This is a genomic window from Streptomyces sp. NPDC093544, assembly GCF_040683495.1.
GTDB lineage: Bacteria > Actinomycetota > Actinomycetes > Streptomycetales > Streptomycetaceae > Streptomyces.
The window spans coordinates 54875-112545 of record NZ_JBFBEA010000024.1; the positions used below are offsets into that span (position 1 = coordinate 54875).

Annotated in this window: 46 protein-coding genes (2 of these 46 running past the window's edge); 23 read left to right on the forward strand and 23 right to left on the reverse strand. The window is 69.7% G+C overall.

Annotation, left to right across the window (positions count from 1 at the left end):
* Window positions 1-679: the 5' portion of a type 1 glutamine amidotransferase domain-containing protein gene (locus tag AB0N66_RS31790; protein WP_365441505.1), read on the reverse strand. The gene continues 17 nt to the left of window position 1, outside the view; 679 of the gene's 696 nt are visible here — the first part of the coding sequence; the start codon lies at window positions 677-679; its stop codon lies beyond the left edge, outside the window.
* Between the two features lie 162 nt (window positions 680-841).
* Window positions 842-1429: a PadR family transcriptional regulator gene (locus AB0N66_RS31795; protein WP_365441507.1), complete on the reverse strand. Its 588-nt coding sequence runs from the start codon at window positions 1427-1429 to the stop codon at window positions 842-844.
* A 116-nt stretch (window positions 1430-1545) separates the two neighbouring features.
* On the opposite strand from AB0N66_RS31795, the gene AB0N66_RS31800 reads away from it, so the two are divergent.
* From AB0N66_RS31800 to AB0N66_RS31810, 3 genes are all read left to right on the forward strand, one after another.
* Complete coding sequence (locus tag AB0N66_RS31800; protein ID WP_365441509.1) at window positions 1546-1938, forward strand: nuclear transport factor 2 family protein; 393 nt, start codon at window positions 1546-1548, stop codon at window positions 1936-1938.
* 57 nt (window positions 1939-1995) lie between these two features.
* Window positions 1996-2370 (forward strand): ferredoxin, encoded by a 375-nt coding sequence (locus AB0N66_RS31805; RefSeq protein ID WP_365441511.1) that lies wholly within the window; start codon window positions 1996-1998, stop codon window positions 2368-2370.
* 130 nt (window positions 2371-2500) lie between these two features.
* Window positions 2501-3679, forward strand: a complete 1179-nt coding sequence (locus AB0N66_RS31810) for an acyl-CoA dehydrogenase family protein (RefSeq protein ID WP_365441513.1) — start codon at window positions 2501-2503, stop codon at window positions 3677-3679.
* Window positions 3680-4263: 584 nt separating this feature from the next.
* Here the strand turns inward: AB0N66_RS31810 and AB0N66_RS31815 are convergent.
* The 3 genes from AB0N66_RS31815 to AB0N66_RS31825 all read right to left on the reverse strand — a co-directional run bounded on the left by AB0N66_RS31815 (window position 4264) and on the right by AB0N66_RS31825 (window position 6838).
* A complete protein-coding gene (locus tag AB0N66_RS31815; RefSeq protein WP_365441515.1) occupies window positions 4264-5376 on the reverse strand; it encodes a HAMP domain-containing sensor histidine kinase in 1113 nt (370 codons plus the stop codon).
* A gap of 9 nt (window positions 5377-5385) precedes the next feature.
* Entirely contained in the window at window positions 5386-6165 is a 780-nt protein-coding gene (locus AB0N66_RS31820) for a response regulator transcription factor (RefSeq protein ID WP_365441517.1), read from the reverse strand.
* Window positions 6166-6421: 256 nt separating this feature from the next.
* Window positions 6422-6838 carry a nuclear transport factor 2 family protein gene (locus AB0N66_RS31825; protein WP_365441519.1) on the reverse strand — a complete coding sequence of 139 codons (417 nt, stop codon included), beginning with the start codon at window positions 6836-6838 and terminating at the stop codon, window positions 6422-6424.
* 380 nt (window positions 6839-7218) lie between these two features.
* Here AB0N66_RS31825 and AB0N66_RS31830 point away from each other — a divergent pair, with 380 nt between their 5' ends.
* Entirely contained in the window at window positions 7219-7695 is a 477-nt protein-coding gene (locus AB0N66_RS31830) for a MarR family winged helix-turn-helix transcriptional regulator (protein WP_365441520.1), read from the forward strand.
* A gap of 93 nt (window positions 7696-7788) precedes the next feature.
* Here the strand turns inward: AB0N66_RS31830 and AB0N66_RS31835 are convergent, their stop codons facing one another.
* The 3 genes from AB0N66_RS31835 to AB0N66_RS31845 all read right to left on the reverse strand — a co-directional run bounded on the left by AB0N66_RS31835 (window position 7789) and on the right by AB0N66_RS31845 (window position 10871).
* Window positions 7789-8745 carry an SDR family NAD(P)-dependent oxidoreductase gene (locus AB0N66_RS31835; protein WP_365441522.1) on the reverse strand — a complete coding sequence of 319 codons (957 nt, stop codon included), beginning with the start codon at window positions 8743-8745 and terminating at the stop codon, window positions 7789-7791.
* A gap of 148 nt (window positions 8746-8893) precedes the next feature.
* Window positions 8894-9781, reverse strand: coding sequence for an MBL fold metallo-hydrolase (locus AB0N66_RS31840; protein WP_365441524.1), 888 nt, complete (start codon window positions 9779-9781; stop codon window positions 8894-8896).
* A gap of 106 nt (window positions 9782-9887) precedes the next feature.
* The gene (locus AB0N66_RS31845) at window positions 9888-10871 is read right to left on the reverse strand and encodes an aldo/keto reductase (RefSeq protein WP_365441526.1); all 984 of its coding nucleotides are present in this window, start codon (window positions 10869-10871) and stop codon (window positions 9888-9890) included.
* Between the two features lie 101 nt (window positions 10872-10972).
* On the opposite strand from AB0N66_RS31845, the gene AB0N66_RS31850 reads away from it, so the two are divergent.
* The 4 genes from AB0N66_RS31850 to AB0N66_RS31865 all read left to right on the forward strand — a co-directional run bounded on the left by AB0N66_RS31850 (window position 10973) and on the right by AB0N66_RS31865 (window position 16667).
* Complete coding sequence (locus AB0N66_RS31850; protein ID WP_365441528.1) at window positions 10973-11560, forward strand: TetR family transcriptional regulator; 588 nt, start codon at window positions 10973-10975, stop codon at window positions 11558-11560.
* 180 nt (window positions 11561-11740) lie between these two features.
* Window positions 11741-12538, forward strand: a complete 798-nt coding sequence (locus tag AB0N66_RS31855) for an oxygenase MpaB family protein (protein WP_365441638.1) — start codon at window positions 11741-11743, stop codon at window positions 12536-12538.
* Between the two features lie 63 nt (window positions 12539-12601).
* Window positions 12602-14881 carry a serine/threonine-protein kinase gene (locus AB0N66_RS31860; RefSeq protein ID WP_365441530.1) on the forward strand — a complete coding sequence of 760 codons (2280 nt, stop codon included), beginning with the start codon at window positions 12602-12604 and terminating at the stop codon, window positions 14879-14881.
* Between the two features lie 214 nt (window positions 14882-15095).
* Window positions 15096-16667 carry an NAD(P)/FAD-dependent oxidoreductase gene (locus AB0N66_RS31865; RefSeq protein WP_365441532.1) on the forward strand — a complete coding sequence of 524 codons (1572 nt, stop codon included), beginning with the start codon at window positions 15096-15098 and terminating at the stop codon, window positions 16665-16667.
* A 34-nt stretch (window positions 16668-16701) separates the two neighbouring features.
* Here AB0N66_RS31865 and AB0N66_RS31870 read toward each other — a convergent pair whose 3' ends face one another.
* A complete protein-coding gene (locus AB0N66_RS31870; protein ID WP_365441534.1) occupies window positions 16702-18495 on the reverse strand; it encodes a serine hydrolase in 1794 nt (597 codons plus the stop codon).
* Window positions 18496-18666: 171 nt separating this feature from the next.
* Here AB0N66_RS31870 and AB0N66_RS31875 point away from each other — a divergent pair, with 171 nt between their 5' ends.
* Entirely contained in the window at window positions 18667-19794 is a 1128-nt protein-coding gene (locus tag AB0N66_RS31875; RefSeq protein ID WP_365441536.1) for a nitronate monooxygenase family protein, read from the forward strand.
* On the forward strand, window positions 19791-21353 hold the full coding sequence (locus AB0N66_RS31880) for an acyl-CoA synthetase (protein WP_365441538.1): 1563 nt from the start codon (window positions 19791-19793) through the stop codon (window positions 21351-21353). The genes AB0N66_RS31875 and AB0N66_RS31880 overlap by 4 nt, the downstream gene beginning before the upstream one ends.
* 202 nt (window positions 21354-21555) lie before the next feature.
* On the opposite strand, the gene AB0N66_RS31885 is transcribed toward AB0N66_RS31880, so the two are convergent.
* The gene (locus AB0N66_RS31885) at window positions 21556-23964 is read right to left on the reverse strand and encodes an acylase (RefSeq protein ID WP_365441540.1); all 2409 of its coding nucleotides are present in this window, start codon (window positions 23962-23964) and stop codon (window positions 21556-21558) included.
* A 144-nt stretch (window positions 23965-24108) separates the two neighbouring features.
* On the opposite strand from AB0N66_RS31885, the gene AB0N66_RS31890 reads away from it, so the two are divergent.
* Window positions 24109-25602, forward strand: a complete 1494-nt coding sequence (locus AB0N66_RS31890) for an acyl-CoA synthetase (protein WP_365441542.1) — start codon at window positions 24109-24111, stop codon at window positions 25600-25602.
* 274 nt (window positions 25603-25876) lie between these two features.
* Here the strand turns inward: AB0N66_RS31890 and AB0N66_RS31895 are convergent, their stop codons facing one another.
* Complete coding sequence (locus AB0N66_RS31895) at window positions 25877-26761, reverse strand: helix-turn-helix transcriptional regulator (protein ID WP_365441543.1); 885 nt, start codon at window positions 26759-26761, stop codon at window positions 25877-25879.
* 146 nt (window positions 26762-26907) lie between these two features.
* Between AB0N66_RS31895 and AB0N66_RS31900 the strand changes: the two genes are divergently transcribed.
* Window positions 26908-27924 (forward strand): aldo/keto reductase, encoded by a 1017-nt coding sequence (locus tag AB0N66_RS31900; RefSeq protein WP_365441545.1) that lies wholly within the window; start codon window positions 26908-26910, stop codon window positions 27922-27924.
* A gap of 234 nt (window positions 27925-28158) precedes the next feature.
* Here AB0N66_RS31900 and AB0N66_RS31905 read toward each other — a convergent pair whose 3' ends face one another.
* The 4 genes from AB0N66_RS31905 to AB0N66_RS31920 all read right to left on the reverse strand — a co-directional run bounded on the left by AB0N66_RS31905 (window position 28159) and on the right by AB0N66_RS31920 (window position 32715).
* Window positions 28159-28602 carry a VOC family protein gene (locus AB0N66_RS31905; RefSeq protein WP_365441547.1) on the reverse strand — a complete coding sequence of 148 codons (444 nt, stop codon included), beginning with the start codon at window positions 28600-28602 and terminating at the stop codon, window positions 28159-28161.
* A gap of 289 nt (window positions 28603-28891) precedes the next feature.
* A complete protein-coding gene (gene paaK, locus AB0N66_RS31910; protein WP_365441549.1) occupies window positions 28892-30214 on the reverse strand; it encodes a phenylacetate--CoA ligase PaaK in 1323 nt (440 codons plus the stop codon).
* Window positions 30215-30471: 257 nt separating this feature from the next.
* Complete coding sequence (locus AB0N66_RS31915) at window positions 30472-31032, reverse strand: DUF1707 domain-containing protein (RefSeq protein WP_365441640.1); 561 nt, start codon at window positions 31030-31032, stop codon at window positions 30472-30474.
* A 63-nt stretch (window positions 31033-31095) separates the two neighbouring features.
* Window positions 31096-32715: an acyl-CoA synthetase gene (locus AB0N66_RS31920; RefSeq protein ID WP_365441551.1), complete on the reverse strand. Its 1620-nt coding sequence runs from the start codon at window positions 32713-32715 to the stop codon at window positions 31096-31098.
* 302 nt (window positions 32716-33017) lie between these two features.
* Between AB0N66_RS31920 and AB0N66_RS31925 the strand changes: the two genes are divergently transcribed.
* The 8 genes from AB0N66_RS31925 to AB0N66_RS31960 all read left to right on the forward strand — a co-directional run bounded on the left by AB0N66_RS31925 (window position 33018) and on the right by AB0N66_RS31960 (window position 43505).
* Window positions 33018-33818 carry a crotonase/enoyl-CoA hydratase family protein gene (locus AB0N66_RS31925; protein ID WP_365441553.1) on the forward strand — a complete coding sequence of 267 codons (801 nt, stop codon included), beginning with the start codon at window positions 33018-33020 and terminating at the stop codon, window positions 33816-33818.
* A 43-nt stretch (window positions 33819-33861) separates the two neighbouring features.
* Window positions 33862-34815, forward strand: coding sequence for an OB-fold domain-containing protein (locus tag AB0N66_RS31930; protein WP_365441555.1), 954 nt, complete (start codon window positions 33862-33864; stop codon window positions 34813-34815).
* Complete coding sequence (locus AB0N66_RS31935; protein WP_365441557.1) at window positions 34812-35861, forward strand: thiolase domain-containing protein; 1050 nt, start codon at window positions 34812-34814, stop codon at window positions 35859-35861. The genes AB0N66_RS31930 and AB0N66_RS31935 overlap by 4 nt, the downstream gene beginning before the upstream one ends.
* On the forward strand, window positions 35858-37024 hold the full coding sequence (locus tag AB0N66_RS31940; RefSeq protein WP_365441559.1) for a thiolase domain-containing protein: 1167 nt from the start codon (window positions 35858-35860) through the stop codon (window positions 37022-37024). Before AB0N66_RS31935 ends, AB0N66_RS31940 begins: the two co-directional genes overlap by 4 nt.
* Before the next feature lie 83 nt (window positions 37025-37107).
* Entirely contained in the window at window positions 37108-37350 is a 243-nt protein-coding gene (locus tag AB0N66_RS31945; RefSeq protein ID WP_365441561.1) for a DUF397 domain-containing protein, read from the forward strand.
* Window positions 37351-37570: 220 nt separating this feature from the next.
* Complete coding sequence (locus AB0N66_RS31950) at window positions 37571-40462, forward strand: AAA family ATPase (RefSeq protein WP_365441563.1); 2892 nt, start codon at window positions 37571-37573, stop codon at window positions 40460-40462.
* An 82-nt stretch (window positions 40463-40544) separates the two neighbouring features.
* Entirely contained in the window at window positions 40545-41042 is a 498-nt protein-coding gene (locus AB0N66_RS31955) for a hypothetical protein (protein WP_365441565.1), read from the forward strand.
* Between the two features lie 102 nt (window positions 41043-41144).
* Window positions 41145-43505 (forward strand): glycoside hydrolase family 95 protein, encoded by a 2361-nt coding sequence (locus AB0N66_RS31960; RefSeq protein ID WP_365441567.1) that lies wholly within the window; start codon window positions 41145-41147, stop codon window positions 43503-43505.
* Between the two features lie 73 nt (window positions 43506-43578).
* Here AB0N66_RS31960 and AB0N66_RS31965 read toward each other — a convergent pair whose 3' ends face one another.
* Complete coding sequence (locus tag AB0N66_RS31965) at window positions 43579-45558, reverse strand: peptidoglycan recognition family protein (protein WP_365441569.1); 1980 nt, start codon at window positions 45556-45558, stop codon at window positions 43579-43581.
* A 294-nt stretch (window positions 45559-45852) separates the two neighbouring features.
* Window positions 45853-46995, reverse strand: coding sequence for an aminoglycoside phosphotransferase family protein (locus AB0N66_RS31970; RefSeq protein ID WP_365441571.1), 1143 nt, complete (start codon window positions 46993-46995; stop codon window positions 45853-45855).
* 234 nt (window positions 46996-47229) lie between these two features.
* Between AB0N66_RS31970 and AB0N66_RS31975 the strand changes: the two genes are divergently transcribed.
* Window positions 47230-48729: a hypothetical protein gene (locus tag AB0N66_RS31975; protein ID WP_365441573.1), complete on the forward strand. Its 1500-nt coding sequence runs from the start codon at window positions 47230-47232 to the stop codon at window positions 48727-48729.
* Between the two features lie 62 nt (window positions 48730-48791).
* Here AB0N66_RS31975 and AB0N66_RS31980 read toward each other — a convergent pair whose 3' ends face one another.
* Together AB0N66_RS31980 and AB0N66_RS31985 are read right to left on the reverse strand one after the other, a co-directional pair.
* Window positions 48792-50258, reverse strand: a complete 1467-nt coding sequence (locus tag AB0N66_RS31980) for a SpoIIE family protein phosphatase (RefSeq protein ID WP_365441575.1) — start codon at window positions 50256-50258, stop codon at window positions 48792-48794.
* 281 nt (window positions 50259-50539) lie between these two features.
* Window positions 50540-51223 carry a TetR/AcrR family transcriptional regulator gene (locus AB0N66_RS31985; RefSeq protein WP_365441577.1) on the reverse strand — a complete coding sequence of 228 codons (684 nt, stop codon included), beginning with the start codon at window positions 51221-51223 and terminating at the stop codon, window positions 50540-50542.
* Between the two features lie 120 nt (window positions 51224-51343).
* On the opposite strand from AB0N66_RS31985, the gene AB0N66_RS31990 reads away from it, so the two are divergent.
* On the forward strand, window positions 51344-52396 hold the full coding sequence (locus AB0N66_RS31990; protein ID WP_365441579.1) for a medium chain dehydrogenase/reductase family protein: 1053 nt from the start codon (window positions 51344-51346) through the stop codon (window positions 52394-52396).
* A 77-nt stretch (window positions 52397-52473) separates the two neighbouring features.
* Here the strand turns inward: AB0N66_RS31990 and AB0N66_RS31995 are convergent, their stop codons facing one another.
* The 4 genes from AB0N66_RS31995 to AB0N66_RS32010 form a co-directional block, all read right to left on the reverse strand.
* Entirely contained in the window at window positions 52474-53499 is a 1026-nt protein-coding gene (locus tag AB0N66_RS31995; protein WP_365441580.1) for a Gfo/Idh/MocA family oxidoreductase, read from the reverse strand.
* A gap of 52 nt (window positions 53500-53551) precedes the next feature.
* On the reverse strand, window positions 53552-54649 hold the full coding sequence (locus AB0N66_RS32000; RefSeq protein ID WP_365441582.1) for a chemotaxis protein: 1098 nt from the start codon (window positions 54647-54649) through the stop codon (window positions 53552-53554).
* Window positions 54650-54782: 133 nt separating this feature from the next.
* Window positions 54783-55307, reverse strand: a complete 525-nt coding sequence (locus AB0N66_RS32005; protein ID WP_365441584.1) for a DUF4232 domain-containing protein — start codon at window positions 55305-55307, stop codon at window positions 54783-54785.
* A 237-nt stretch (window positions 55308-55544) separates the two neighbouring features.
* Window positions 55545-57236, reverse strand: a complete 1692-nt coding sequence (locus tag AB0N66_RS32010; protein ID WP_365441586.1) for an alpha/beta hydrolase — start codon at window positions 57234-57236, stop codon at window positions 55545-55547.
* Between the two features lie 290 nt (window positions 57237-57526).
* On the opposite strand from AB0N66_RS32010, the gene AB0N66_RS32015 reads away from it, so the two are divergent.
* A protein-coding gene (locus tag AB0N66_RS32015; protein ID WP_365441588.1) for a chaplin crosses the window boundary here: on the forward strand, window positions 57527-57671 show its start. It continues 551 nt past the right edge of the window; 145 of the gene's 696 nt are visible here — the first part of the coding sequence; it begins with the start codon at window positions 57527-57529; its stop codon lies beyond the right edge, outside the window.

Here is a 57671-nt window from a genome sequence, read left to right on the forward strand (position 1 = left end):
GCAGTTCGGCGGCGAGCGGGGCGGCGGACGCCGGGTTCTGGCCGGTGACCAGATTGCGGTCGACGACCACGTGCGGGGCCCACGGTTCGCCCTCCTGGAAGTCGACGCCCGCCTCGACGAGACGGTCCTGGAGCAGCCACTTGGCCTTGTCGGCGAAACCGGCCTGCGTCTCTTCGACGTTGGTGAAGCCGGTGATCCGGTAGCCCGCGAACGGGTTGGCGCCGTCCGGGCCGGTGGCGGCGAGCAGCGCCGCCGGTGCGTGGCACACCACACCGAGCGGTTTGCCCGACTCCAGCGCGCGGGTGAGCAGCCGCCCGGACTCTTCGTCGACCGCGAGGTCCTCCATCGGACCGTGACCGCCCGGGTAGACGACCGCGGCGTAGCCGTCCAGGTCCACTTCCTCCAGCTTGACGGGCTTCTGCAGCTCGTCGAACGACGCGAGGGCCGCCACGACCTTGTCGGAGCCCTCCTGCCCGCCGTTGAACTCGGGCGCGAGGCTTCCCTGGTCCACTGTCGGCACGACACCGCGCGGCGTGGCGACGACGACCTCATGACCCGCGGCCTTGAACGCCTCGTACGGGGCGACGAACTCCTCGGCCCAGAAGCCGGTCGGGTGCTGGGTGCCGTCGGCGAGCGTCCAGTGGTCGACGCCGGTCAGTACGAACAGGATCTTCGACATGGTGCGTATCTCCGGGGGGTGCGGGCCCTGACGGGCATGGGCAGTGAATGGGGTCTGCTTCACCCCGCATGCCCTGACACTCGGTGTTCACCTCGTCAGGGCGGCGACGTTCTCGACGCTATGCCGCTCGGAGACAAGGGGCCATTGGGAAACCGTGGTCTGTCACCGGACATCCAATGGCCCGGCCTGGTGCCGCACCGCGGCGCGCTGCTCCAGAATGCGCAGGGCACGTTCGGCCCACCTGATGTTCTCCTCCTCGAAGGAGCGTCCCCGCATCAGCGTGAGATACGGGCCGACGCGCTCGCTCCGCACCAGGAACTCCTCCTCGTCACGCCCGTCGAGGAGCCGGTCGCGCAGGCGCTCGTAGCGGGCCAGTTTGGCGCGCGCCCACTCCAGCCGTTCGGCGATGGCCGCCCGTACGGCCGCCTCGTCCCCAGTGTCGACGGCCTGGACCTTGACCAGCAGCTCGTCGCGGATGGCCGTGGGTTTCGGGAGCTCGGCGGTGAAGTCGCGCAGGGCGCCGAGGCCCGCCTCGGTGAGGGAGAAGACCCGCTTGTTCGGGCGCCGCTCCTGCCGTACGAGCCGGGCCTCGATGAGCCCCTCCGACTCCATACGGTCGAGCTCGCGGTACAGCTGCTGCGGGGTCGCCATCCAGAAGTTGGCCACCGATCCGTCGAATCCCTTGGCCAGGTCGTACCCCGACGCCTCGCCCTCCAGAAGTGCGGCCAGAACCGCGTTGCGCAGTGCCATACCCCAAGGCTAGACGCCACTCACTCCCGCGACTAATCTGTTCCGCACCTAATCAATTAGTTGAGTATGACTCTCAATGATTCTTCGTGGCTCTTCGAGTATGAGAGGCGGGCGTGATGAACCCCTTCCGTAAGGCCGTAGAGGCGGGCGACCTCACCGCGATCGAGGATCTGCTCGCTGACGACATCGTGTTCACCAGCCCCGTCGTCTTCAAGCCCTACCCGGGCAAGGCGATCACCGCGGCCATCCTGCGTGCCGTCACCCGCGTGTTCACCGACTTCCGCTACGTCCGCGAGATCGCCGATGCCGGCGGCCGTGACCACGCGCTGGTCTTCAAGGCGACGGTGGGCGGCAAGGAGATCGAGGGCTGCGACTTCCTGCACTTCGACGACGACGGCAGGATCGACGAGTTGACGGTCATGGTCCGTCCGCTGTCGGCGGCCCACGCGCTCGCCGAGGCGATGGGGGCACAGTTCGAGCGGATCGCGCAGGAGGCGGCGGACGCGTGACCGGGGCCCCTCGCCCCTCCTGGGTTTGACACGGTTCCCTTCGGCTACCCGCGTGTTGTGACAACGACGACATCCCAACAGGAGCTCTTCCGATTCCTGGAGGACCGCTTCGCCTGCGCCCAGGCCTGCACCGAATGCGCCCGTACGTGCGCGCTGCGCGCGAGCTCCGTGGATCCGGGCGGGCCGAAGGAACAACAAGTCATGCGACGCGAAGGCATCCTGTGCGCGGAGGTGTGCGACGCGACCTGCCGCGTACTGTCCGAGCAACTCCATCAGGACGAGGCCGGCATCCGGGTCCAGGTGGAGTGGTGCCGCGCGGTCTGCCTGGAGAGCGCACAGGTCTTCGACGAGTACGCCGGGGCCGAGGATGCGGCGAAAGCCAGCCGTGAATGCGCCCAGGTGTGCGTGGAGTTCATCGCCACGCTGAGCTGAGCGCCGCGCAGATCCGAGGCCCGACCCGTGTGAAGCCGTCACCGGCATTCCCAATTTCTGCAACGCGTTCTACCGTGTGCGCCGTCAAGCCCGGGAGAACCAGCTCGGTCAGTGGGAGCCAGGAGGCGCCGTGCATCTCGAATACACGCCAGAGCAGCAGCGGTTGCGCACCGAACTGCGCGGCTACTTCGCCGAGTTGGTGCCCGACCACGCCTACGCCCGATATGCCGACCCGGCCGCGCAGAAGCGCTTCTACCGCGAGACCATCCGCCGCCTCGGCACGGACGGCTGGCTGGGTGTGGGCTGGCCCAAGGAGTACGGCGGGCGCGGGCTGAGCCCGATGGAGCAGTTCATCTTCTTCGACGAGGCTGCCCAGGCGGTCGTCCCCCTGCCGCTGATGGCCCTGAACACGGTAGGCCCGACGATCATGCAGTTCGGCACGGAGGAGCAGAAGAGGTACTTCCTGCCCAGGATCCTGTCCGGCGAGATCGACTTCGCGATCGGCTACAGCGAGCCGGACGCCGGCACGGACCTGGCTGCCCTGAAGACGAAGGCCGTCAGGGACGGCGACGACTACATCGTCAACGGGCAGAAGATCTGGACGACGAACGGCGACACCGCGGACTGGGTCTGGCTCGCCGTCCGCACCGACCCAACCGCCCCGCCGCACAAGGGCATCACGATGCTCCTGGTCCCGACCTCGGACCCCGGCTACTCCTGCACCCTCATCAACACCCTGGCCTCGCACGACACCACCGCGAGCTACTACGAGAACATCCGCGTCCCCGTCTCGCGCCGGGTCGGCGAGGAGAACAAGGGCTGGCGACTGATCACCAATCAGCTCAACCACGAGCGCGTCACCCTCGCCGCGCACGGCACCATGGCGATCCGCGCCCTGCACGACGTCCAGCACTGGGCGATGGAGACCAAGCTCGCCGACGGCCGCCGCGTCATCGACCTGCCTTGGGTGCGCCGCCGCCTCGCACAGACCCACACCAGGCTGGACGCCATGAAACTCCTCAACTGGCAGATGGTGAACGCCGTCCAGCACGGCACCCTCACCCCGCAGGACGCCTCCGCCGTCAAGGTGTACGGCTCCGAGGCCCGCCGGGACGCCTACGCCTGGCTGATGGAAATCGTCGCCGCCCCCGCCGTCCTCAAGGAGGGCTCCGCGGGCGCGGTCCTCCACGGCGAACTCGAACGCGGCTACCGGTCAGCGGTGATCTTCACCTTCGGCGGCGGCAACAACGAGATCCAGCGGGAGATCATCTCGTGGATCGGTCTGGGGATGCCACGGGTGCGGCGTTAGCCGGCTGTGCTGTATCGACTCATCCGACCCGGCCGCCTCCAGGCGCGCGCTGACGCGGTACAGCCCCTGAGGCGGATACGAGGTCTGGATCAGCGCCATCACATATGACGAAAGTCTGACGGATCGTCGGAGCCCCTGGTGCCGATCCGGCTGCGGGTGATCGACTCGGCATATGCGAGACGACGACCCCGACACTCACGGAAGTCTGTTGGCCGCCGTCTGGTCAGGCGTTCTCACGGCCGGGCTCGCACCGTGGATTTCCAGGACGATATACGTGCAGTATTTTGTCTGTCGTTAAATGTAGGAGCAGTTATGTTGATTATTGTGGTTGGAATCGTCTTCGTGGCGGTCGGAGTCCTGTGGTTCCTTCAGGGCATCAATGTCGCGACCGGATCGGGAATGTCCGGAGAGAGTCAGTACGCGGTACTGGGTGCCATATTGGCGCTGGGGGGTGCCTGCATGGTGTATTTCGCCTGGCGCCGCCGCAGTCGACGGAGCCGTCTTTCTGACTGAGCCCTGATCCGGATAAATCCTCGTGGATCGCTTTGGAGCTCCGGGCACAGGAGAGAGACCCGTCGCGGCCGTCAGGCCCGAACTGCCGGCAGCGTGACCTCGAAGCGGCAGCCGCCCGCCACATTGCGTACGGCTGCATGTCCTTGGTGTGCCTCGACGATGCCGCGGACGATGGCGAGGCCAAGGCCCGCCCCGGCGGGGGGTGTGCGGGCGTGGGTTCCGCGCCAGCCCGTCTCGAAGACGCGCGACAGATCCTCCTCGGGGATGCCCCCGCAGCCGTCGGTCACGGACACGACGACGCCCTGCGGGGAGCGTTCGACGGCTACGGCGATGGTGCCGTCGACAGGGGTGCGATGGATCGCGTTGGTCAGCAGGTTGCCCAGGACGCGGCTCATCTCCTTGCTGTCGACCTCGATCGGGATCGGCTCGATCCCCTCGCCGATGAGGCGGACGCCGTGTTCGCGAGCGATCGGGTCGGCCCCTGCGAGGGCGTCGCCGACCAAGTCGTACACGGAGATCCGGGACAAGGTCAGGGCGAGGGCGCCGGCGTGGATGCGGGAGAGCTCGAAGAGGTCGCCGACCATGGAGTTCATACGCTCGACCTCGGCACGGATCTGGCGCAGATAGCGGTCCGGGTCGGCGGCCACGCCGTCCTCGAGGGCCTCGGACATGGCGCGCAGTCCGGCGAGCGGGGTGCGCAGGTCGTGCGAGATCCAGGCGACGAGTTCGCGCCGGGATTTCTCCAGGGCGCGTTCGCGCTCGCGGGACAGGGCCAGTTTGGCGCTGGTGGACTCCAGCTCACGGCTCAGTGCCGCGAGTTCGGCGGTCGCGGCATGGGGCGGTGCGGCGAAGGTGCCGCCGTCGCCGAATGATCGGGTCGCCTCGGTCAGGGCGTTGCTGCGGGCGACGATCCAGCGTCCGAGCAGCAGTGCGGTGGCGAGCGAGATGCCGGCGGCCATGGTGAAAACGATGGCGACCACGCTCAGGTCGTGCGGCGACAGGAACATCCTCCGGGCCACGGTGAGGGTGCCCGCGAACATGGTGAGGATGGCGACCGCTGCGACGGTGGTCAGGGCCACTGTGAGCGAGCGATGCCGGAGCAGTCGCAGGACCAGGGCGCCGAGCAGACCGGCGGTCCCAGCGCCCAGGAAGGCGAAGAAGGCGATGGGGAGGATGTGCTGCATGTTCGTCGGTCAGCCTTCGGATCCGTTGGGGTGGGCGGGGAGACGCTGCGCCGAAGGCCCCGCGGCCTGGTTGCCGTCGGGTACGTCGAAGCGGTAGCCCACGCCCCACACCGTCTGGATCAGCCGGGGGCCCGCCGGGTCGTCCTCGACCTTGCCGCGCAGGCGCCGGATGTGCACCGTGACCGTCGACAGGTCGCCGAACTCCCAGCCCCACACCTCGTGCATCAGCTCCTCGCGGGTGAACACCTGCCCGGAGTGGCGCAGGAAAAAGGCCAGCAGATCGAACTCCCGGTTGGTCAGGGTGAGTTCAACGCCATCCTTGCTGGCGCGGCGGGCAGCCGCGTCGAGTGCGAGTCCGGCCACCCGAAGCGGAACTGCGGGCCTGCCGGGTGCCGAGGCGGCGGTGCGGCGCAGCACGGACTCGACGCGCAGGACGAGTTCGCGGGGGCTGAACGGCTTGGTGACGTAGTCGTCGGCCCCTATCTCAAGCCCCAGGATGCGGTCGTCCTCATCACCGCGGGCGGTGAGCATGACCACCGGCACCGGCCCCGTGGCGCGCAGCCTGCGGCAGACCTCCAGGCCATCCATGCCGGGCAGCATCAGGTCGAGGACCACCAGGTCGGGCCAGTGACGCGCGGCACACTCCAGGGCCGAGGGGCCGTCCTCGGCGCGGTCCACGGTGTAACCGGCGCGGTCGAGATAACCCGTGACGACCTCGGCGACGGTGAGGTCGTCGTCCACGACGAGGACACGGAGGGCGTCGGTCGGCGCGGCATCAGGTTTCTGCATGCCACCAGCCTCGCACCACGCGCGTGCGACCGTTCCGCTCGATCCCGGCCGCTCGGTCGATGTCCGCGTTTCGTAAGAACCGAGAGACCTTTATCTGCCTTTTTGGGGCGAGTGGGGTGATTCATGCCTCTTCAGTGCGGGTGGCCCCCGCCCAGGGCGATGTCGTACTGCCCTGCCCTGCCCTACCTCGACGAGGCAAGGCAAGGCAAGGCAAGGCAGGGCGGGGCGGGGCGGGGCGGGGCAGCGTCTACTCGGCCTAGAAAGCCGCGCCGCTCAGTGCGGTGGTGAACGCCATCGGGTCCCAGTACTCGCGGTACTTGACGATGAGGCCGTCCTTGAATGTCACGAAGGTGGCGTAACTCATCTCGTAGGCGTTCCCGTTGGTCAGGACGCGACCGGTGACACTCCAGTCCGCGACGGCCACGTTCGGGTCGTCGGTCGAGTAGATGCGCAGTGATGTGATCCGGTGCACGTCGATGAGGTCGGGGTAGCCGCGCAGGTACTCGTAGGTGGCGGTCCTACCCTCAAGTCGGGCGGGGCTGCCCGCGGGGGCGAAGGGGAACTCGAGGACGACATTCTCGTCGCACAGGTCCGCCCAGCCCTTCATGTCCTTGGCGAGGAAGGTGTCCAGGCTGCGCTGGAGCAGATCCGCGGCGGTGAGTGTTTCGCTCATTGTTCGTTCCAACCAATCGTGAATCGGAGCACTGGTGGGGTGGGTGGTGCAAGGCCGGGACCCTTGGGGATCAAGAGGTCTCTGCCATGTGAGGTCATGGGAGCCACCTCCACCTGGGCTGATTCGCCGGAGGGGGAGCCTCCGCCCGAATCTGTGGCTAGACACATAATTACGTGTCTAGCCACAGAAAGTCAATGGGGATCGAGCTGGGGGTTCGTAGGGGATGATCTCTCCGTGGCAGCCGGAGACCCGCGGGGGCCGATGGGCAACGCTCCGCGGCGATTACAGTATTCCCAGTCCAGGTCGCACCCGGGGCGCTGAGTTCCGTCCGTATCAGTGGTCAGACGCGTACACCTGGCCCGCAAATCCCGAGGAGCGCCATGCCAGCCGCGAAGCCTGACCCGGTGATGCCTCGACCGAGTCTCGTCGACTGCGCCCCGGTCAGCTTCGGGCTCTTCGCCCTCTCCCGTGAACTGCACGGTTACGGCGCTGAGCTCCTGCTGAAGCTTGGCCTGCACCCCGGCCAGGAACTCATCCTCATGCAGCTCTTCGACAGGGACGGCCAGACGCAGGCTGAGATCCAGCAAGCGGTGGGGCTCGACCACTCCACGGTCTCGCGATCGATCCGCCGTATGGAAGACGCCGGGCTCCTCACCCGAGCACCCGCACAGCATGACCGCCGAGCCGTCATCGTCTCCCTCGCCGACAACGGTGAGGCGTTCCGCCGGCCGCTCGCCGAGCTGTGGGCCAGCCTCGACCGGCTCGCTACCGACACCCTGAGCAGGACCGAGGGTGCCGGCTTCCTCGCCACGGTCGCGGAACTCGAACGCACCTACGCCGCCGCGCGTCGCGGCTGACCACGGTGCGGGAACGTTCCTCGGCAGCGCCAAAGCTGACGCCGCTGCCGGTCCACTGATGGTGTCGCCAACTCATGTCGGCGGCGTGCAGCTCTAGCGGACGAGACCCTCGGACACGTCCCACAGCCGGGCCGCGTTCTCCGGATCCACGGCGTACGGCGCGACACCGGCGACGGCACCGGCTCGTTCGGTGACCGGTTCGGCCTGTGCACAGTCCTCGAAGTAGCGGCCGGTGATGCCCTCAACCGTTGGTGAGGCGGCCAACAGCACCGAGGTCGAGGCGCCCTGCTCCACGGTCTTCTGCGGCGGCAGCGCGAGTTCGCCCGAGGCGATGAAGTCGGCGACCTGCTGAAGGTCCATGTGCCGGGCCAGGGACGTGTCCGCGATGTTTCCCGGCATCAGAGCGTTGGCGGTGATGCCGTCGTCGGCCCAGCGCTCGGCGGCACCGACGGCGAACAGGGCGTTGGCGGTCTTCGACTGCCCGTAGGAGGTCCAGGGGTCGTAGGGGCGGAAGCGGTAGTCCAGGTCGTCGAAGACGACCGGCGAGAAGAGGTGGCCGATGGAACTCACCGAGACGATCCGTGCGCCGTCCGCCGCCGCGAGTGCTGGGTGGAGGCCCGTGGCGAGGGCGAAGTGGCCCAGGTGGTTGACGCCGAACTGCCATTCCCGGCCTTCAGGCGTGCGAGTGAGTTCCGGCGTGGCCATCACTCCCGCATTGTTGACGAGGATGTGCAACGGTCCCTGCCAGGCGGCCACGAACGCCGCGACCGTCGACCGGTCGGCCAGGTCGAGCCGACCCACCGTCAACTGTCTGGATTTGGGCGGCAGTTCTGCCTCCAGGCGCGCCACCACGCGGGCGCCCGCGTCGGTGTCCCGCACGGCCAGGGTGACATCGGCGCCCGCCGCTGCGAGCGTCCGGGCCGTCTCCACCCCGATGCCGGAACTGGCTCCGGTCACCACGGCTCGGCGGCCGTGCAGGTCGGCGCCGTCGATTGCCTCGGCGGCAGTTGTGCTTGCCCCGAACTTGTTGGGCGTCTGAGGTACGGACATGAGGTGAACCTCCTGAATGTGAGCAACTTGGGAAATGCGAGGGCCGTAAGGTGTTCGGCTCAGTTGCCGATCGCGTCGCGGTGCCTCGGTGATGGGAGTTGGTCGCAAGGGCGGCCGGGTCGTACCCGGGACGGCACGTCCGGTGGAGCTACCGGGAAGACGGGGGGCCGCCGACGGGAGCCCAGGCGTGAGCGTCGCCCACCGGCGTGACACGGCCGAACACGTCGTCGGTGAAGTGCCCGGCGGCGATCACGGTGTCCGGCCGCCGGAGCACGTGGTCGCGCACCGCTCGGGCCTGGTCCGGAGCGACGTCGGAGGAGAACACCAGATCAGGGTCACCGACCTGAGCCGGGGAGTGCAGGATGTCTCCCACGATGCAGACCGATTCGGTGCTGCCGCACGACGGGTCCCGTACGACGATCGCCAGGTGTCCGGGGGTATGACCCGGGGTGGCCTCGACAGTCACTCCGGGAGCGATGCTGTCGCCGCTCCTGACGAACTCGACGACGCCGTCGAGCGGCTTCAGCACCGCCTCGGCGTCCGGTCCGCCCATGACCGCCGACCTCGTCGACCAGTACCGCCACTCGTCCTCCGACATGAGGTGGCGCGCCCGGGCGAAGGTGAGGCCCGTGGGGGAGTCCGTCGCGGGCGCGTTCGGGAGCGGTGCGACATCGCTCGTCCAGCCGACGTGATCGAGGTGCAGGTGGGTGTACACCACCGTGTCGATGTCGTCGGCGGACAGCCCTTCCTCGGCGAGGTTCCGCAGAAGTGAACCGCCCTTGAGCTGAGCGATGCCGGGCACGTCCACGTCGATCTTCCCCACGGCCAGGTCCACGAGGATCCGTCGGCCCCCGGCGCGTATCAAGAAGGATCCGAACGAGAGGATGAGCTGCCCGTCCTCGAGGAAACCGGGTCGCGTAGTCCAGTCCACGCCGGGGAACAGGACGTCTGGATTGTGTGCGCCGAAACCGTCGGGGAGATAGGTGATCGTCGTCTCGCCGATGGTGATCTGGGACCGTGCGGCCGGCTGGGGCATGGGGGAGCCTTTCGAGACGTGAGGGGCTTGGGTCTGTGCGGGGTACGGGGGTTTGGTCCCGTGATGGGATCCCCGTGATGGGATCTTGTGAGGCGCCGGTCGGCTGTCAGCCGTTGAGCGTGCCCATGAACTCGGGTGCGTAGCGGTCGCCGGTGACCACGCCGTGCGGGGCCGCTGCCTCGATCGCGGCGATGTCGTCGATGGTGAGGGTCACCTCGGTCGCGGTGACGTTCTCCTCCAGGTAGCGACGGCGCTTGGTGCCGGGGATGGCGACCGCGCCCTGGTGCAGGACCCAGGCGAGGGCCAGCCGGGAGGGGGTGACGTCCTTGGCGGAGGCGATGCGGCGGACCTCGCGGACGACGTCCAGGTTGCGGTCGAAGTTCTTGCCCTGGAAGCGGGGGTCGGTCCGGCGCCAGTCGTCGTCGGCGAAGTCGTCGGGGCTGGTGATCGCGCCGGACAGGAAGCCGCGTCCCAGCGGGGAGTAGGCGACCAGGCCGATCCCCAGCTCCTGGAGCGTGTCGCGTACCCCGTCCAGTTCGATGCCGCGCTCGAAGAGCGAGTACTCGGTCTGCACGGCGGTGAGCGGGTGGACGGCGTGGGCGCGCCGGATGGTCGGTGCGGAGGCCTCGCACAGGCCGATGTGGCGGACCTTGCCTTCGGCGACCAGTTCGGCCAGGGCGCCGACGGTTTCCTCGATGGGCGTCTTGGGGTCGATGCGGTGCAGGTAGTACAGGTCGACGTGGTCGGTGTCCAGGTGCCGCAGCGAGCGTTCCAGGGCCCGGCGGACGTACTCGGGCCGGCCGTTGAGGTCGAGCATCCGGCCTTCGTCGGTGATCTCGATGCCGGTCTTGGTCGCGACCACCGCGGCCTCCCGGCGCCCCGCCAGCGCCTTGCCCACAAGCCGCTCGTTGAGGAAGGGGCCGTAGCTCTCGGCGGTGTCCAGCACGGTGACGCCGAGCTCCAGCGCGCGGTCGATGGTGGCCAGCGACGCGGCCTCGTCGGCGGCGCCGTAGAACACGCTCATACCCATACAACCAAGACCTTGGGCGCCGACGGTCAGCCCCTGGCTGCCCAGTGCGCGGCGTTCCATATACATCCCTCTCATCTGTAACTAACTGGATAGATACTTAACCGTAGGCCCGTGATCCACCTGTGTCAATAACTAGATAGTTACTTGCTACGGTGGCACGCATGCCACGGGATTCCAGCGCCACCAAGGCCCGGCTGCTCGACGCCGCCTTCAGCGAATTCGCCGCTTACGGCATCGCCGGTGCCCGAGTGGACCGGATCGCGGAGTCCGCGGGGGCGAACAAGCGGCTGATCTACGCCTACTTCGGCAACAAGGAGCAGTTGTTCGATGAGGTTCTGCTACGGGCCATGACGGCTGGTGCCGAGTCGGTGCCGTTCGACGTCCACGACCTGCCTGGATACGCAGGCGCGATCTTCGATCACCTCGTCGCCCGGCCGGATCTGATGCGCCTGCGGCTATGGAAACTGCTGGAACGCCCCTCCGTCACCGGAATCGAACCGGATGCCTTCCGGCACAAAGCGGCAGAAGTGGCCGAGGCGCAGCGACGCGGCGAGGTCGCCCAGGAGATGGAGCCCGCCGATCTCCTGACCTTGGTTCTCGCCGCGGCCCAGGCGTGGTTCTGGGCCGCCGAGGGCGTCGACCCTCAGGAGGTCAGCCAGTCCTGGTCGTCGCAGCGGCTGGCCCTGCACCGCTCGGCGGTCGTCGAGGCCGCCCGCCGGATGATCGAGCCGAAGACCGCCGCCGAGTAGCCGCCTCAGGGGGCACCCACGCACGGCGTGCGCGAGGGAAGGCGCCGCGCTCTTGATGGCATGACCGCAGGTCGGACGCGGTTGCTGGTACCGACTGGGAAGAGCGGTCACACTGCTGGTGTGGAGGCCTTTCAGGCGGGTGATCCGGGACTCTTCACGCCGGATTCGGTGACCTGGCAGATGCACGGCGACCCGATGATGTGGGTCGCCGGAATCCGCGCGCTCTATCTGCAGGCGCTCCACCCGCGCGCGGTGCGGGGAGTCATGCAGAACTCGGACTTCCGGCGCGACGCGTGGGGCCGGCTGATGCGCACCGCGCACTTCGTGGGGACGACGACGTACGGGACGAGTGAAGCCGCTGAGAAGGCAGGGGTGCGCGTACGGAAGATTCACACGATGCTCACAGCGGCGGACCCGGAGACGGGAGAGCGGTATCGGATCGACGAGCCCGAGCTGCTGCTGTGGGTGCACTGCGCGGAGATCGACTCCTATCTGCACGTCGTGCGGCGCTCGGGGTTCCGCCTCACCGACGCGCAGGCCGACCGCTACATCGGTGAACACCGGGTCAGCGCACGGCTGGTGGGGCTCGCCCCCGGCGACGTACCCGCGGACCAGGCCCAACTGGCCGAATACTTCGAGAGGGTGCGGCCCGAGCTGGTGGCTGGGTCGGAGGCGCGGGACGTGGACGACTTCCTGTTGCGCCCGCCGACCCACCCGTTGCTCGTACCGGCGCGCGCCCTGCTGTGGAGGCGCGTGGCGCGGCTGGCGTACGCCTCTTTGCCGCCGTACGCCCACGAGTTGTACGGCAGGACGGCCCCGTCCCCCGCCGTGGTGACGCGGCGCCTGCGTGTCACGGGCACCATGCTGCGCTGCGTTCCCGCACGTCTGCGCTGGCAACTTCCGCCCAAACACATTCTGACCGCCATGTCACGACTCGGCCCCGGCTCCCGCCCGGCGCCGTACAAAGTCGACAGATAACTCGCCATACTGGACGGGCGGGGGAGGGTGCGGGGTGAGCATCGACGGGGGCGGTCGCAGGAGATGGCGGAGACCAGACTGATCCAGGGCCGGTACCGGTTGCTCGATCTCATAGGGCGCGGCGGTATGGGTGAGGTGTGGCGGGCGCGGGACGAATCGCTGGGCCGGCAGGTCGCGGTCAAGTGCCTCAAGCCCCTTGGCCCGCACCACGATCAGTCCTTCACCCGCGTGCTGCGGGAGCGGTTCCGGCGTGAGGCCAGGGTGGCCGCCGCCCTCCAGCACCGCGGGGTGACGGTCGTCCATGACTTCGGTGAGTCCGACGGCGTGCTGTATCTGGTGATGGAGCTACTGGAAGGGCGGAACCTCAGCCAGCTTCTGGAGGACAACAAGCAGCACCCGCTTCCGGTCGCCGACGTCGTCGATGTCGCCGACCAGGTGGCCGCGGCCCTCGCCTACACCCATCAACAGGGCATCGTGCACCGCGACCTGAAGCCCGCGAACATCATGCGGCTCTCCGACGGCACGGTGAAGATCTGCGACTTCGGCATCGCGCGCCTCGGCCACGACATCGGGTTCACCTCGCGGCTGACCGGCACCGGTATCGCGATGGGCACCCCGCACTACATGTCGCCGGAACAGATCAGCGGAACCGAGGTCGACCAGCGCAGCGACCTGTACTCCTTCGGGTGCGTGCTCTACGAAATCGCCACCGGTGCGCCGCCGTTCGACCTCGACGACGCGTGGGCGGTTCTCGTCGGCCACCGGGACACGCCGCCGGAACCACCGCGTCGGCACCGGGCCGAACTCCCCGAGTACTTCGAGAAGATCATTCTGGATCTGCTCGCCAAGGAGCCCGAGGAGCGCCCGCAGGACGCCCGCGAACTCGGCCGCCGCATCAGCGCGGGCCGCACGACCGGGATGTACGTGCCGACCGTGGTGAGTCCCGTCGTACGACAAGTAGCCTCGGAACAGCGTCCGTTGGCGCCCTCGGTTCAGTCACGCCCCGGGCAGCCGCCGTCGCGCGAGTCCCGGCTGCCCTCCTGGACCAGCGGCATGACCACGGGCCACAAGGCGACCGGCTCCGGGCTGCGCGTCACACCGCCGGACGCCTCCGCGGGTCTCACCGGCGAGTGGATCGCGCGTCCGTCCACGGCTATGGCGCGGGAGCTCGAGCGCACCGAACGCCCCACTCCCTCGCCGGAGGTGGTCACCGCCCTGGCCGGGCGGCACAACGCGGGACTGAGCCTCGGGCGGCTCGGCCGGTGGACCGAGGCGGGCGAGGTGCACCGCGCGGTCGCCGCCGAGCGGGAACACGTCCTCGGGCCCGATCACCCCGACGCGCTGGCCAGTCGTTACGAGGTCGGGTTCACCCTCAGCCGCACCGGACGCCCCGCCGAGGCGCTGCGCGAGTACGCGCATGTCGCCCAGACCAGGGAGCGGGTGCTCGGCCCCGACCACGCCGACACGCTCGCCGCACGGCAGGAAATGGCTTACGTGCTCGGACAGTTGGGCCGCCATTTCGAGGCGCACCAGGCCTATACGTCCGTGCTCGCCGCCCGGGAGCGTGCCATGGGCGCCGATCACCCGGACACTCTGCGCTGCCGCCACAACCTCGCCTTCAACCTGAGCAGACTCGGCCGGCTGGAGGACTCGTACCGGATGGCGAGCGAGGTGGCGTCCGCCCGTGCCCGGGTGTTGGGCGCGGCGCACCCCGACACGCTCGTCACCCGGTACGAAGTCGCCTACGCGCTCGGCCAGTTGGGACGCTGGCCCGAAGCGCTGCACACCTACCGGGAGGTGGCCGAGGCCCGCGCGCAGGCACTGGGCCCCGATCACCCGGACACGCTCGCCGCACGCTACGAGGTCGGCATCAGCCTCGGCCGTCTCGGCCGCAGCGCGCAGGCCCTTGAGCTGTATCGCGACCTGATCGACGACCGCACCCGGGTGCATGGCACCGCGCACCCCGAGACCCTGCGCGCCCGGCACGGCCTCGGCGTCAACCTCGGCCGGATGGGGCGCTGGGAGGAGGCCCTCGCGGAGTCCCGCGACGTGCACGCCATCCGCGAGCGTGTCCTCGGCGCCGATCACCCCGACACCCTCGTCAGCCGGCGCGAGGTCGCCGTCGGCCTCGGCTGGCTCGGGCGCTGGGCCGACGCGCTCGCCGAGTACCGCGGGGTGGCGTCCGCACGCGAGCGTGTCCTCGGTGCCGACCATCCCGATGCGCTCGCCAGTCGTAACGACGAGGCGCACTGTCTTGAGCAGTTGGGGCGTCGTCAGGAGGCTGTGGAGCTGTACCGGAGGGTGGCGGCGTTGCGGCAGCAGAGGGCGTCCGGGGGGCAGTGAGGGGTTGGGGTAGTGGGTTTTCGCCCCCGCCGCCCCTACCCGTCCCATCTCTCTGGGGCTGCGCCCCAGACCCCCCTGGGTCGTTTGTCTGCTGCGGGCTGTGGGGGCTTGTCACGCAGTTCCCCGCGCCCCTGCGGGGCGTCGCCCCATACGGGTGCCCGCCGGCTGCCGCGTAGCTCTGGCCGTCGTAGATCATCGCGTGCTACCAAGAACCATGCCTGCACTCGAGGGATACGACGCCGTGATCGTCGGCGGGGGCCACAACGGGCTCGTCGCCGCTGCCTACCTGGCCCGGGCCGGGCGGTCGGTGCTGGTGCTGGAGCGCCTGGGGACTACCGGCGGCGCCGCCGTGTCCACGCGGCCGTTCGCCGGGGTCGACGCACGCCTGTCGCGCTACTCGTACCTGGTCAGCCTGCTGCCGCGGAAGATCGTGCGGGATCTCGGGCTGGACTTCCGGGTACGTGGGCGCACCGTTTCCTCGTACACGCCCGTCGAGCGGGACGGAAAGCCGACCGGGCTGCTCGTCGGCGGTGGCGAGCGGCGTACCCGCGAGGCGTTCGCGCGGTTGACCGGATCGGACAGCGAGTACGCGGCGTGGCAGCGGTTCTACGGCATGACGGGCCGCGTGGCCCAGCGGGTGTTCCCGACGCTCACGGAGCCCTTGCCGACGCGGGACGAGCTGCGTCGGCGTGTCGACGACGAGGAGGCGTGGCGGGTTCTCTTCGAGGAGCCGGTCGGGGCCGCGGTGGAGGAGTACTTCGCGGACGACCTCGTACGCGGTGTCGTCCTCACCGACGCCCTCATCGGGACCTTCGCGGACGCCCACGACCCCTCACTGCGGCAGAACCGCTGCTTCCTCTACCACGTGATCGGAGGCGGCACCGGCGCCTGGGACGTGCCGGTCGGCGGTATGGGCGCCCTGACGGACGCGATCGCCACGACGGCGCGCAACGCGGGCGTCGTGATCGCGACCGGGCATGAGGCGGTGCGGATCGAGACGGACGGGCGGGCCGCTGAGGTCACCTACCGGAGCGCGGACGGCGAAGGCGTCATCGCGACCCGGCACGTCCTGGTGAACGCCTCGCCACAGGAGCTCGCACGCCTCACCGGCGACGAACCGCCCGCCCCCGCCGAGGGTGCCCAGCTCAAGGTGAACATGCTCCTCAAGCGGCTGCCGAGGCTGCGCGACACCTCCGTCGACCCCCGCGAGGCGTTCTCCGGGACCTTCCACATCGCCGAGGGTTACGAGCAGTTGGCCACCGCCCACGCGCAGGCCGCGTCCGGTGAGCTGCCCACCGCGCCGCCCTCCGAGATCTACTGCCACTCACTCACCGACCCGAGCATCCTCGGCCGGGACCTGGTCGAGCAGGGCTACCAGACCCTCACGCTCTTCGGACTCCACACGCCGGCCCGGCTCTTCGCGCGCGACAACGACGGCGTACGCGATGAACTGCTGAAGTCGACCGTGGCGCAGCTGGACGCCCACCTCGCCGAGCCGCTCGTCTCCTGCCTGGCCACCGACGTCGACGGCCGCCCCTGCATCGAGGCGAAGACCCCGCTCGACCTGGAACGCGACCTGCGGCTGCCCGGCGGCAACATCTTCCACCGCGACCTCGCCTTCCCCTACGCGCAGGAGGGCACGGGCCGCTGGGGCGTGGAGACCCGGCACGCGAACGTCCTGCTGTGCGGGGCGGGCGCGGTGCGCGGCGGCGGAGTGAGCGGGGTGCCTGGGCACAACGCGGCGATGGCCGTGCTGGAGGAGCGGGAGCCCGGGGGCCTCCGCTAGGGGCTTCAGCGGCTGGGGAAGCCCTGTGGCGGCCTCAGTCGCCGGACTCCACCCAGCCCACCGCCTCGATCCGTGCGGCGTCCGCCGGTCGCGCCTCGTCGAACACGACCCGGTCGCCGGACTCGACCCGGAGTCCGTCGACGTACGCGCCGCGACCGACGTACAGCTGGTCGGTCCTGTACCGCCAGCGGGTGCTGAGCTGCCGCGACTGCGGGAGGTCCGCGGTGAGCCGGTGCCATACCCGTCCCGACCAGCCGGTGACCGAGCCGGTCGGGTGCTCCTGCGGTTCGTCGACGTGTGGGGCAGCCGTCGTGAAGGGAACCGGCTGCCAGGTCGCGCCGCTGTCGGTGGAGGCCTCCAGGAAGAGGAGGTCCGACTGGGGTTCGGTGTCCCACCACAGGGCGCAGCGCAGGCGTGCCGGACCGGCGCCGGTGTCGAGTACGGGCAGGGCCAGCGTGGCCGTCGTCGCGCTCGCCGTCCCGGAGAACCAGGACGTACGGCCCCGCGCGGGCCGTACCGGAACGGCGCGCGCCAGGTTGTTCGCCGTGGCGACCCGGGGAGCGGAGCCGGATCGCCAACTGCGCACGGGATGAACGGAGTTGCCGAGGACGATCAGGAAGGAGTCGGTCGTCGGGTCGAGGACGAGTGAGGTGCCGGTGAAGCCGGTGTGGCCGGCGGTGCGCGGGGTGGCCATGGCGCCCATGTACCAGTGCTGGTAGAGCTCGAAGCCGAGGCCGTGCTCGTCGCCGGGGAAGGCGGTGTTGAAGTCGGTGAACATCAGGTCCACCGTCTCCGGCTCCAGGATGCGCGCCCTGCCGTACGCACCGCCGTTGAGCAGCGCCCGGCCGAGGATCGCCAGGTCCCAGGCGCAGGAGAACACGCCCGCGTGGCCGGCCACCCCGCCCAGGGAGTACGCGTTCTCGTCGTGCACCTCGCCCCACACCAGCCCGCGATTCAGCCCCGACCAGGGCAGCCGCGCGTCCTCGGTGGCGGCGATCTTCGGCTTCCAGGAGGCGGGCGGGTTGTAGCGGGTGCGGTGCATGCCGAGCGGGGCGGTGATCTCCTCGCGGAGGAGGGTGTCGAGGGTGCGGCCCGTGATCTTCTCCAGGACGAGCTGGAGCGAGATCAGATTCAGGTCCGAGTAGAGGTACTTGGTGCCCGGTGCGTTGAGCGGCGCCTCGTTCCAGATGAGTTGGAGCTTTCCCTCGTAGGTCGGCGCGCTGTAGAGGGGGATCCAGGCGCGGAAACCCGAGGTGTGGGTGAGGAGCTGACGGATCGTGATGTCCTGCTTGCCCGCGGCCGTGAACTCCGGGAGGTACGAGGCGACCGTCGCCGTCAGCTCCAGCGCGCCCCGCTCGATCTGCTGGACGGCGAGGATCGAGGTGAACAGCTTCGATACGGAGGCGAGGTCGTAGACGGTGTCCTCGGCCGCCGGGATCTGCTGCTGGGCGGGGAACTCGACGCCGGTATCGGTCTTCTCGTCGTACGCCGCATAGCGCACCGCCATGCCGATCGGCTGATGCAGGGCCACGATGCCGCCGCGCCCGGCGAGAAGTACGGCACCCGCGTACCAGGGGTGCTTGGGGGAGGGGCCGAGGAACGCCTCCGCGTCGAGGACCAGTTGGCGCAGATGGCCCGCCAGTAGTCCGGCACGCTCCGGCGATCCGTGCCGCAGTGTCGGCCGTCCGCCACCGTTTCCCTCGGAGGCCCCCGCGGGCCCTGCGGGGAAGGGGGCGATGGCCAGCGCGCCGCCCAAGGCCAGCACCCGTCTGCCCAGTTGACGACGGGTCGGGCCGCCGGCCGAGCTGCCCACTGCTTCTTCGGTCATCGAGGAGTCTCCCGCCGCGCCGCCTGAAAGTATCTTTCCGGGTTCGCTGTGCGGGGTGAAACTTTCCTGTCAGGGGAGTGGTGTGTCAACCGTGGCAGGCGGTTCCGGTAAATCTGACGGAGCATCAGAAAAGGTCTTCCCTCGGCCGGAGGACTGCGGCATCCTGCGGCCATGCAGACGGAGCTGAGCAACAGACTGGGAGTCGAGCACGCCATCTTCGGCTTCACACCGTTTCCCGCCGTCGTCGCGGCCATCAGCAGGGCGGGCGGATTCGGTGTGCTCGGAGCGGTCCGCTACACCGCCCCCGACGACCTCAAACGCGACCTCGACTGGATCGAGGCGAACGTCGACGGCATGCCCTACGGCCTGGATGTCGTCATGCCGGCCAAGAAGGTCGAGGCCCCGGACAATCAGACACTGACTGAAGCCGACGTCGAGGCGATGATCCCCGAAGGGCATCGGCAGTACGTCAGGGACACCCTGGCCAAGTACGGCGTGCCCGAACTCGCCGAGGGCGAGGTGTCCGGGTGGCGTATCACCGGGTGGATGGAGCAGGTCGCCCGCAATCAGCTGGACGTCGCCTTCGACTACCCGATCAAGCTGCTGGCCAACGCGCTCGGTTCGCCGCCCGTCGATGTCGTCGAGCGCGCCCATGAGCGCGGGGTGCTCGTCGCCGCGCTCGCGGGCAGCGCCCGGCACGCCCGCAAGCACGCCGAGGCCGGCATCGACATCGTCGTCGCGCAGGGCTACGAGGCGGGCGGCCATACAGGGGAGATCGCCTCGATGGTGCTCACACCGGAGGTCGTGGACGCCGTCGACCCGTTGCCCGTCCTCGCGGCCGGTGGCATCGGCAGCGGACAGCAGGTGGCCGCCGCGCTCAGTCTCGGCGCCCAGGGTGTGTGGCTCGGCTCCATGTGGCTGACCGTGACAGAGGCCGAGATGCACTCGCGCGGCGTCACACGGAAGCTGCTCGCCGCCGGATCCGGCGACACGGTCCGCTCACGCGCGCTGACCGGGAAACCGGCACGGCAACTGCGCACCGAGTGGACCGACGCCTGGGACGACCCGAGCGGGCCCGGCACGCTTCCCATGCCCTTGCAGGGGCTGCTCGTGGCCGATGCGCTCTCCCGGATCCAGAAGTACGAGGTGGAGCCGCTGCTCGGCACACCCGTCGGGCAGATCGTCGGCCGGATGAACAGCGAACGCAGTGTCCAGGAGGTCTTCGACGACCTGACCCGGGGGTTCGAGCACGCCGTCGACCGGATCAACCGCATCGCCGGAAGGGGAGATCAGTCGTGAGCAAGGCTGAGAGTGCGCCGCCGAACGGCTTCTGGGCCCAGGCCGCCGCCGACCCGGAGCGAACGGTCCTCGTCACCCCGGCAGGAGAGGAATGGAGCGCCGGCCGGCTGCACGCCTCGGCCAACCAACTGGTCCATGGACTGCGCGGCGCCGGCCTCGCACGCGGGGACGCCTTCGCGGTCGTCCTGCCCAACAGCGTCGAGTTCTTCGTCGCCTACCTCGCCGCCTCACAGGCGGGCTTCTACCTCGTTCCCGTCAACCACCACCTCGTCGGCCCCGAGATCGCCTGGATCGTCGCCGACTCGGGCGCCAAGGTGCTCATCGCGCACGAGCGGTTCGTGGACGCCGCACGTCACGCCGCCGACGAGGCCAAGCTTCCAAACACGCACCGCTACGCCGTCGGCGAGGTCGAAGGCTTCCGGCCGTACACCGAACTCCTTGACGGACAAGCCGAGTCGGCGCCGGAGGACCGCTCGCTCGGCTGGGTCATGAACTACACCTCGGGCACCACGGGCCGCCCGCGCGGAATCCGGCGCCCGCTGCCCGGCAAGCTCCCCGAGGAGACGTATCTCGGCGGCTTCCTCGGCATCTTCGGCATCAAGCCGTACGACGACAATGTGCACCTCGTCTGCTCGCCGCTCTACCACACCGCCGTCCTCCAGTTCGCGGGCGCGTCCCTGCACATCGGCCACCGTCTGGTGCTGATGGACAAGTGGACGCCCGAGGAGATGCTCCGTGTTATCGACGCACACCAGTGCACGCACACCCATATGGTCCCGACCCAGTTCCATCGGCTGCTGGCACTCCCCGACGAGGTGAGGGCCCGCTACGACGTCTCCTCCATGCGGCACGCGATCCATGGCGCGGCCCCGTGCCCGGACCATGTGAAGCGGGCCATGATCGAGTGGTGGGGCGACAGCGTCGAGGAGTACTACGCGGCCAGCGAGGGCGGCGGGGCCTTCGCGACCGCCGAGGACTGGCTCAAGAAGCCCGGCACGGTCGGCAAGGCCTGGCCGATCAGCGAACTCGCCGTCTTCGACGACGACGGCAACAGGCTGCCGCCCGGTGAACTCGGCACCGTCTACATGAAGATGAGCACCGGCGGGTTCTCGTACCACAAGGACGAGACCAAGACGAGGAAGAACCGCATCGGTGACTTCTTCACCGTCGGCGACCTAGGTCTCCTCGACGAGGACGGCTATCTCTTCCTCCGCGACCGCAAGATCGACATGATCATCTCGGGTGGGGTCAACATCTACCCGGCTGAGATCGAGGCCGTGCTGCTCGCCCACCCCGCCGTCGCCGACGCGGCCGCCTTCGGTATCCCGCACGACGACTGGGGTGAGCAGGTCAAGGCCGTGGTCGAGCCCGCTCCCGGACACGAGCCGGGCGCCGCCCTCGCCGCGGACATTCTCGACCACTGCGAACGGCAGCTCGCGAGCTACAAGCGCCCCAAGAGCGTCGACTTCATCGAGACGATGCCCCGCGATCCGAACGGGAAGCTGTACAAGCGGCGGCTGCGCGATCCGTACTGGGAGGGGCGCAATCGGGTGGTGTGACACCGGCGCCCTATGTGGGGCCGATGGTGTGGTCCCGCCCTGTGTGCGGCGGAACCACACCATCGGTCACTGGCGGTGCGGCGGCGGAACCGCACCATCAGTTACTGGCGGTGTGGCGGCGGAACCGCACCATCGGTCGTTGGCGGTGTGGCGGCGGGACTACACCGAGGTCGCCGGCGGTGTTCGTTCGCCGGCAGGTCCTCTAGCGGTGTTCGTTCACCCGGACCACCCTCAGCCCGGGCGAGGACAGGATGTCCTTCTCGCAGAACCGGGACGTCACCCACCGCTCGCCCGAGAACAGCCGCGTCTGGTCGCTGTAGTGCGCCGAGTTCGGGTTCGAGGACTGGGAGTACGTCAGCAACGTACGGGCGACGGGGCATTGACTGCCGTCCCAGCCGACGGCCTGGATGTAGCTCGACCCGGTGGTGACCTCCGTGTAGGCGCCGGCCGTCGGGTTCCACACCCCTTCGACCTTGTTCCACACACCGAGCGACTCCGTGCCGCCCGGGACCGGGATGCGCTTGTCGCCCCGTACGACGTACTGGTTGGCGCCGAGCCGGGCGTCGAGCACGGTGCCCGCCGTACGCAACTCGGTGACCGTGTCGGCGAGAGCCGTGGCGAGGCCGGGTGCGTCGGTGTTGAGCGTGTTCGGGGTGCGGACCGGGTCCGCTGCCGAGAACGGGACCTTCCAGAGCTGCGCGGCCGGGACAGTGGCCGTCAGCTTCCGCCAGAACCGGTCGAAGAGGAGCGCGCCCCGGCTGTCGGTGTTCATGGTGCGGTCCCATGACTTGAGCACACCACAGGCCTCGCTCACATCAACTGCCGTCCCGTTACTGCCCGTTGCAGTGCCACCCGGTAGCCCGGCACACGCCCGTGCCGCGTCCTGGGCGATGAGATCACCGGCCGGTACCCGGTTGGCGAACTGCTGTGCCTGGAGATCCCGTACGGTCAGCCGGCCCTTCTCGGCCAGCGTCGCCACGTCCTCGACCGCCCCGCGCGTACGCATCGAGCGCTGCGTGCCGAGCGACCCGAAGACCCGCTCGTATCCGGTCAACGGCTGGTCGGCATTGGCGAGCCAGGCGCTGTCGTTGGAGTTCTCCGCGTACGGAGCGTCCTTGAGTACCGGCATCTTCGCGGGCCCGAAGATCCCGGGCTGTACGGCGTCGGGGTCGCTGCCGAGTGCGCAGTCGCCGCGCGAGCCGTCGAGGACAGCCAGGCCGCTCGACGGATAGGTGACCTTGCCGAGCGCCGTCGAGCAGCGCTGCGCCAACTCGTCGGTGATGCGCGGGAGTACCTGGGACTGCGTGAACAGTGAGTGGCCGGCCGAGTCGGCGGCGACCGTGTTCACCCAGGGCAGCCCCTGAGTGCGCTTGAGGGAAGTGAGAACGTCGGCCGTGTTGCGGGACTTGCTGAATGCGAGCCCGGTGTCGGAGGCGCGGAGGTTCGCCGCGTTCGGGTCGTTCACCGCGTAGGCGGTGGTGGACGTCCAGGGGAGCGGCAGTTGAGCGCCGAGTGAGGTGATGACCGGTCCGTACCGGGTCCACCACTGGGTCCGCGTCACCGGCGCGCCGTCCTTCACGTCGACGGTGACGGTCCGCTTCGTCATCCGCTCCGCCTTGCCGTCCACCAGATACGAGGTCGGGTCGGCCGGATCCAGCGTCAGCTGATGGAGGTTGAGCGTGGTACCCGTCGCGACCGTGTGGCTCCATGCCACCTTCGCGTTGTGCCCGATGGACACCGTCGCCGAACCGAGCAGCGCACCGCCCATGACATTCAGCTCGCCGGGGATCGTCTGCTGCATCTGCCAGAAGCGGCGGCCACCCTGCCAGGGATAGTGCGGGTTGCCGAGCAGCAGACCGCGGCCGTTCGCCGTGGTGGCACCGCTGAAGGCGACCGCGTTGGACCCCATGTCGGCGGTGTCGAAGAGTTCCTGCGCGGCGAGGGCTGTGCTCTTCGCGTCGGGTGCGGCGGCGACGGAGGACGTAGTCGTCGGCGGCTGAGCGGCCGTGATGCCGTTCACCCCGCGGCCCTCGCCGCCGAGCACGGCCAGCGCGAAGCTGCGTGAGGCCACGTCCAGGGTGGTCACCGGCCGGACCCAGGCGGCGCCGCCGCACGCCGGGTCGGTGATCCGGTTCTGGGCGAGCCAGGCGTTGTAGCCGGCCGCCCAGCCGCGCATCAGATCCTTGACCTCGCGGCCGGGCCCCTGCGGCGCGGGCTCGGAGAGCAGCTTCTCCACCGTGCCCGCATCGCGCACGCCATGGAAGTACAGGTCGCTGGAGAGGTTGCTGGTCGCGGAGGACAGCGAGCCGTCCGGCGCTCCGTCGGGGCCGAAGAAGCGGGAACGCTCACCACGTAAGGTCAGGAAGCCGTCGGCGAGCGTGCACACCTGGTCGGCGGCCTGCGCCCAGCCGGTGCCGAAACCGAGGTTCGCGTAGTCCTTCGCGACGATGTGCGGAATGCCGTACTCGGTGTAGCGGATCACGGCCGACAGGCCGCCGTGCGAGGGGTGCTGCTGATTCCCTTGTTGCTGTGCCGCGGCCGAGGGCAGTGAAGCCGCGGCCGTGAGCAGGGTGACGGCGGTGATCGCGAACCGTCTCAGGCGGGTGCGCATAATGCCTCCCAACATCGTTGAGGGAAGGGGCGGTTGAGCCTACCTACGGGTATGTGCCGGCCGGAGTGACCAGGGGGGTCCGTTCCCGTCCCGCCGTGCGCCCGGCTTGACCTCCTTGACACGATGGAACGAGGATCATGTGTCATGACGCCTGAACACGGCAGCACGGTTGACGGAGTGCTGAAGGGCAGCGCCCGGCGTGTCCCGGCTCGCGTCGCGGTCGAGTACCGCGAGCGCTCCTGGACGTACGCGGAACTCGACGACGCCGTGTCCCGCGCGGCGAGTGTGCTGCTGGAGCAGGGGCTCGCCCCCGGCGACCGCGTCGGCGCCTACGGCCACAACTCGGACGCATATCTGATCGGCTTCCTCGCCTGCGCCCGCGCGGGACTCGTCCACGTGCCGGTCAACCAGAACCTGACCGGCGACGACCTCGCGTACATCGTCGGGCAGTCCGGCAGCTCCCTGGTCCTGGCCGATCCGGACCTCGCCGGCCGACTCCCGGACGCGGTACGTACGTTGCCGCTGCGGGACGCGGACGGCTCGCTGCTCGCGCGACTGGACGAGGCGCCAGCGTACGAGGGCGCCGCGCCGCGGACCGAGACGCTCGTGCAGTTGCTCTACACGTCGGGCACGACCGCCCTGCCCAAGGGTGCGATGATGACGCACCGCGCCCTGGTCCACGAGTACCTCAGCGCCATCGCGGCCCTGGATCTGAGTCCCGGGGACCGGCCCGTGCACGCGCTGCCGCTCTACCACTCGGCGCAGATGCACGTGTTCCTGCTGCCGTACCTCGCGGTCGGCGCGACGAACGTCATCATCGACGCGCCGGACGCGGACCAGATCTTCGAGCTGATCGAGGCCGGCCGCGCGGACAGCCTGTTCGCCCCGCCCACCGTGTGGATCGGCCTGTCGAACCGTCCCGACTTCGCGGCCCGCGACCTGAGCGGACTGCGCAAGGCGTACTACGGCGCCTCGATCATGCCGGTGCCCGTCCTGGAGCGGCTGCGCGAGAGGCTGCCGAAGCTGGCCTTCTACAACTGTTTCGGCCAGAGCGAGATCGGACCCCTGGCCACGGTCCTCGCGCCGGACGAGCACAAGGGGCGGATGGACTCCTGCGGACGCCCGGTGCTGTTCGTCGACGCGAAGGTGGTCGACGAGAACGGCAAGGAGGTCCCCGACGGGACAGCGGGTGAAGTCGTCTACCGCTCACCGCAGTTGTGTTTGGGGTACTGGGACAAGCCGGATGAGACTGCCGAGGCCTTTCGCGACGGCTGGTTCCGCTCCGGGGACCTCGCGGTGCGGGACGACCACGGGTACTTCACCGTCGTCGACCGGGTCAAGGACGTCATCAACTCCGGTGGCGTGGTGATCGCTTCACGCCAGGTCGAGGACGCGCTGTACACGCATGAGGGGGTCGCCGAGGTGGCCGTGATCGGCCTCCCGGACGAGCGCTGGATCGAGGCGGTTACGGCGGTCGTGGTCGCGCGCGGTGACGTCACCGAGGCCGAACTCGTCGCGCACGCACGGGAGAAGCTCGCCCACTTCAAGGCGCCCAAGCGGGTGCTGTTCGTGGACGAACTGCCGCGCAACGCGAGCGGGAAGATCCTCAAGCGGGAGTTGCGGGAGCGGTTCGCCTGAGATCCGGGCTTCGGCTGAGAACTCGGGTCGGGCAGGCGAGGTGAGCGCGGATGTTCCTGAACCCTCGGCGGACTCCAGACCTTCAGCTGTCGCGCCAGGTCGTCCGGCAGCTCGTGCGGGGACCCGGGCCGGGGTGAGCCGGTCGGAGGCGGTGGGGTTCTCCCACGGCCGGCGGCGGAGTGGGTGGGGCGGCTGCGGAGGTCATAAGCCTGGTCGAGACCGGTACCCGGGCCCTGCTCGGCGCGATCCTGGGCCCGGTACCCGGCGGGCCGCTTCAGGGCCGTGGGACGTCCGGTTGTGCGGCTGGTGCCGGGTGCTGCGGGGGCCGGGACCAGCCGGCCAGCAGCTTCAGGCGTTCCGCGGAGGGGGACCCTGGTTCGGCGGTGGAGACGCCCAGGGTCTGCTCGGGGTCGTCGGCGGGGGCGAAGGCCTCGTAGCCCAGGACGAGGTCGCCGACGACGGGATGGTGGAAGCGCTTGGTGCCGTGGGTGCGCCGGAACACGTCGTGGCCGGCCCACCAGTGGCGGAAATCCGCGTCCTGGACGGAGAGTTCACCGACGAGCTCGGCCAGGGCGGGGTCATGCGGGTGGCGTCCTGAGTACAGGCGGAGTGAGGCGACGATGCCGCGGGCGGCGTCTTCCCAATCGGTGTACAGGGTCCGGAAGTGGTCGTCGAGGAAGACCAGGCGCGCCATGTTGCGGCTGCGGGCGGGCAGGACCTCGAAGTCCGTGTACAGGGCGCGGGCGAGGTGGTTGGCGGCCAGGACGTCCATGCGGCGGCCGTAGACGAGGGCGGGGACTTCGGTGAGGCTGTCGAGGAGCAGTCGCAGACCGGGGCGGACGCGCTGCGGGGGCAGCGGGCGAGGACGGGTGCGGACCGGTTTGGCGATCCGGAACAGGTGGCCGCGCTCCAGATCATTGAGGCGCAGGGCGCGGGCGATCGCGTCCAGGACGGACGCGGAGACGTTGAGGTGGCGTCCGCGCTCCAGGCGGACGTAGTAGTCGACGCTGACTCCGGCGAGCTGCGCGACCTCCTCGCGCCGTAGGCCCGGAACGCGGCGGGTGCCGGGCTGGGGTGCCAGGCCCGCCTCCTCGGGGGTGATGTTTGCGCGGCGCGAGCGGAGAAAGTCCCGCAGCTCGCTGTTCGGTTCCTGGGCCATGCCACCACCGTAGACCGGGTGACCTGGGGAGCAGCTGCGCCAAAGGGGGTTTGTCGGACCCCCGGTCAGGGCGGGTCTCCCGCCCCGGCCGCGAGCGGTGCTCGTCTGGTGGAAGGCAACCAAACACGCACCTGGAGGTACCCCTGATGAAGCGCAGGATTCTCGGCGGGACCGGCATGTCGGTGACCGAATACGCACTCGGCACGATGATGTTCGGCGCGATGGGCAACACCGACCACGACGAGTCGGTCCGCATGATCCACACGGCACTGGACGCCGGGATCAACCTCGTCGACACCGCCGACGTGTACTCCGGCGGGGAGTCGGAGGTGATCGTCGGCAAGGCGCTGAAGGGCCGCCGCGACGACATCGTCCTGGCCACCAAATTCGGGCTGGCGATGGGCGAGGACCCCAACCGGGGCGGCGGCTCGGCCCGCTGGATCCGCCGCGCGGTGGAGGACAGCCTGCGCCGCCTGGACACCGACCACGTCGACCTGTACCAGATGCATCGCCCTGACCCGCACACCGACATCGACGAGACCCTCGGCGTCCTGTCGGACCTGGTCCGGGCGGGGAAGGTCCGTGCCATCGGCGGCTCGTTCTTCTCCCCCGAGGAGATCGTGCAGGCCCAGTGGACGGCCGAGCGCCGCGGCCACCACCGTTTCCGCACCGAGCAGCCGCCGTACTCGATCCTCACGCGCGGTGTGGAGAGCCGGGTGCTGCCCACTGCCCAGCGCTACGGCATGGGCGTGCTGACCTTCGGCCCGCTCAACTCCGGCTGGCTCTCGGGCCGCGCGGATCCCACCGCCGGGCACCGCAGCGCCGGCGCGGGGGCGAAGATGTTCGATCTCACCCAGCCGGGTGTGCGGGCCAAGGCCGACGCCGTGCGCGAACTGACCGTTCTGGCCGCCGAGGCCGGCCTGCCGCTGCCTCATCTGGCCACCGCTTTCGTCCGTGCCCATCCGGCGGTCACCGCGGTACTCATCGGCCCGCGCCGCCCCGAACAGCTGACCGACCTCCTCGCCGCGGCCGACGTAGAACTCGGCGACGACATCCTCGACCGCATCGACGAGATCGTCCCGCCCGGCGTCGACGTGAATCCCGGCGACTTCTACATCGACCCCACCCCGCCGATCACCGACAAACGCCTGCGCCGCCGCTGAAGCCCACCCGCCTCTACAACCAGACTTCCGTCGGCTGCCTCGCGCGAGCTGCATGCCGTACGTCACTCGCGCTGCCACGGGGCCCTGAGCTGCGGTGGAGGTGCCGAAACCGTAGATGACGCCGGTGCGCAGCGCGGTGACGAAGTACAGGACGCGCACGGACTCGACTTCATGTCACACTCCGCTGAGACTGGTGAAGCTTCACTGAGACGCGACGTTGTCACCGAGCTCTGGTCAGTTGATGTCGAACTCGTTCCCTTCGGGGTCCTTCATTCCGACCGCGTAGTGGTCGATTCCTTCCTCGTACATGACGACGGTGATGGTGGCGCCCAAGCCCGCCAGGCGGTCGGCTTCGGCGTCCACTCGCTTTTTCCGCGTCTCGATCGGGTCTGTCCGGTCGCCGCTGGCGTGGATGTCGATGTGCAGCCGGTTCTTCACAGCCTTCGCGTCCGTGACCACGTGGAACCAGATGGCCGGTCCACCGCCCTGCGGGTCGCTGATCCGGTCCGCGCCGCCGGTCAACGCTTCTTCGGTCAGCCCCAGGTCACGGTAGTAGTCGTCCCATGTGGTGAAACCGGATGGGGGCGGCGCGAGTTCATAGCCCAGTGCGGCAGCCCAGAAGTGGGCCTGGCGGTCGGGATCGGCGCAGTCGATCACCAGCTGGTAGCGAACGGACATCGGGATTCCCTTCTCTGCCGCACAACTCAACCCGCCATCCTGCCAGTTGCGAGACTGGAGCCGCGCCCCTGGGCGAGCCACGCACCGACGTGAAGTGACAACAAGCCTGCCCGTGCGGCAGCCATCCCGCTTCGGCTCACCCCGCACGGGGCAGCACTCAACCTTCAGTGAGAACGCTCAACTTCCGCTGCAAGAGGTCACCCACCGTGTCACAGGCTCACAGGTCACCTCCCACACTCGAAGAGCGACTCACCTGTCCGAGCCCAACTTCCAAGAACCGGGCTTCGCCCTAGTTCTCCCGCAGGTCGACGATCCGCTTGATCTTCCCCACCGACCGTTCCAGCGACTCCGGTTCGACGATCTCGACCGCGATCGACACCCCGATTCCGTCCTTCACGGCCGCCACGATGGCGTGCGCGGCCGCCTCGCGGACCTCGGGTGTTGCGCCGGTGCGCGCCTCGGCCCGTACGGTGAGTGCGTCGAGGCGGCCCTCGCGGGTGAGGCGGAGTTGGAAGTGCGGTGCGACTCCTGGCGTACGCAGCACGATCTCCTCGATCTGCGTCGGGAAGAGATTGACGCCCCGCAGGATCACCATGTCGTCGCTGCGGCCCGTGATCTTCTCCATCCGGCGGAAGACACGCGCCGTACCGGGCAGCAGGCGCGTCAAGTCCCGTGTCCGGTAACGGATGACGGGCATCGCCTCCTTGGTGAGCGAGGTGAACACCAGCTCGCCCTCCTCGCCGTCCGGCAGCACCTCGCCGGTGAACGGGTCGACGACCTCCGGGAAGAAGTGGTCCTCCCAGATGTGCAGACCGTCCTTGGTCTCCACGCACTCCTGCGCGACGCCCGGGCCGATCACCTCCGACAGCCCGTAGATGTCCACCGCGTCGATCGCGAACCGCTCCTCGATCTCGCGCCGCATCTCCTCCGTCCACGGCTCGGCCCCGAAAATGCCCACCCGCAGCGACGTCCCCCGCGGGTCGACGCCTTGCCGCTCGAACTCGTCGAGAAGCGTCAGCATGTACGAGGGGGTCACCATGATGATCTCGGGCCCCAGGTCCTGGATCAGCTGGACCTGACGTGCCGTCATGCCCCCGGAGGCGGGGATGACCGTACAGCCGAGCCGTTCGGCGCCGTAGTGTGCGCCGAGCCCACCGGTGAACAACCCATAGCCGTACGCCACATGCACCTTGTCACCGGGCCGTCCACCCGCCGCCCGGATCGAACGGGCCACCATGTCGGCCCACATGGAGAGATCGCCCTCCGTGTAGCCGACGACCGTGGGGCGTCCGGTGGTGCCGCTCGACGCGTGAATGCGCCGGATCCGGTCCTTGGGAACGGCGAACATCCCGAACGGGTAGTTCTCGCGCAGGTTCGCCTTCACGGTGAACGGGAACCGCGCGAGGTCGGCGAGCGTGCGGCAGTCGTCGGGCCGTACGCCTGCCTTGTCGAAGGACTCCCGGTAGAAGGGAACGTTCTCGTACGCATACCGCAGCGATGCCCGCAGTCGCTCCAGCTGGAGCACCCGCAGGCCCTCCGCGTCGAGCCGCTCGCCCGCGTCGAGCAGGCTCCCCGAGCCCGTGGAGCGTGTGGAGTCCATCGAATCCGCCATCGGGACTTCTCCCTCATCAACCGCTTCAAATCGGGCGAACGATCATTCGGTCGTGTTGCTCGGGATCAGTAATTCAGGCCGTCCGGCCTCAGGCAAGTGGTCGGCGGACGCTTTTTCGCGAGTCCTTGCGCGTGACGAACGCCATGGGCCCGTGATCTGAGCTTCTGTGACCGCACGGGTCTGCCGGGTCTGCCCGGCCCTCGCCCACCTAGCGCCGATGACGCGTCGCCCACACCCGCGACGTCACCCCGGCAACATCATCGCCGTGCGTGGCGGATCTTCAGCCGTCCGTACCCCATGGCCCCGGAGATCCGGATCGTCGGGCCGCCCGGGCGCGAACGCCGCGGGACCTTGTAACGCCAGTCCTTCCACCCGGTGTGCAGCTCACCGACTTCGACGGTCGCGTCGCGGGGCACCGTGATCCTGGCCCTGCCGGTGCCGGTGCCGGTGCCGGTGCCGAGCTGCAGCTCGATGTCGACCACCGGATGCTCGATGACCGCTCGGGACAGGTCCAGGCGCACTCGTCCGAACGCGGACTCGACCTTGAGGTTCCGAGGTACCTGCCATCCGCCGCGCCGCTGGATCCGTCCGCCGGCGGCGGCGATCGTGACCGGACTTTCCGCGGGCTTCTCCGGGAGCGAAGCCAGCGCCGACACAAGCTCGCCGCGCGTCTTGGCGGTGAGCACTTGGTGCAGGCGTTCGTCCATCTCCTCGGGCGAGAGGTGCCCTTCGGCGTAGCCCTCCTGCACCCGGCGCACAGCCGTGTCGCGGTCGATCTCGCTGATCAGCGTCGGCGGCTGTTCGGGCAGAGAGGCCAGCGTTTCACTCTAGTGCCGCGCCGGTGAGGTGGACGGGTGAGCGGTGCACCAAGAGCCCTTGGCTCAGTGAGCCGCCCCCGCCGCCACCGACCGAGCCCACCGATAGTCCGCCTTCCCGCTCGGCGACCGCTGAATGGTCTCCGTGATGACGAGCTGACGCGGGATCTTGTAGCCCGCGAGGTGGGAGCGGCAGTGGGTCTGGATGTCGTCCAGGGACAGCCGGTCCGCGCCGCCGCGGAGCTGGACCACCGCTGCCACGTGATTGCCCCACTTCTCGTCGGGCACCCCGGCGACGAGGGCGTCGTAGACATCGGGATGGGACTTGAGGGCCTGTTCGACCTCTTCCGGATAGACCTTCTCGCCACCGGTGTTGATGCACTGGGAGCCGCGGCCGAGGACGGTGACGATGCCCTCCTCGTCGACGGTGGCCATGTCGCCGAGGAGTACCCAGCGCTCGCCGTTCTTCTGGAAGAAGGTCTCGGCGGTCTTCTTCGGGTCGTTGTAGTAGCCGAGGGGCACGTGACCGCGCTGTGCGATACGGCCGGGCTCGCCCACGGCGATCGGTTCGCAGGTTGCTGGATCGACCACCTGCGTACGGGAGTTGACCCGCACCCGGAAGCCCCGCTCCGGGCCCGAGTCCGCCGTGGCCGTGCCGTTGAAGCCGGACTCCGACGAGCCGAAGTTGTTGAGCAGCATCACGTTCGGGACGAGTGCCTGGAACTGCTCGCGCACCGTCTCCGACATGATCGCTCCGGACGAGGACACGCTGAACATGGAGGAGCAGTCGGTGCCCTTCAACGGCCCCTTGAGCGCGTCGATCAGCGGCCGCAGCATCGCGTCGCCGACCAGCGACACACTGGTGACCTGCTCCTTCTCGATCGTCCGCAGTACCTCCTCCGGCACGAACTTGCGGTGGATCACGATGCGTTGGCCGAAGTTGAAGCCGATGAAGGCCGTGAGGGTCGAAGTGCCGTGCATCAGCGGGGGAGTGGGGAAGAAGGTGATGCCCTCGCCTCCGGCCGCGACGCGCTCGGCCAGTTCCTCCGGACTCTTCACCGGCTCGCCGGTGGGAGCGCCCCCGCCCAACCCTGAGAAGAACAAGTCCTCCTGACGCCACATCACGCCCTTGGGCATCCCGGTCGTGCCGCCGGTGTAGATGATGAACTGGTCGTCCGCCGAGCGCGGCGGGAATCCCCGCTCGGGAGATCCGGTGGTCTCGGCGTCGGCGAAGTCGACGGCGGGAACCGCGACAGCATCGGAGGCGGACGTTCCCACCCGGATGAGATGGCGCAGGGCCGAAGCCCGTGGCAGTGCCGCCGCCACCCGCTCCGTGAACTCCGCGTCGAAGACCAGGGCCACCAGATCCGCGTCCTGGTAGAGGTAGACCAACTCCTCCTCCACGTAGCGGTAGTTGACGTTGACCGGAACGACCCGCGCCTTAAGGCAGCCGAGTACGGTCTGCAGGTACTCGATGCCGTTGTAGAGGTGCAGTCCGAGGTGCTCGCCGGGGCAAATGTCGCTGTCGATCAGGTGGTGCGCGATACGGTTCGCGGCCGCGTCCAACTGTGCGTAGGTGAGCCGACGTTCGGCGCCCGTGCCGGGATGGTCGATGTACACAAGCGCCTCGCGGTCAGGGACCACGTCGACGACCGACTCGAACAGGTCGGCAAGGTTGTACTCCACCGCTCCTCCTGACCCCGGACGATCGTGGCTGCCCATCGGCGCGACGCCGTCGGCTGGGTGCCATCGGCTCGACGGTCATCAGAGCAAAGCCGGACCCAAGTGTGAAGGGTCCGCGCAGAAGTAATCTGACTACCTGTCAGAAAACCCTTGTACTGGCTCGACGCCTACTGCAACCTGTTCTCGCATCCGAGACGGTCCGAGACAGTCGACGCGGTCCGACGCGGTTCGACGCGGCCGCGACGATCCGAGGCGGCCGCGACGGCCCGAGGCGGTCAAGGACGGTCCGAGACGGGAGGAACCCCATGGGCGGGACGGAACACCTCACCGTGCAGCGCGAAGGCGCCACGCTGGTGCTCACGCTCAACAGGCCCGAGGCCAAGAACGCGCTCTCACTGCCGATGCTGGTCGGTCTGTACGACGGCTGGATCGAGGCCGACGAGGACGACGCGATCCGCTCGATCGTGCTCACCGGCGCGGGGGGTGCCTTCTGTGCCGGGATGGATCTCAAGGCACTGGCCGGAAAAGGCATGGAGGGCTCGGAGTATCGGGACCGGCTCAAGGCGGACCCGGATCTGCACTGGAAGGCGATGCTCCGCCACCACCGTCCACGCAAGCCGGTGATCGCCGCCGTCGAAGGGCACTGCGTCGCGGGCGGCACCGAGATCCTCCAGGGCACCGACATCCGTGTCGCCGGCCGGTCCGCGACCTTCGGGCTCTTCGAAGTGCGGCGCGGACTGTTCCCGATCGGCGGCTCGACCGTCCGCCTCCAGCGGCAGATCCCGCGCACCCACGCCCTCGAAATGCTGCTCACAGGCCGCCCGTACACGGCGCGGGAGGCCGCCGACATCGGCCTGATCGGGCATGTCGTCCCCGACGGGACCACCCTCGACAAGGCCCTCGCGGTCGCCGAGCAGATCAACGACTGCGGCCCGCTGGCCGTCGAGGCCGTCAAGGCGTCCGTGTACGAGACCGCCGAGATGACCGAGACCGACGGACTCGCCGCCGAACTGGCCCGCGGCTGGCCGGTCTTCGACACCGCCGACGCCAAGGAGGGCTCCCGGGCCTTCGCCGAGAAGCGCCCGCCCGTCTACCGGCGCGCCTGACCCCGAAGGAGTCACGCGCCTGACCCCGAAGGAGACATCCGGGATGCCCGAAGTCCTCAAAGCCCCCCTCGTCGTCGAGTTCCCCTTCACCCGCTCGCTCGGCCCCGTCCAGAGCGCGTTCCTCACCGGCCTGCGTGAGCGCGTCGTGCTCGGCGTGCGGACCGGCGACGGCCGCACCCTCGTTCCGCCCGTCGAGTACGACCCCGTCACCGCCGAGGAGATACGCGACCTCGTCGAGGTCGCCCCCACCGGCACGGTCACCACCTGGGCCTGGAACCACGAACCCCGCCGCGGCCAGCCCCTCGACACCCCCTTCGCCTGGGTCCTGGTGCGGCTCGACGGCGCCGACACCGGCCTCCTGCACGCGCTCGACACTCCCGGCCCTGACGCCGTACACACGGGAATGCGCGTCCGTGTCCGCTGGGCCGACGAGCGCTCCGGCGCCATCACGGACATCGCCTGCTTCGAGCCGTACGACGGCGACCCGTGGCAGTCGGCCGGGCCCGGGCACGGGCACGATGGCCGCTTCGAGGACATGGTGACCGGCATCGTTGCCCCCGCCCGCCTCGACTACGTCTACTCGCCCGGCCGCGCCCAGTCGGCCTACATCAACGCCCTCGCCGAGCAGCGGACCGTCGGCGAGCGCTGTCCGTCCTGCCGCAAGGTGTACGTCCCGCCCAGGGGTGCGTGCCCCACATGTGGCGTGGCCACATCCGAGCGGGTGGAAGTAGGCCCGGGCGGCACCGTCACGACGTACTGCATCGTCAACATCAAGGCGAAGAACCTCGACATCGAAGTGCCCTACGTCTACGCGCACATCGCCCTCGACGGCGCCGACCTCGCCCTGCACGGCCGCATCGGCGGCATCCCGTACGACCAGGTGCGCATGGGCCTGCGGGTCGAGCCGGTGTGGACGGCAGGCGGCAGCTACCCAGACCACTACCGGCCCAACGGCGAACCGGACGCGGACTACGACATGTACAAGGAGCTGCTGTGACGCGTGAGATTGCCGTGGTCGCCTTCGCGCAGACCGACCACCGGCGCACCAGCGACGAGCACTCCGAGGTGGAGATGCTCATCCCGGTCCTGCACGACGTCCTCGATCAGACGGGGCTGAAGACCAGCGACATCGGGTTCACCTGCTCCGGCTCCACGGACTATCTCGCCGGGCGCGCCTTCTCGTTCACGATGGCGCTCGACGGGGTGGGCGCCTGGCCGCCGATCTCCGAGTCGCATGTGGAGATGGACGGCGCGTGGGCGCTGTACGAGGCGTGGACGAAGCTGCTGACCGGCGACGCCGACACCGCGCTCGTGTACGCGTACGGCAAGTCGTCACCCGGCTCCGTACGGGACGTCCTGACCCGGCAGCTTGACCCGTACTACGTGGCACCGCTGTGGCCGGACTCGGTCGCACTCGCGGCGCTGCAGGCGCAGGCGCTCATCGACGCGGGCGAGACCGACGAAGGCGCGCTCGCCACAGTCGCCTCCCGCAGCCGCGCGTCGGCAGCCACCAACTCCCATGCCCAGCTGAGGGGTTCGGTGGCTCAGGGGGACTATGTCGTACGTCCGCTGCGCACCGGCGACTGCCCGCCCATCGGCGACGGAGTCGCCGCCGTGATCCTCGCGGCGGGGGAGCGGGCCAGGGAACTGTGCGCGCGGCCCGCCTGGATCCGGGGCATCGACCACCGCATCGAGGCGCACAGCCTCGGTGTGCGCGACCTGACGGACTCGCCGTCCACGCGCCTGGCCGCCGAGCGGGCCGGCGCCTTCGAACGGCCCGTGGACACCGCCGAGTTGCACGCGCCCTTCACCTCTCAGGAGGTCGTCCTGCGCAAGGCGCTGCGCCTCGGCGACGACGTGCACGTCAACCCCTCCGGAGGCGCGCTCGCCGCCAACCCGGTGATGGCGACGGGGCTCATCCGCATCGGCGAGGCCGCCGCCCGCATCCACCGCCGCGAGTCCGACCGGGCGCTGGCCCACGCCACCTCGGGCCCGTGCCTCCAGCAGAACCTGGTCGCCGTACTGGAAGGGGATGCCCGATGAGCAAGGAGCCCGTGGCCGTCGTAGGCATCGGCCAGACCAAGCATGTGGCCGCCCGACGGGATGTGTCGATCGCGGGAATGGTCCGCGAGGCAGCCCAACGAGCCCTCCAAGACGCCGAGTTGACATGGGCCGACATCGACGCGGTCGTCATCGGCAAGGCGCCCGACTTCTTCGAAGGCGTCATGATGCCGGAGCTGTATCTCGCCGACGCGCTGGGCGCAGTCGGCAAACCCATGCTCCGGGTGCACACGGCGGGCTCCGTGGGCGGATCGACGGCACTCGTCGCCACCAACCTGATCGCGGGGCGCGTCCACGGCACCGTGCTGACCCTGGCTTACGAGAAGCAGTCCGAGTCGAACGCCATGTGGGGCCTGTCGCTGCCGATCCCCTTCACCCAACCGCTGCTCGCCGGGGCGGGCGGCTTCTTCGCGCCGCACATACGCGCGTACATGCGGCGCACAGGCGCGCCCGACACGGTCGGCTCGCTGGTCGCGTACAAGGACCGCCGCAACGCGCTGAAGAATCCGTACGCGCATCTCCACGAGCACGACATCACGCTGGAGAAGGTCCAGGCCTCGCCCATGCTGTGGGACCCGATCCGGTACTCGGAGACCTGCCCGTCCTCGGACGGGGCGTGCGCGATGGTCCTCACCGGCCGTGCCGGGGCGGCCCGTTCGCCGAGGCCGCCCGCGTGGCTGCACGGCGGCGCGATGCGCAGCGAGCCAACCCTCTTCGCGGGCAAGGACTTTGTGTCGCCGCAGGCGGGCAAGGACTGCGCGGCGGACGTGTACCGGCAGGCCGGCATCGCCGACCCGCGCCGTGAGATCGACGCCGTCGAGATGTACGTACCGTTCTCCTGGTACGAGCCGATGTGGCTGGAGAACCTCGGTTTCGCCGCGGAGGGTGAGGGCTGGAAGCTCACCGAAGCCGGGGTGACGGAGCTTGACGGGGACCTGCCCGTCAACATGTCGGGCGGGGTGCTCTCCACCAATCCGATCGGCGCCTCGGGCATGATCCGCTTCGCGGAGGCGGCACTTCAGGTACGCGGGCAGGCGGGAGATCACCAGGTCGACGGGGCGCGCAGGGTGCTGGGGCACGCCTACGGCGGCGGATCCCAGTTCTTCTCGATGTGGCTGGTCGGGGCCGCGCCGCCCGCCTCCTGAAACCGTCCCCCTCACGTGGCCTGTCCGCCGCCCGAACCGATCGCTAGGCTGGCCGCGGACGACGAACCGGGAGGAGCACGGACGTGGCCGAAAGCACCATTGAGCAGCACCCGCTCGCAGGCTGGGACAAGCCGGAGCTGGACCTCAGCAGGGCCGAGTGGCATTCCAGCAGCCGAGGGCGGGGAGACGTCCAGATCGCTTTTGTCGAGGGCTTCATCGCGATGCGCAACAGCGGCCGACCTGAGAGCCCTTCCCTGGTCTTCACGCCGGCCGAGTGGGGCGCGTTCGTGTCGGGCGCCCGGGAGGGCGAGTTCGATCTGACCTGAGCCGGTACTCCTGCGGAGGTGATCCTCCCTTCTTCTCGAGGACAGGAGGGGGGATGGCCGCTGTACGCGCCGCTGTAAGCGCCGCCGAGCGCGGGAGTGCACTCGGTTGCGGTCGAACAGGAGCGCTCCGGACCGCTCCCCGCGTACGCTGAGTTGCCTGTAGGCCACGGTCCGCACCTGCTCCCCGCGCCGGCTGCGCCACCGTGGCAGGGGGTACGCCATGGGGCAGCGCAACGCACGGAACAGAAGGACGCTTTTCGAACGTGAGAGTGAACTCGCCGCGGCCGACGAGGCGTTGAGCGAACTCACCGGACCGCGCGGGGACGGCACCGAACCGCCGGGGTGTCCCCGTGGCACGCTCCTCGCCTTCGCGGCACGCGCAGGACTGGGCAAGACGACGCTCCTCGCCGAGGTCCGTCGCCGCGCCGCGGCCAAAGGCTGCACCGTGCTGTCCGCCCGTGGCGGTGACCAGGAGCAGCGCGTCGCCTTCCACGTCGCCCGCCAGCTTCTGCAACCGCAGCTCGCCGGGGCCGCGGAGTCCGAGATCCGGGCCTCGCTGGGGAGTTGGTACGCGATCGTCGGCCCGGCACTCGGACTGTGCGCACCGGCCGAGGGCGCCCCACCCGACCAGCAAGGCCTGCGTGACGGACTCGACTGGGTGCTGACCCATCTCGCCGTGCAGCGCGCTCCGATGGTGCTCGTCCTCGACGACGCGCACTGGGCCGACCCCGAATCACTGAGCTGGCTCGCCGCGTTCGCGCCGCGCGCGGAGGAACTGCCGCTGCTTCTGGTCGTCGCCTACCGGCCCGAGGAACTCCCCGACCACGCCGAGGCGTTCCGGGGACTGCCCGGGCGCGCGGGCCAGCGGCCCCTCGGCCTCGAACCGCTCAGCGCCGCGGCCGTCGCCCATCTCGTACGGGAGGATCTCGGCGCCCAGGCCGACGAAGCGTTCTGCCGCGAATGCTGGGCGGTCACCGCGGGCAATCCGTTCGAGGCGGTCGAACTGACCGCGAAGGTACGCGACCGCGGACTGGCCCCGACCGAGGCCGGCGCGCATCTGCTGCGCGACCTGGCGGCTGCCGTCAAGGGCAGTGGCCTGGTCGCCCGCCTGGAGCGGCTCGGCACCTCGACCGTGCGGTTCGCCTGGGCCTGCGCGGTCCTTGGCACCGAGATCCATCCGACGCTCGCCGCCGCCGTAGCGGGCCTCGGCTCCGAGGAGGCCGCCGACGCGGCCGACGCCCTGCGCGGCGCCCGCATCCTCACCGGCGCCGACACCCTGGAGTTCGTGCACCCGCTCATCGCCACCGCCGTCTACCGCGCGATCCCCGGCGGCGTCCGGGTGGCCCTGCACGGACAGGCCGCCTGGTGCGTCGTCGACGAGGGGCTCGGCGCGTCGGCCGCCGCACGGCACCTCATGGAGAGCCACCCCGACGGCGACAACTGGGTCGTTCAGCAACTGCGCGCCGCCGCCCGCGAGAACCTCCGCGCGGGCGCCCCCGACGCCGCCCGCCGCTACCTCGCCCGCGCCCTGCGCGAACCGCCGCCCTTCGAGGACCGCGCCGCCGTGCTGTACGAACTGGGCTGCGCCTCCCTGCTCACCGAACCGGCGACCACGGTCAACCACCTGCGCGCCGCACTCGAAGAACCCATCCACGACCCGGAGTTGCGCCACAACATCGTCTACCGCCTCTCCCAGGTCCTGGCCCACAGCGACCGCCTCACCGAGGCGTCCGAGACGCTCGCTCGCGAGATCCCCGTGACCGGCGACGCCCGGGTGCGGCTGCGCCTGCAGTCCGAGCAGTTCATGTGGGACGCCTTCCGCGCCGACGAACCCGACTCACCTGCCCGCTCCCGGCGCCTGGCCCGCCTCGCCGACCGGCTGACCGGCCGCGATCTCACCGAGCGCTATGTCATCGGCCTGCGCGCCTGGGACGCCACCCTGCGCGGCGAACCCGCCCCCGTCGCCCTCCACCACGCCGAACGCGCCCTCGCCGGAGGGCTCGGCTGGGCCGAGGCAGACCGCGGGTTCGAGGTGCCCGTCCTGGTCGCCCTCACCTTCATGTTCGCGGACCGGCCGGGGCGCACCGAGGAACTGTTCGCCACCGGGATCGCCGACTTCGAATCCCAGGGCTGGCACGGCGCCCACCTCTCCTTCGGCTACACCCTCCTCGCGTACGTCCGCTACCGCCGCGGCCGGCTCACCGAGGCCGAGGACTTCGCGCGGGCGGGACTCAGGCTCGCCGAGCGCGTCGGGCCCGGCACCCCCGTGCACTGGTACGCCGTCGGCGTCCTCATCGAGATCCTGCTCGCCCGCGGCCGGATCACCGAGGCCGCGCAGACCGGCGAGGACCACGCCTTCGGCGCGCCCTTCCCGGCCGCCGTGACCTTCCCCGACGTCCAGACCGTGCACGGTGAGCTGCTGCTCGCCCGCGGCTTCACCAAGGACGCCGCAGCCGAACTGGCGGCTGCCGGGCGCCGCCTCGACCCGCGCGGAATGCGCAACCCCGCCTGGTGCCCCTGGCAGCTTCACCTCGCCCGCGCCGAGAGCCACGACGCTCCGGAACGCGCCGTCACCACGGCTCTCGAAGCGGTGAACCGCGCCCGCCAGTTCGGCGCCCCCTCGGCGGTCGGACAAGCACTCCGTGTCGCCGCCGAGGTCTCCTCCGGCGCGACCCGCGTCAAACTCCTCGAAGAGTCCGTGAGCCACCTGGAGCGCTCCCCGGCCGCTCACGAACTCGGCTGCGCCCTGATCGCGCTCGGCACCGAACTGCGCCGCGCCGGACGCCCCGTGGAAGCCGCCGAACACCTCTACCGGGGGCTCGACGCGGCCGTCCAGTGCGGCGCCGACGGGCGGGTCCAGGAGGCCCGTGACGAGCTGGCCGCCGCCGGTCTCGGGCCGCGCCGACCGCACAGCACCGAGACGGAGACGCTCACCTCCCGTGAGCGCACCGCCGCCGCGCTGACGGTGCGGGGCCGCACTCCGGCCGAGGTCGCCGCGGAACTGCACACCGACGAGCCGACCGTCGTACGGCTGCTGTCGGCGGTCTACCGGAAGGTGGGCACGGAGCGTACGGGACTCGGTGCCGCGCTGGGGGAGCGGACGGCTCGCTAGGGCCTGGGAACAGCCGTCCGCGTGGCCGCTCGCAAGGGCGCCCCCGGGGCTCGGTTCACGCCCGTGCACGTACCATTGCGGCATGTCCTTCCTCCGCCGCCGCAGCGCCACACCCGCCGGGCCCGACTTCGATGTTCTGGCCATGGACCCGGGCGACTGGCCGGGCAATCTCGGCGCGGGCCTGCTGCCCGCTCCCGACGGCAGCTGCCAGGGCGTCTTCCTGCGCTACGACCTGTTCGGCGGCCGCGGCCCGGCGATGATCATCGGCAATCTGCCGGAGGGCTCGCCGGCTCGTGACGTTGCCGAGGACGAGGTCCCCTTCGAGGTGGCCCAGCTGTTGCTCGCGCTGGAGAACGACGAGGAGGTCACCGTCGTCGGCACGGAGGACATGCCGGTGATGCAGGGGGACAACCTTCTGATCGTGCGCCGTCTCAAGCTCTCCGAGACCCGCATCTCGTGCGTGCAGTTCGACCGCAGCGACAAGGTGCTGGTCACCATCGCCGCCTGGGACCGCCCCATCACCGACGATCTGTACGCACTGCTCAAGCCGCTGCCGGCGGAGCTGTTCCAGCAGGGCTGAACCGTCCCAAAGCGGCCTCTTCCGGGCCGTCGGCGTTCGTGGATCTGTACGGGTTGTCATGACCCTTGTCGGTCAGACATCGGACCATTACCGTCCGATGGCATGTCGCATGAGATATCCCGAAGAAGCACGCTCAAATCCGCACTCGGCGGCGCGGGGGGTCTGGCGCTGAGTGGGGGAGTCCTCGCCCAGTCCGCCGACGCTGCAGATTCCTCCGATGTCTCCGAGGTCCCTGTCGGCTTAGCCCTCTGGTACGCGGCCCCCGCAGCGGACTGGGAGCGCGAGGCCCTGCCTCTCGGCGGCGGCGCGCTCGGTGCCATGGTGTTCGGCACCCTCGCCACCGAGCGGCTCCAGTTCAACGAGAAGACCCTGTGGACCGGCGGCCCCGGCTCGCGACAGGGCTACGACTTCGGCAACTGGCGCACGCCCCGTCCCGGCGCGATCACCGCCGTACAGGAGCAGATCGACGCCGAGACCAAGCTCGACCCCGTCGCCGTCGCCGCCCAGCTCGGTCAGAGCAAGGCCGGATTCGGTGCCTACCAGACCTTCGGCGACCTCCACCTCGAGCTGCCCGGCACTCCGACGGAGACCCCCGACTCCTACCGTCGCACCCTCGATCTGCGCGAGGCGGTCGCCACCGTCACGTACACGGACGATCAACAGGCCCGTCACCACCGGGAGTTCTTCGTCTCCCATCCCGACAACGTCATCGCGGGTCGCCTCACCGGCGGCGTCAGCGTCACCCTGCGCTACACCTCGCCCCGGGCCGACTTCGCCGCGACCGCGAGCGGCGACCGGGTCACCGTACGCGGCGAACTGGTCGACAACGGGATGAAGTTCGAGGCGCAGCTCCGCGTACGGCAGGAGGGCGGCAGCCTTGTCGCCAACCCCGACGGCACCTTGACCGTCACCGGGGCGAAGAGCGTCTGGTTCGTGCTGGCCGCGGGAACCGACTACGCCGACTCCTACCCCGACTACCGCGGAACCGACCCGCACGCGAGTGTGGCCAAGACGGTCAACAGCGCTTTCGGCAAAGGCTATTCGGCACTCCGGGCCCGCCATGTGCGCGACCACCGTGAGCTGTTCGACCGGGTCGCGCTGGACATCCGGGCGGAGGTCCCCGACGTTCCCACGGACCAGCTGCTCGCGGGCTACACGGGCGGGGCGAGCGCCACGGATCGCGCCCTGGAAGGTCTCTTCTTCCAGTACGGCCGCTACCTTCTCATCGCCTCCTCGCGCCCCGGCTCACTGCCGGCCAACCTCCAGGGCGTGTGGAACCAGAGCACCGCGCCACCCTGGTCGGCGGACTACCACGTCAACATCAACCTGCAGATGAACTACTGGCTCGCCGAGGCCGCGAACCTCGCCGAGACGACAGCGCCGTACGACCGATTCGTCGAGGCCCTGCGCGCACCCGGGCGGCGTACGGCCGAGGAGCTGTTCGGCTCGCGCGGCTGGGTCGTGCACAACGAGACGAATCCGTTCGGCTTCACAGGTGTGCACAACTGGGCGACCTCCTTCTGGTTCCCGGAAGCGGCGGCCTGGCTCACCGGGCAGCTGTACGAGCACTACCGGTTCGGCGGGTCCACGGACTACCTGCGCTCCACCGCCTACCCCGCGATGAAGGAAGCCGCCGAGTTCTGGCTCGACAACCTGCGCGTCGACCCACGCGACGGAACCCTCGTCGTCACGCCCAGCTACTCGCCCGAGCACGGGGACTTCACGGCAGGCGCGGCGATGTCGCAGCAGATCGTGCACGACCTGTTCACCAACACGCTGGAGGCCGCTCGGATTCTGGGCGACAGCCCGGAGTTCCGCGAGCAAGTGGCCGGAACACTCAGTCAGTTGGATCCGGGGCTGCGGATCGGTTCATGGGGGCAGCTCCAGGAGTGGAAGTCGGACCTGGACGAACCGGCCGACGACCACCGGCATGTCTCGCACCTCTACGCCCTCCACCCGGGGCGGCAGATCGAGCCCGGCAGCCAGTGGGAGGACGCCGCGAGGGTCTCGCTCACCGCGCGCGGTGACGGCGGAACCGGCTGGTCCAAGGCCTGGAAGATCAACTTTTGGGCGCGGCTGCGGGATGGCGACCACGCCCACAAGATGCTCGGTGAACAGCTCAAGTCCTCGACGCTGCCGAACCTTTGGGACACTCATCCGCCGTTCCAGATCGACGGTAACTTCGGCGCGACGTCCGGGGTCGTCGAGATGTTGCTGCAGAGCCAGCACGACGTCATCGAGGTGCTCCCCGCACTGCCCGCCGCCTGGCCGGACGGATCGGTGCGCGGTCTGCGCGCCCGCGGCGGCGCCACGCTCGACATCGACTGGGCGGAGGGAAAGGCCACGCGTATCACGCTGACCGCCTTCCGGACCCGTGAACTCACCGTACGCAGCGAACTGCTGGAGGGGGGCGAGGTGGTTTTCAAGGCGGTCGCAGGTCGGCGCTATGTCTGGAAGGCATAGTGCGGCGCGAGTGATCGTGCGGCTGGGGACGAGGGGGCCGGGTCCGTGCGTCCAGCGGATCCGGCCCCCGTCATCATGAGGCCGAGGAAGCCACCCGCGCATCCGCGGCGCGCACGAACGCCACCCGATGCCCGAACTGGATCTCGTAGTACATGTCCTTGCCGATCACGACCTTGTGTGGTGCCGTGTCGAACGTCGGCGCGTAGAAGTACTCGCCCGGCACCTTCTCACCGACCGCGTACTCCTGGCCCGCGAGCAGTTTGTACGGCAGGGGCGAGACCGACTGGACAGGTACGCCCGCCGGGTACGCCTCCTTCTCCGGGTAGGCGCGCCCGTAGACGGGGATCTCCGAGAGCCCTGTCCTGGGCGTGACCACGAGCCCCGACGCGTTCACCGCTGTGGGCTGCTTGAGCGGGTTCTTGAACCAGGCCTTCTGGCCCAGGTACCAGATCGCCGTCCAGTCGCCGTCGCGGTCGGCCACCGCGTACCGCTGCCCGGTGGAGACCCGCGAGCCGACGTCGTTCACGTCGATCGTCGAGGCGGCGCCGCCCGGTCGCAGACCGATGTCCTTGATCAGGGGCGAGTTCTCGTCAGCGGCGCTGTAGAGGCGTACCTCGCTGGAACCGTGCACGGCGCAGGGCGAGCCCGCGGTGACACAGCCCGTGTACGTGGGCCGGTTCTTGGCGAAGTCCGGCAGTACGGTCACCAGCCCGCCGCCGGCCTTCGCCGTGCTGCGGAAGGGGTGGCCGAGCAGCGTGAAGTAGTGCTGCCAGTCCCAGTACGGACCCGGGTCGGTGTGCATGCCGGGGATGGTCGACGTCGTCGTGCCCGGAACGTTGTCGTGGCCGAGGATGTGCTGCCGGTCCAGCGGAATGTCGTACTTCTTGGCGAGGTAGGCCACCAGCCGGGCCGAGGCCCGGTACATCTCCTCCGTGTACCAGGCGTCCGGCGAGGCGAGGAAACCCTCGTGCTCCAGGCCGACCGACTTGGCGTTGACGTACCAGTTGCCCGCGTGCCAGGCCACGTCCTTGGCCTTCACATGCTGGGCGATGTGACCATCGGTCGAGCGAAGGCTGTAGTTCCACGACACATAGGTCGGGTCCTGGACCATCTGCAGGACACCGTCCCAGGTGCCCTCCGTGTCATGGATGACGATGTACTTGATGCTCTGCGAGGCGGGCCGGTCGCCGAGGTCGTGGTTTCCGTAGTCGCCGTCGCCGAACTCCTCGTACGGCGCCGGGATCCACTCGCAGGACACCGTCGTCGGGCACTCCGTATTGGCCGCGGAGACCGTACGCAGCCCGGCTTGCCCGAGCTGCGCGGTGTCGGGGCTCAGTCCGGGCTGAGCCGGCAGCTGAACCCGCTGACCGGCGTCCGTGGTGCGCTGTTCGCCGCCGCGGATCACTTCGTATACGTCGTCGGCGTACGTCGCCGCCGTCGAGCTGTCGTCCGCGCCCGAGAAGCGTGCCACCGCCCCGTACCAGTCGGCGGCGTCGTTGGTCAGCGGCTCGCCGAGGTCCCGCTGTGCGGCGGCGAGGAGTGCGGCGCCGCCGGCCACGTTCGCGGCCGTGTCCGTACGCAGCTGCTCCGCCGGGAGGCCGGTGAGCTCGGCCGCCTTCGTCAAGGTCTTGAGGCGGGCGGGGAGTTCGGAGTTCTCCGGCACTGTCGTGTCGGGGTGCAGGGCCGCGCGCGAGCTGTCGCCGCGGGCGTCCTCCGTGCCCTCGCTGTGGTGCGGCGCCTCGGCGATCGCCGTACGCGCGTCGGTGAGGTGCATGGGGCCGTAGCCGCCGCTGACGCTCGGCGCTCCGCCGTGCGCGTCCCAGCGGGACTGCAGATAGGAGACGGCCAGAAGCACGCTCTGCGGCACCTGGTATTCGGCGGCCGCACCGGCGAAGGCGCTCTGGAGCTGGGCAGTGGTGGCCTGCGCGGTACTGTCGGAAGGGGCCGCGCCGAGCAGTGGCAGCAGCAGCGCCGCCGAGGCGACGGTGCCCGCGGTCCTGCGCGCGCGTCTGTGTCCGGGGATGGTTCTGGGATCGGTGGCGAGTCCTCGCAAAGCAGCCTCCTGGGACGGTCGAGCGCGGTGGGGCGTGCGGGGCCGAACGTGCGTCAGTGGTACAGGCTCTCCGACGATCCGTCAATCATGCCCAGGCGCAGACGATTTCCCATGTCAGGGAGGGGTGAAGAAGATTTCGTGGCGGCAACGAGGCCGCCTGCGGAGCGTCAGTGGCGTGGACCAATAACCCGGTTGGGGGACGCGTGACCCGAACCCGACCTGAGGGACACCCCGACATGACGAAGGTCCGCGGTGCGCCCCTGTCCAAGGCGCTACCGCGGACCACCATCCCCGTCAGCGAGTGCCGACCGCCGCTCGAACGGCCCGGCGGGCCATCTGGCAGTCGTCGTGCAGCCGCCTCAGCAGCAGCCGCTGTTCCTCGCCGGACGGCGCAGCACCCGGATGGGCCGGTCCCGTTGCCGCCGGGGTCGCGTCGTGCATCGAACGCTGCACGGCCATCTCGTAGGTGCGAATCTCCCGTGTCAGTACGAGCATCAGGTTCACCAGGAACGCGTCGCGCGCCGCCGGTCCCGCCGACTGAGCGAGCTGGCTGATCTGCCGCCGCGCCACCGGAGCGTCACCGAGGACCGCCCACAGCGTCGCGAGGTCGTACCCCGGCAGATACCAGCCCGCGTGCTCCCAGTCCACCAGCACTGGACCGGCCGGTGAGAGAAGGATGTTCGACAGGAGAGCGTCGCCGTGGCAGAACTGGCCCATGCCCTGGCGGCCCGCCGAGTGCGCGATACCGTGCACCAGTTTCTGCAGATCGCCCATGTCCCGGTCCGTGAGCAGACCCAGCTCATGGAATCGGGAGATCCGCTCCGCGTAGTCCATCGGGGCGTTGAACGTCCCCGCCGGCGGCCGCCACGCGTTCAGCCGGCAGATAGCACCCAGTGCCGCCCGGATGTCCGCGCGGGGCGGGGCCTCCACCGGATGCCGCTGCAGCGCGGCCACCCGGCCCGGCATCCGCTCGATCACGAGGGTGCAGTTGTCCGGGTCCGCCGCGATCAGCCGGGGCACCCGGACCGGCGGCCGGTGCCGCACGAACGAGCGGTAGGCAGCTATTTCATGGCGGATCCGCTCCGCCCAGACCGGGGAGTGGTCGAGTAAACACTTGGCGACGGCCGTGCTGCGCCCGGTCGTGCCGACCAGGAGCACGGAGCGTCCGCTGCGGCGCAGTACCTGGACCGGAGCGAACTCCGGGCAGATCCGGTGCACCGACGCGATAGCCGTGCGCAGCTGCGCGCCCTGAGGGCCGGACAAGTCGAGTCTCCCGCTGAGCGGTTGGGTACCGAGCCCCGGAACGCGCCGCGACCTGCCGGCACCGAGCACGGGGCCCGCCGCCGGACGCGCGGGGTCGAGGTAGGGGCCGCTGCCCGCTGGGCGGGGGTGCAGCGACCGGGGTGGGGCGGACACGGAGGACGATGCTGTGTACATGGGCGAGACAGATCCCTTCGTGTGCCTGCAAGATGTCGCGCTACCCGCCCCGGCTGCCCTGAGTGCACCCTGGGGAATGTCCCTGAGACAACCGGGTCGGGGTGGCGCTTTCCTACCTGACACCGGATGCCCCGTGGCACACCATCTGGCGCACCCTGGCGAACCCTGGCGAATAGTCGCTCAGCAACTGACAGACGGTTACTGTCAATTCAGCCGAGAACCTGGGGGCTTGACGTGAACGGACAACCCAACACTCGTCTGTCGGACCTGTTCGGCCTGGCCGGCTGGTCCAAGGGCGAACTCGCGAGAATGGTCAACCGGCAGGCGGCGGCCATGGGCCACCCCCAACTGGCGACCGACACCTCACGGGTGCGGCGGTGGATCGACACGGGAGAGATCCCGCGCGATCCGGTGCCGCGAGTGCTGGCAGCCCTGTTCACCGAGCGTCTCGGCCGTGTCGTGACCATCGAGGACCTCGGTCTGGTCCGGCACGGGCGCGTGGGGAAACGGCAGGGCGGCGGGAATGTGGAACATCCCGACGGAGTGCCGTGGGCGCCCGAGCGGACTGCTGCGGTCCTCACCGAATTCACGGGAATGGACCTCATGCTCAACCGACGCGGCTTGGTGGGCGCGGGTGCCGCGCTTGCCGCGGGCTCCGCACTCAGTACTGCCATGCACGAGTGGCTCCACACCGATCCGGCCCTCGTGGCCGACGCCCCCGATTTCGACAATCCCCTGCACGCCGACCCCGCTGGGTTCGACCGCTACGAGGCCGCCCCCATCGGGTCGCAGGAGATCGAAGAACTGGAGCGCTCGGTCGAGGTGTTCCGGGCCTGGGACGCGGCCCGCGGCGGCGGGTTGCAACGCAAGGCCGTGGTGGGCCAACTCAACGAAGTAGGAGGAATGCTCTCCTACCGACACCCCGACCATCTGCAGCGGCGCCTGTGGGGCGTCGCCGCCAACCTCGCCGTCCTCGCGGGCTGGATGTCGCACGACATCGGCCTGGAGCCCACGGCACAGAAGTACTTCATCATCGCCGCCCACGCGGCCCGCGAGGGCGGTGACCGGCCCCGTGCCGGGGAGGCGCTCTCACGAGCGGCTCGCCAGATGGTGCATCTGGGCCGACCAGACGACGCACTCGACCTGATGAAGCTCGCCAAGTCCGGTTCCGGCGACGAGGTGTTGCCCCGCACCCGGGCCATGCTCTACACCATCGAGGCCTGGGCACAGGCCTCCATGGGCAAGGGCCAGGCCATGCGGCGCACTCTCGGCGAGGCGGAGGACCTGTTCGTCTCCGACCGTGGCGACGTACCTCCGCCGAGCTGGATGCAGATGTTCGACGAGGCCGACATGCACGGCATGCAGGCCCTTGCCTACCGCACCCTCGCCGAACACGAGCCGGCCGCGGCCGTCACCGCGCAGCGCCATGCGAAGGAGGCGCTCAAGCTGCGTGAGTCGGGACGGGAGAGGTCACAGATCTTCGACCACATCTCCCTGGCGTCCGCCTGCTTCATCGCAGACGACCCCGAACAGGCCGACCGGTACGCGCGACTGGCCCTGACGTCGATGGGGGCCAACTCCTCCCACCGCACCTGGGACCGGCTGCGCGAGATGTACCGGCTCACCGGGCAGTACTCCAGCTATCCGAAGATCCACGAACTGCGTGAGGAGATCGAACTCGCCCTCCCCAAAGGCACGTTCAAGCCGAAGGGTGGCAACAGCGCGCGGGCGTAGGCCCAGCGGGCAGGACGTAGGTCCGATGGTGAGGGGTCGACCGGCACCGTGACGGTCGTTCGTCAGGGGCCGACCCTGGCCACGAGCACGCAGGCGTCGTCCTCGCGCTCGGTCTCACCGAATTCCTCGACAACCGTCCGCACACAGTCCTGGGCCGTGCGGGCCTCGCCGAAGCGCGGGGCCAGGGCCAGCAGCCTCGGGACGGCCGCCGTTCCTTCGCTGTTCTCGGCCTCGTTCGAGCTGGGCGACCCCCATCGCCGGGGCACCAGTCCGTCCGTGTGCAGGAGCAGCAGGTCGCCGTCCTCGAGTGTCTCCTCGGCCTGTCCGTAGGTGGCACCCGAGGTCGCCCCGAGCAGCACGCCGTCCGGTGCTGTCAGCATGCGCCCCGTCCCGTTGCGGAACAGCAGTGGGGCGGGGTGTCCTGCCTGTGCCCAGGTGAGGGTGCGGGTCTCGGGCCGATAGCGGCAGCAGACGGCGCTGCCGAGGGCCGGTTGGACGGAGGTGTCCAGTAACTGGTTGAGCCAGGACATGAGTTGACCCGGCTGGGTGCCCGCCATGGCCATTCCGCGCAGGGCGCCGATCAGCATCGCCATGCCCGAGGTCACGGAGACTCCGTGACCGGTGAGATCGCCGACGCTCAACAGCGTTTCCCCGCCCGGGAGTTCGAGTGCGTCGTACCAGTCGCCGCCGACCAGTGCGCTGCTGGACGACGGCAGATAACGGGCGGCTAGGTCCAGCGTCTCGGGGCCACGCTGCGGGAACCGCAGGGAGCCACGCCACGGCGGCAGCACGGCTTCCTGCAGCTCGACCGCGAGCCGGTGCTCGGTCTGCGCGATGTGCCGCTGGCGCTGCAGCGAGTCACGCGTCTCGCTCACCGTCCGCTGGCTGTGGCGCAGTTCGCTGACGTCGCGCAGCACGGCCCACATCGAGACGGTGCCACCGTCGGCGTCGAGCACGGGCTCGCCCATCATGTGCACGGTCCGCACCACGCCGTCGGGGCGCTGAATGCGGAACTCTCCGTCGATGGGCTTGGCGTCGATGAGGCAGTCCGTGACCATCGCCGTCAGCAGCGGCCGGTCCTCGTCGTGCACCAGTGACGGCAACTCGTCGAGCGTGAGCGGGGGAGCGGCCGGGTCGCGCCCCAGGATCTCGTAGAGCTCCCCCGACCAACTGGCCTCGTCCGTCAGCAGATTCCACTCGGCGCTGCCGACCCGGCTGAGCAGTGAGCCGCGCCGGGGTGTGGCCGGCACGGCTCGGACGGCGGGGACGGGTGTGGGTGGGACGGGTGCAGGAGAAGGGCCGTCCCGTAGCTGGGCCAAGTGCTCGTCGAGGTCACTGAGTTGATGCAGCGCCAGATTGCACAGCGCACGCTGCCAGCGTCCCTGCGGGTCCTCGTCGTCGGCGGGCGCTTCCCGCCGTACGGCGTCCACCTCGCCGCGCAGCTGCCGCGTCTGCGAAATGAGCGCGTCGACCGTGCCGCGCTGGGGCGGCTGGGCGGCTGAGCGGTCCGCAGAGAGATGGGAGGGCATGACGTACTCCGATGCGGGGACGGTACGACCAAAGGCTGACGGAAGGACCGTTACGACTCTCGCACAGCCTGCGACGCGCTGTAAGGGATTTGGCAACACACGATACGGTGGTGCATCTGGCATATGCCACTGTCCCCGAGGGGTGCTTGCCCGGCCCGCGATCGGTCCGTGTCCTGCGTGGTCAAGTCGTAGGCGGTGTACGTGACTTGGTGGCGTTCGGGGCTACGCCTGCACGCTACTCATTCTCTTGTTCGAGGGTCGTTTGTGCTAGCCCCTCCGTGTTACGGAATCTGGCGCACGAAGTCCTGTACCTCGGCCTCGTAGAGGGGAGCCGGGTCGATGCCCATCGAGGAGAAGTTGCCCTCGATCTCCAGGCTCACCAAGCCGTGGAAGCGGGCCCACAGAATCGTGGCGCGTGAGGCGATCGCCGCCGTGACGTCCTCGATTCCGTGGCGCTTCATCCACTCCTGGAACTGGGCTGCCGCACCCTCGGGAACCGCGGTGTCCCCCTGTGCGAGGGCGCTCACCACGTCCAGTACGACGGTCATGGCCGGCTGCGATGCCTCGACCAGGCTCGTCGACTGTGCGTCGTAGCCCGACAGGGGTGCGCGGAACAGCAGCCGGTAGCGGTGCGGCTCGGCCAGCGCCCAGGCCCGGTACGCCTGTGTGACCGCGGTCAGGCGGACGGCCGCGTCCGTCGCGGCGTTGTCAGATGCGCGGGCGAGCGTGTTCGCCAGGTCTCCGTAGGCGTCGATGACCAGCTCGGTGAGCAGGCTGTCCCGGTTGGTGAAGTAGCGGTAGAGCGCCGGGCCCGTCATGCCCACCTGTTTGGCGATGGCGTTGAGCGACAGTGCCTCCGGGCCGCCTTCGGCCAGCTGTCGCAGTGCCGCTGCCTTGACTTCCTGCCGTACCTGCGCACGGAACCGATCGCGCGGGCCGGGCTTCGTCCGGCTCTCTGCGGCCATGGCCATCGCCTCTTCGTCTGCTGTGGGTGGTCCTTGACTTACGGAATATAGAGGAGCAAGCTTTCATTAGAACCTATCACGAACACATGAAGCTATTACGAAATGAAGGAGCCTGACCTCATGGACAACGAGACCGTCGCCGACGTGGTGACCGAAGTCGTTCTCCCCGGCGTCGTGGAGCCGTCCGGCCTGGAAATCCGCACCCGTCCCGCGGCACAGCCCGGTGCGGGTGAGGTCGTACTGGCCATGGAGGCCTCCGGGGTGTCGTTCGCCGAACAGCAGATGCGCCGCGGCAAGTACTACGACCAGCCGCCGTTTCCCTTCGTCCCCGGCTACGACCTGGTAGGCGTCGTCGTCCGGGTCGGCGAGGGAGTGGACGCCTCGCTGATCGGCCGCCGGTTCGCCGCGCTGACGAAGGTCGGCGGCTGGGCCAGTCAGGTCGTGCTGCCTGCCACCGACCTGGTCGAGGTTCCCGGCACACTGGACCCCGCCGACGCCGAGACGGTGGTCGTCAACGGCATCACCGCCTGGCAGATGCTGCACCGCATAGCCAAGGTCCGTGCCGGGCAGACGGTGCTGGTGCACGGAGCGAACGGAGGCGTGGGCTCGACCTTGGTGCAGCTGGCCACCCACGCGGGCATCCGTGTGATCGGCACCGCCTCGCCCCGCCACCACGACGCGGTGCGCGCGCTCGGTGCGACGCCACTCGACTACCGCGCCGCCGATCTGCCCGCCAGGGTCCGGGAGTTGGCACCGGACGGCGTCGACGCCGTCTTCGACCACGTCGGCGGTGACGGGATCGTCGGCTCCTTCGGCCTGCTGGCCGCGGGCGGCACGCTCGTCTCGTACGGCAGCGCCGCCACCCGGGACATCGCCGGGTCCTCCAAGCTGCCCATCCTCAAGCTCATCGGGCGGCTGTTCCTCTGGAAGCTGCTGCCCAACGGCCGGCGGACGCACTTCTTCAACATCTGGGCGGGCAAGCGCCGTTCGGCCGCCTTCCACTCCCGACTGCGCACTGACCTCGGGCATGTCTTCGCCCTGCTGGCCGATGGTTCCATCACCGCACAGGTCGCGGCCCGCATCCCGGTCAGCCAGGCCTCGGAGGCCATGCGGCTGGCGGAGTCCGGCACGGTCACCGGCAAGGTGATCCTCGTCCCCGACACCCACGCCTGAGCAGCGCAGTTACCTGCTTGCCTGCTGCTGCGTGACCTTGCCCCGGTTCACCGGCCGGATCGAGACGGGCGGGGTCGTCAGCGGTTGGCGCGCGCATAGAGTTCCGGGCGCCGGGCGAGTTCGACGGTCACCCGGCCGCCGCTCTCCTGCGCCAGGACTCCCGCCTCGGCGACGGCGGACGCCGCGTACCCGTCCCAGACGCTGGGTCCGGTGACCCGGCCCTCGCGGGTGGCGTTCACCCACGCCTGCACCTCGCGGTCGTAGGCGTCCGCGAACCGTACGAGGTAGTCCTGCGCCACCTCCTCGTACGCGCCGCCACCGGTCGTCACGACCATCGTGTGCCCGTCCCCGATCCGCGCGCTCCCGCTCTCACAGACCGCCTCGCACCGCACCTGGTAGCCGAAGCCGGAGTTGACGAAGATCTCCACGTCGACCAGGGCGCCCTCCGCCGTCTCGAACAGCACGAGCTGGGGGTCGAGAAGACCCTCCGGGGCGTGCGAGGTCGGGCGCGGACGCAGCACCGTCACGGCCGTGAGCTCCTGGTCGAGCAGCCAGCGCGCGGCGTCGATCTCGTGCGAGACGGAGCTGTTGACCAGCATCGCGGTGGTGAAATGAGGCGGCGAGGAGACATTGCGGTGCGTGCAGTGGAGCATCAGCGGACGGCCCAACTGCCCACTCTCCAGCAGCGACTTGAGACGCTGGTACTCGGCGTCGTACCGGCGCATGAACCCGACCTGCGTCAGCCGCCGGCCGAGCCGCGCCTCGGCCTCCACGACCCGCAGCGCGCCGGCCGACTCCGGAACCATCGGCTTCTCGCACAGCACCGGCAGGCCGCGCGCGAAGGCCGCGAGCAGCGCCTCCTCGTGCGCGGGCCCGGGGGACGCGATCAACACGGCCTGTACGCCGGGTGCGTCGAGCGCGGCCGTCGCGTCGGCGTGCACCGAGACGCCGTCGATTCCGGCCACGGCGTCCTTGACCCGCTCCGTATCGGGATCCGCGACCGCGGCGACCCGAGCGCCGCTCACCACCCGGTCGATTCGCCGTATGTGGTCGGCACCCATGTGTCCCGCACCCAGGACCGCTACACCCAGTAGTTCACTCACGCGCTCCGCACCTTTCCCGCCGGCAACTGGGGATCATTGTCGGCCGGGGAGATCAGTAACGCAGCACCCCTGCGATCCCTTTCGCGTCCCCGAGGCTGCCGTCGGGGACGAAACGTACCTCGGCGCCGGTCTCCAGACACTGTTCGACGATCTCGTCGACGATGTCCTCGCGGGCGTCCAGATCACCGCTCTCGGCCGGGACGAGATGGTCACCGCCGTCGTCACGTACCGTCACGCGGAAGTTCTCCTCGACGGCGAGCAGTTGGACGCGGCCCTCACCCGCGCTCTGCCACACCTCGTCGACCCCGGCGGCGAACGCCTTGCGGCTACGCGCCGATTCGAGTTCCTGCGCCACGGCGTCGACGTCCTTCTTCTCCTCGGCGCTGATCAGCGGACGTACCGCCTGCCACACCGCGTCGGGCGTGCCGTGCGCGAGGCCGCCGTGCGGGATGTGCGCCGCTTCCTTGGTGACGGTGCCGATCTCGTCTAGGAGGGAGAGAGCGGCGGTCTCACCGGTGACGTACAGCCGTCGCGGATGCTTGCGCAGGACGGCGCTGACGGCGGTGTCGGCGTCCCGCAGGAAGTGCCGTGTCTGCTCGTCACGGAAGGAGCTGGGCAGGTTGCCGACGCGTTCCTGGCGCTCGGCGTCCGGGTCCTCCAGGCTCCGCGTGAGCGGAAAGCCCCCGGAGTGCTCCTCGACGACACGGTCGACGCCGCCGTTCCACAGCGCGATGCGGTCGGCCGAGACCGAGAGCACCCAGAACGGCCGCTCGGAGGCCTGTGCGGCGACGAGATTGCGGGTCAGGAAGGTGTCCGAGAGCACCACACGCTCCGGAACGGTGCGGGCCAGCGACCAGACCTGGTGTTCGCCGGGCGCAGCGAAGATCGCCAGGCCGTCCTCGGCGTGCGTCAGATCGATCTCCGCGAGGGCCCGGTCGAGCTGTTCGACGAGGTCCAGCCGCCGTTCGCGGGTGACCGACGGATCCGCCTCCAGCTGCTTCTTGGCCTCGGCCACCACATTGCGCAGCCGGACCGGATCCTGGGCGTTGTCGGGTTCGCGGCGGTGGGTCGGCGTCAGCACGGAGACCGCGGGATAGGGCCGGGGCCTGCGCAGTTCGGTCAGGGTCGCGGGACTCAGTGCGTGCTCCATACCTGCACGATAGGACTAATTCGCTTATCGGGCACTTGGTGCATTTGATCGTGCGGGACCCCGTGGAGTTCTGCGGGGTCCCGCACCACCTCCGCGCCCGGACCACATGGCTACTTGCGCGCTGCCGAGTGCCCTACTTGAGCCCGAGTGCCTTGTCCGCGGCGGCCACCGACGGCTTCCACCACGTCGTCACCGGCTCCCACACCAGGACCGCGTCACCGGCGCCCAGCTCCGGCGCGGTGAAGGTACGGCCGAACCGCGAGGGGTCGGCGGAGACGGTGATCGAGTCCACCCGGCGGGCCTCGGGGTCGGCAGGGTCGACGATCGCGCGTACGGCCGCGTACGCGGTCTTGCCCGCGCCGATCCGGTACGGCCCGCTCTCCCCGGCGGGCACCGGCAGGGCCGCGCCGTCGAGGTCCCCGAAGGTGACGGTCGGGATGCGGTCGACGGTGCAGGTCCGCTGGGAACGGTTGGTGACACTGATGTGTACGACGGTGGCGTTCGCGGACTGGTGTGCCGCAAGGGTGAGGGCCATCTCCGGGCAGGCGGCGACCTTGGTGGCGGTCGGGGTCTGGGCTACGGCGGCCGAGCCCTGAGGCGCGGCGACGAGCAGCGCCGCGGCGGCGGTCGCGAGGGTGAGGACGGGACGGATACGCATCGGTGGTGTTCCCCCTGTGAAGCTGCGATGGGCATGTAGAAGCTGTGCCGGGCATGTATACGGGTGCTGCGGCGTGCCCGGTCGAGGCGACGCCTGCCCAGTGTGACGGCCGGGAAGATCGAGGGGTTGTAGCCGATCTGTCCGTGTTACACGGCTGTTGCATTTCCTTGCGTTCGGTTCTCGCACGAGCCCCGGGCTTCAGTCTCCGGAGTCCGGCGGCCCGCATGGGCCCGGGGTTCAGTCGTCGGAGTCAGGCGGCCCGCACGAACTGCCGTTGTCCGGCAGGGAGCCGTACAGCAGGAAGTCGTCGACCTTCTGGTGCACGCACTTGGAGGACGCGTACCCGGTGTGACCGTCGCCCTTGTTGTCCAGCACGACGGCCGACGAGCCGAGCCGCCCGGCGGTCTCCAGGGTCCAGCGGTACGGAGTCGCGGGGTCGCCGCGGGTGCCGACGAGGAGCATCTTGGGGGTGCCTACGTCGCGGACCTCGTCGCGTATGTAGTCGGTGCCCTTGGGGCGGCCGTAGCACATCAGCACCTGGGTGAGCCGGTACTCGCCGAAGACCGGGGACACCTGCGCGTACTCGGTGCGCAGTTTGTCGATCTCCTTGGTGACCTGGTCGGCGGAGGGCCGGTCGGGGTCGTCCGCGCAGTTGATCGCCATCAGGGCGGCCGGGAGGTTGTCGATGGGGACGTCCACCGGGTCGACAAGGCCGCCGTCCGGGCTGGCCGTCACGGTCAGTTCGTCGTCCTTCCGGGCTGGCGCGGCCGATCCGCTGTCCGTCTTGGCTGCCGTGGACGTGTCGTCGTCCGGTTGGGCTGCCGCGGCCGTGCCGCCGTCCGGCTGGGCTCCCACGGCGGTGCCGGGGAAGGCCGCGCCACCCGACAGCTGCATGAGCCAACGGGTGTCGCCGTCCTGGAGCAGGGAGTTGAGGGCCTGCTCCAGGGTGGGCCACATCTGGCGGCTGTACAGCGCCTGGCTGATGGCGCCCACGAGGTCCTGGCCGGAGAACTCCTGGCCGAAGTCGGCCGGGACCGGGTCCGCGTCCAGTGAGCCGATGAGTTGGACGACCTCTTTTCGGGCGCTGCGCGGATCCTGCCCGAACGGACAGGTCAGGTCCTTCGTGCACCAGGTGAGGAAGTCGTCCAGCGCGGTCTGCTGCCCCTCCGCGCCCACCAGTCCCTGCTCGGCCAGCGGTTCGGTGAGCGTGTCCACGCCGTCGAGGACCAACCGGCCCGTCTTTTTGGGGAACTGGGCCGCGTACACCGCGCCCAGACGCGTTCCGTAGGAGAAACCGAGGTAGTTGAGCTTCTTGTCGCCGAGCGCCTGACGCATCACGTCCATGTCCCGGGAGGCGTTGACCGTGCCGATGTGGCGCAGTACGGGCCCCGAGTGCTTGGCGCATTCGTCCGCGGCTCTGCGCATCGCTTTGAGGGCGTCCTGCGGATCGCTGCTGTCGGCGCTGTCGTCCGTCGTGCCGTCGCCCTCGTCGGCACCCTCGCCGCAGCTGACCGGTGAGGACTGGCCGACGCCTCTGGGGTCGAAGGTGACCACGTCGTAGCCGTTCGTCAGGCCCATGAAGTCCTCGCCGCCGACGGCGAGTTGGGGTATCCCCGCACCACCGGGTCCACCGAAGTTCAGCAGCACCGAACCCCGTGACTTTCCCGTCGCGCGATAGCGGGCCAACGCCAGGTCCAGTGTTCCGTCACCGGGGTTCGCGTAGTCCAGCGGGACGGTCACCTTCCCGCACTGCATGTCCTTGGGCATCTCGTAGCCCTTGCACGCGGACCACTTGATCTTCTGGCCGTAGAAACGGGACAGGTCGGGAGCGTCGGCGGCCGTCGCCACCGAGGGCAGTCCGGCCGCCAGCAGGGCCAGCGTCACGGTCGTGGCTCCGGCGAACGCACAGCGTTGGTGCACGGACAGCATGCATGCCTCCAGGTATGCCCGGCTGCCCCCTCGCTCACGATAAGCGCGGGTCCCGGCGGTCGCCTCTGGGCGAGCGGAACGGGCCGCGGTGCCTTAATCTGCGCGCCCGCGGGATGCCGACCCACGACCTTTCAGGAGCGTCGATGCCGGTTCCGGGAGCCCCCTCGCCAGTTCGATAAACGTGACGCTCGATGGGGTGAAAGACCGATAAGCCATAACTCGGATGGTTCTCCCGCGTTTTATGGCATGCGGGCGACCGCCCGCGACCATGTCTGGAAGGCAGGGACCCTATGAAACGGGTTACCCGAAATGGATTGATCGTCGCAGTCGCCGCCTCGGGCGCGATGGCCGTGACCATGCCGGCGCACGCCGACTCCGCGGCGGACGGCACCGCGGCGCTCTCGCCCGGTCTGATCTCCGGCAACACCATCCAGC

Coding starts and splice junctions, on each gene's coding strand:
- AB0N66_RS31830 (WP_365441520.1), top strand. CDS start 7,219: ATGCCAGCCGCGAAGCCTGACCCGGTGATGCCTCGACCGAGTCTCGTC.
- AB0N66_RS31980 (WP_365441575.1), bottom strand. CDS start 50,258: ATGCCCTCCCATCTCTCTGCGGACCGCTCAGCCGCCCAGCCGCCCCAG.
- AB0N66_RS31890 (WP_365441542.1), top strand. CDS start 24,109: ATGACGCCTGAACACGGCAGCACGGTTGACGGAGTGCTGAAGGGCAGC.
- AB0N66_RS31795 (WP_365441507.1), bottom strand. CDS start 1,429: ATGGCACTGCGCAACGCGGTTCTGGCCGCACTTCTGGAGGGCGAGGCG.
- AB0N66_RS31905 (WP_365441547.1), bottom strand. CDS start 28,602: ATGTCCGTTCGCTACCAGCTGGTGATCGACTGCGCCGATCCCGACCGC.
- AB0N66_RS31925 (WP_365441553.1), top strand. CDS start 33,018: ATGGGCGGGACGGAACACCTCACCGTGCAGCGCGAAGGCGCCACGCTG.
- AB0N66_RS31865 (WP_365441532.1), top strand. CDS start 15,096: ATGCCTGCACTCGAGGGATACGACGCCGTGATCGTCGGCGGGGGCCAC.
- AB0N66_RS31820 (WP_365441517.1), bottom strand. CDS start 6,165: ATGCAGAAACCTGATGCCGCGCCGACCGACGCCCTCCGTGTCCTCGTC.
- AB0N66_RS31985 (WP_365441577.1), bottom strand. CDS start 51,223: ATGGCCGCAGAGAGCCGGACGAAGCCCGGCCCGCGCGATCGGTTCCGT.
- AB0N66_RS31835 (WP_365441522.1), bottom strand. CDS start 8,745: ATGTCCGTACCTCAGACGCCCAACAAGTTCGGGGCAAGCACAACTGCC.
- AB0N66_RS31825 (WP_365441519.1), bottom strand. CDS start 6,838: ATGAGCGAAACACTCACCGCCGCGGATCTGCTCCAGCGCAGCCTGGAC.
- AB0N66_RS31950 (WP_365441563.1), top strand. CDS start 37,571: ATGGGGCAGCGCAACGCACGGAACAGAAGGACGCTTTTCGAACGTGAG.
- AB0N66_RS31900 (WP_365441545.1), top strand. CDS start 26,908: ATGAAGCGCAGGATTCTCGGCGGGACCGGCATGTCGGTGACCGAATAC.
- AB0N66_RS31940 (WP_365441559.1), top strand. CDS start 35,858: ATGAGCAAGGAGCCCGTGGCCGTCGTAGGCATCGGCCAGACCAAGCAT.
- paaK (WP_365441549.1), bottom strand. CDS start 30,214: ATGGCGGATTCGATGGACTCCACACGCTCCACGGGCTCGGGGAGCCTG.
- AB0N66_RS31955 (WP_365441565.1), top strand. CDS start 40,545: ATGTCCTTCCTCCGCCGCCGCAGCGCCACACCCGCCGGGCCCGACTTC.
- AB0N66_RS32005 (WP_365441584.1), bottom strand. CDS start 55,307: ATGCGTATCCGTCCCGTCCTCACCCTCGCGACCGCCGCCGCGGCGCTG.
- AB0N66_RS31970 (WP_365441571.1), bottom strand. CDS start 46,995: ATGTACACAGCATCGTCCTCCGTGTCCGCCCCACCCCGGTCGCTGCAC.
- AB0N66_RS31895 (WP_365441543.1), bottom strand. CDS start 26,761: ATGGCCCAGGAACCGAACAGCGAGCTGCGGGACTTTCTCCGCTCGCGC.
- AB0N66_RS31960 (WP_365441567.1), top strand. CDS start 41,145: ATGTCGCATGAGATATCCCGAAGAAGCACGCTCAAATCCGCACTCGGC.
- AB0N66_RS31840 (WP_365441524.1), bottom strand. CDS start 9,781: ATGCCCCAGCCGGCCGCACGGTCCCAGATCACCATCGGCGAGACGACG.
- AB0N66_RS31800 (WP_365441509.1), top strand. CDS start 1,546: ATGAACCCCTTCCGTAAGGCCGTAGAGGCGGGCGACCTCACCGCGATC.
- AB0N66_RS31845 (WP_365441526.1), bottom strand. CDS start 10,871: ATGGAACGCCGCGCACTGGGCAGCCAGGGGCTGACCGTCGGCGCCCAA.
- AB0N66_RS31855 (WP_365441638.1), top strand. CDS start 11,741: ATGCACGGCGACCCGATGATGTGGGTCGCCGGAATCCGCGCGCTCTAT.
- AB0N66_RS31815 (WP_365441515.1), bottom strand. CDS start 5,376: ATGCAGCACATCCTCCCCATCGCCTTCTTCGCCTTCCTGGGCGCTGGG.
- AB0N66_RS31870 (WP_365441534.1), bottom strand. CDS start 18,495: ATGACCGAAGAAGCAGTGGGCAGCTCGGCCGGCGGCCCGACCCGTCGT.
- AB0N66_RS32000 (WP_365441582.1), bottom strand. CDS start 54,649: ATGGAGCACGCACTGAGTCCCGCGACCCTGACCGAACTGCGCAGGCCC.
- AB0N66_RS31885 (WP_365441540.1), bottom strand. CDS start 23,964: ATGCGCACCCGCCTGAGACGGTTCGCGATCACCGCCGTCACCCTGCTC.
- AB0N66_RS31875 (WP_365441536.1), top strand. CDS start 18,667: ATGCAGACGGAGCTGAGCAACAGACTGGGAGTCGAGCACGCCATCTTC.
- AB0N66_RS31850 (WP_365441528.1), top strand. CDS start 10,973: ATGCCACGGGATTCCAGCGCCACCAAGGCCCGGCTGCTCGACGCCGCC.
- AB0N66_RS31990 (WP_365441579.1), top strand. CDS start 51,344: ATGGACAACGAGACCGTCGCCGACGTGGTGACCGAAGTCGTTCTCCCC.
- AB0N66_RS31860 (WP_365441530.1), top strand. CDS start 12,602: ATGGCGGAGACCAGACTGATCCAGGGCCGGTACCGGTTGCTCGATCTC.
- AB0N66_RS32010 (WP_365441586.1), bottom strand. CDS start 57,236: ATGCTGTCCGTGCACCAACGCTGTGCGTTCGCCGGAGCCACGACCGTG.
- AB0N66_RS31930 (WP_365441555.1), top strand. CDS start 33,862: ATGCCCGAAGTCCTCAAAGCCCCCCTCGTCGTCGAGTTCCCCTTCACC.